This is a genomic window from Streptomyces tibetensis (assembly GCF_040647715.1).
Taxonomy (GTDB): Bacteria; Actinomycetota; Actinomycetes; order Streptomycetales; family Streptomycetaceae; genus Streptomyces; species Streptomyces tibetensis_A.
Genome location: NZ_JBEZCR010000003.1, coordinates 217,955 through 274,484 on the forward strand (window position 1 = coordinate 217,955; position 56,530 = coordinate 274,484).

General features: G+C 71.8%; 50 protein-coding genes and 1 pseudogene (2 of these 51 cut by a window edge). 35 read left to right on the top strand and 16 right to left on the bottom strand.

Going from position 1 to position 56,530, the window contains the following annotated elements; all coding sequences use genetic code 11:
* Window positions 1-363, top strand: partial view of a hypothetical protein gene (locus AB0B29_RS09680; protein WP_362236284.1) — the end only. It extends 492 nt beyond the left edge of the window; only the last 363 of its 855 coding nucleotides appear in the window; its start codon lies beyond the left edge, outside the window; it ends in the stop codon at window positions 361-363.
* Window positions 364-471: 108 nt separating this feature from the next.
* Here AB0B29_RS09680 and AB0B29_RS09685 read toward each other — a convergent pair whose 3' ends face one another.
* The 3 genes from AB0B29_RS09685 to AB0B29_RS09695 form a co-directional block, all read right to left on the bottom strand.
* Window positions 472-2,865, bottom strand: coding sequence for an HAD-IC family P-type ATPase (locus AB0B29_RS09685; protein WP_362236287.1), 2,394 nt, complete (start codon window positions 2,863-2,865; stop codon window positions 472-474).
* A 133-nt stretch (window positions 2,866-2,998) separates the two neighbouring features.
* On the bottom strand, window positions 2,999-3,850 hold the full coding sequence (locus tag AB0B29_RS09690; RefSeq protein ID WP_362236289.1) for a class I SAM-dependent methyltransferase: 852 nt from the start codon (window positions 3,848-3,850) through the stop codon (window positions 2,999-3,001).
* 148 nt (window positions 3,851-3,998) lie between these two features.
* The gene (locus tag AB0B29_RS09695) at window positions 3,999-4,256 is read right to left on the bottom strand and encodes a DUF2530 domain-containing protein (protein ID WP_362236292.1); all 258 of its coding nucleotides are present in this window, start codon (window positions 4,254-4,256) and stop codon (window positions 3,999-4,001) included.
* 117 nt (window positions 4,257-4,373) lie between these two features.
* Between AB0B29_RS09695 and AB0B29_RS09700 the strand changes: the two genes are divergently transcribed.
* Window positions 4,374-5,825 (top strand): NCS2 family permease, encoded by a 1,452-nt coding sequence (locus AB0B29_RS09700; RefSeq protein ID WP_362236294.1) that lies wholly within the window; start codon window positions 4,374-4,376, stop codon window positions 5,823-5,825.
* 32 nt (window positions 5,826-5,857) lie between these two features.
* Here the strand turns inward: AB0B29_RS09700 and AB0B29_RS09705 are convergent.
* Window positions 5,858-6,031: pseudogene (locus AB0B29_RS09705) on the bottom strand (ribbon-helix-helix protein, CopG family); the annotation flags it as partial.
* Between the two features lie 154 nt (window positions 6,032-6,185).
* On the opposite strand from AB0B29_RS09705, the gene AB0B29_RS09710 reads away from it, so the two are divergent.
* Entirely contained in the window at window positions 6,186-6,623 is a 438-nt protein-coding gene (locus AB0B29_RS09710) for a MarR family winged helix-turn-helix transcriptional regulator (protein ID WP_053672640.1), read from the top strand.
* Window positions 6,624-6,650: 27 nt separating this feature from the next.
* Entirely contained in the window at window positions 6,651-8,012 is a 1,362-nt protein-coding gene (locus AB0B29_RS09715; RefSeq protein WP_362236300.1) for an MFS transporter, read from the top strand.
* Between the two features lie 17 nt (window positions 8,013-8,029).
* Here the strand turns inward: AB0B29_RS09715 and AB0B29_RS09720 are convergent, their stop codons facing one another.
* Both AB0B29_RS09720 and AB0B29_RS09725 read right to left on the bottom strand, forming a co-directional pair.
* Complete coding sequence (locus tag AB0B29_RS09720) at window positions 8,030-8,617, bottom strand: Uma2 family endonuclease (protein ID WP_362236303.1); 588 nt, start codon at window positions 8,615-8,617, stop codon at window positions 8,030-8,032.
* A 96-nt stretch (window positions 8,618-8,713) separates the two neighbouring features.
* A complete protein-coding gene (locus AB0B29_RS09725) occupies window positions 8,714-9,235 on the bottom strand; it encodes a GNAT family N-acetyltransferase (RefSeq protein ID WP_362236306.1) in 522 nt (173 codons plus the stop codon).
* Between the two features lie 25 nt (window positions 9,236-9,260).
* On the opposite strand from AB0B29_RS09725, the gene thpR reads away from it, so the two are divergent.
* Window positions 9,261-9,833: an RNA 2',3'-cyclic phosphodiesterase gene (gene thpR, locus AB0B29_RS09730; RefSeq protein WP_362236309.1), complete on the top strand. Its 573-nt coding sequence runs from the start codon at window positions 9,261-9,263 to the stop codon at window positions 9,831-9,833.
* A gap of 214 nt (window positions 9,834-10,047) precedes the next feature.
* Here the strand turns inward: thpR and AB0B29_RS09735 are convergent, their stop codons facing one another.
* Window positions 10,048-11,040 (bottom strand): aldo/keto reductase, encoded by a 993-nt coding sequence (locus AB0B29_RS09735; protein ID WP_362236311.1) that lies wholly within the window; start codon window positions 11,038-11,040, stop codon window positions 10,048-10,050.
* Between the two features lie 108 nt (window positions 11,041-11,148).
* Between AB0B29_RS09735 and AB0B29_RS09740 the strand changes: the two genes are divergently transcribed.
* Window positions 11,149-12,090 carry an amidase family protein gene (locus AB0B29_RS09740; RefSeq protein WP_362236314.1) on the top strand — a complete coding sequence of 314 codons (942 nt, stop codon included), beginning with the start codon at window positions 11,149-11,151 and terminating at the stop codon, window positions 12,088-12,090.
* A gap of 62 nt (window positions 12,091-12,152) precedes the next feature.
* Here AB0B29_RS09740 and AB0B29_RS09745 read toward each other — a convergent pair whose 3' ends face one another.
* The gene (locus AB0B29_RS09745; protein ID WP_362236317.1) at window positions 12,153-12,827 is read right to left on the bottom strand and encodes an SGNH/GDSL hydrolase family protein; all 675 of its coding nucleotides are present in this window, start codon (window positions 12,825-12,827) and stop codon (window positions 12,153-12,155) included.
* Window positions 12,828-12,946: 119 nt separating this feature from the next.
* Here AB0B29_RS09745 and AB0B29_RS09750 point away from each other — a divergent pair, with 119 nt between their 5' ends.
* On the top strand, window positions 12,947-13,924 hold the full coding sequence (locus AB0B29_RS09750) for a WD40 repeat domain-containing protein (protein ID WP_362236319.1): 978 nt from the start codon (window positions 12,947-12,949) through the stop codon (window positions 13,922-13,924).
* A 93-nt stretch (window positions 13,925-14,017) separates the two neighbouring features.
* Here the strand turns inward: AB0B29_RS09750 and AB0B29_RS09755 are convergent, their stop codons facing one another.
* Window positions 14,018-14,797 carry a TetR/AcrR family transcriptional regulator gene (locus AB0B29_RS09755; RefSeq protein WP_362236322.1) on the bottom strand — a complete coding sequence of 260 codons (780 nt, stop codon included), beginning with the start codon at window positions 14,795-14,797 and terminating at the stop codon, window positions 14,018-14,020.
* 110 nt (window positions 14,798-14,907) lie between these two features.
* Here AB0B29_RS09755 and AB0B29_RS09760 point away from each other — a divergent pair, with 110 nt between their 5' ends.
* The 5 genes from AB0B29_RS09760 (at window position 14,908) to AB0B29_RS09780 (ending at window position 21,030) form a co-directional block, all read left to right on the top strand.
* Window positions 14,908-15,867 (top strand): ATP-binding cassette domain-containing protein, encoded by a 960-nt coding sequence (locus AB0B29_RS09760; RefSeq protein WP_362236324.1) that lies wholly within the window; start codon window positions 14,908-14,910, stop codon window positions 15,865-15,867.
* Window positions 15,864-16,685, top strand: a complete 822-nt coding sequence (locus AB0B29_RS09765) for an ABC transporter permease (protein ID WP_362236327.1) — start codon at window positions 15,864-15,866, stop codon at window positions 16,683-16,685. The genes AB0B29_RS09760 and AB0B29_RS09765 overlap by 4 nt, the downstream gene beginning before the upstream one ends.
* Before the next feature lie 149 nt (window positions 16,686-16,834).
* The gene (locus AB0B29_RS09770) at window positions 16,835-18,346 is read left to right on the top strand and encodes a cellulase family glycosylhydrolase (protein ID WP_362236330.1); all 1,512 of its coding nucleotides are present in this window, start codon (window positions 16,835-16,837) and stop codon (window positions 18,344-18,346) included.
* A 282-nt stretch (window positions 18,347-18,628) separates the two neighbouring features.
* A complete protein-coding gene (locus tag AB0B29_RS09775) occupies window positions 18,629-20,236 on the top strand; it encodes an alpha/beta hydrolase (protein ID WP_362236332.1) in 1,608 nt (535 codons plus the stop codon).
* A gap of 116 nt (window positions 20,237-20,352) precedes the next feature.
* Complete coding sequence (locus AB0B29_RS09780) at window positions 20,353-21,030, top strand: formylglycine-generating enzyme family protein (protein ID WP_362236335.1); 678 nt, start codon at window positions 20,353-20,355, stop codon at window positions 21,028-21,030.
* Between the two features lie 12 nt (window positions 21,031-21,042).
* On the opposite strand, the gene AB0B29_RS09785 is transcribed toward AB0B29_RS09780, so the two are convergent.
* On the bottom strand, window positions 21,043-21,639 hold the full coding sequence (locus AB0B29_RS09785) for a TetR/AcrR family transcriptional regulator (protein ID WP_362236337.1): 597 nt from the start codon (window positions 21,637-21,639) through the stop codon (window positions 21,043-21,045).
* A gap of 108 nt (window positions 21,640-21,747) precedes the next feature.
* Here AB0B29_RS09785 and AB0B29_RS09790 point away from each other — a divergent pair, with 108 nt between their 5' ends.
* Window positions 21,748-22,638, top strand: coding sequence for an NAD(P)-dependent oxidoreductase (locus AB0B29_RS09790; RefSeq protein WP_362236339.1), 891 nt, complete (start codon window positions 21,748-21,750; stop codon window positions 22,636-22,638).
* 59 nt (window positions 22,639-22,697) lie between these two features.
* Here the strand turns inward: AB0B29_RS09790 and serC are convergent, their stop codons facing one another.
* Window positions 22,698-23,816 carry a phosphoserine transaminase gene (gene serC / locus AB0B29_RS09795; RefSeq protein WP_362236341.1) on the bottom strand — a complete coding sequence of 373 codons (1,119 nt, stop codon included), beginning with the start codon at window positions 23,814-23,816 and terminating at the stop codon, window positions 22,698-22,700.
* 114 nt (window positions 23,817-23,930) lie between these two features.
* Window positions 23,931-25,280 (bottom strand): mucin-1, encoded by a 1,350-nt coding sequence (locus AB0B29_RS09800; RefSeq protein WP_362236344.1) that lies wholly within the window; start codon window positions 25,278-25,280, stop codon window positions 23,931-23,933.
* A 206-nt stretch (window positions 25,281-25,486) separates the two neighbouring features.
* Between AB0B29_RS09800 and AB0B29_RS09805 the strand changes: the two genes are divergently transcribed.
* The 8 genes from AB0B29_RS09805 (at window position 25,487) to AB0B29_RS09840 (ending at window position 36,259) form a co-directional block, all read left to right on the top strand.
* Complete coding sequence (locus AB0B29_RS09805) at window positions 25,487-26,503, top strand: LacI family DNA-binding transcriptional regulator (protein ID WP_362236347.1); 1,017 nt, start codon at window positions 25,487-25,489, stop codon at window positions 26,501-26,503.
* Between the two features lie 218 nt (window positions 26,504-26,721).
* Window positions 26,722-28,065, top strand: coding sequence for an ABC transporter substrate-binding protein (locus AB0B29_RS09810; RefSeq protein ID WP_362236349.1), 1,344 nt, complete (start codon window positions 26,722-26,724; stop codon window positions 28,063-28,065).
* Window positions 28,066-28,168: 103 nt separating this feature from the next.
* Window positions 28,169-29,161, top strand: a complete 993-nt coding sequence (locus AB0B29_RS09815) for a carbohydrate ABC transporter permease (RefSeq protein WP_362236352.1) — start codon at window positions 28,169-28,171, stop codon at window positions 29,159-29,161.
* A gap of 7 nt (window positions 29,162-29,168) precedes the next feature.
* Window positions 29,169-30,011: a carbohydrate ABC transporter permease gene (locus AB0B29_RS09820; RefSeq protein WP_362236354.1), complete on the top strand. Its 843-nt coding sequence runs from the start codon at window positions 29,169-29,171 to the stop codon at window positions 30,009-30,011.
* A 55-nt stretch (window positions 30,012-30,066) separates the two neighbouring features.
* Window positions 30,067-33,084, top strand: coding sequence for an FAD-binding and (Fe-S)-binding domain-containing protein (locus tag AB0B29_RS09825; RefSeq protein WP_362236356.1), 3,018 nt, complete (start codon window positions 30,067-30,069; stop codon window positions 33,082-33,084).
* 221 nt (window positions 33,085-33,305) lie between these two features.
* Window positions 33,306-34,442 (top strand): lipid II:glycine glycyltransferase FemX, encoded by a 1,137-nt coding sequence (locus AB0B29_RS09830; protein WP_362236358.1) that lies wholly within the window; start codon window positions 33,306-33,308, stop codon window positions 34,440-34,442.
* Between the two features lie 143 nt (window positions 34,443-34,585).
* Window positions 34,586-35,587 carry an EamA family transporter gene (locus AB0B29_RS09835; RefSeq protein WP_436845815.1) on the top strand — a complete coding sequence of 334 codons (1,002 nt, stop codon included), beginning with the start codon at window positions 34,586-34,588 and terminating at the stop codon, window positions 35,585-35,587.
* Window positions 35,588-35,644: 57 nt separating this feature from the next.
* Window positions 35,645-36,259: a DinB family protein gene (locus AB0B29_RS09840; RefSeq protein WP_362236361.1), complete on the top strand. Its 615-nt coding sequence runs from the start codon at window positions 35,645-35,647 to the stop codon at window positions 36,257-36,259.
* Here the strand turns inward: AB0B29_RS09840 and AB0B29_RS09845 are convergent.
* Complete coding sequence (locus AB0B29_RS09845; protein WP_362236363.1) at window positions 36,256-37,251, bottom strand: hypothetical protein; 996 nt, start codon at window positions 37,249-37,251, stop codon at window positions 36,256-36,258. The two genes, AB0B29_RS09840 and AB0B29_RS09845, sit on opposite strands and share 4 nt — an antisense overlap.
* Before the next feature lie 204 nt (window positions 37,252-37,455).
* On the opposite strand from AB0B29_RS09845, the gene AB0B29_RS09850 reads away from it, so the two are divergent.
* From AB0B29_RS09850 to AB0B29_RS09890, 9 genes are all read left to right on the top strand, one after another.
* Complete coding sequence (locus tag AB0B29_RS09850; protein WP_362236365.1) at window positions 37,456-38,250, top strand: TIGR03084 family metal-binding protein; 795 nt, start codon at window positions 37,456-37,458, stop codon at window positions 38,248-38,250.
* 96 nt (window positions 38,251-38,346) lie between these two features.
* A complete protein-coding gene (locus tag AB0B29_RS09855) occupies window positions 38,347-40,020 on the top strand; it encodes an acyclic terpene utilization AtuA family protein (RefSeq protein WP_362236367.1) in 1,674 nt (557 codons plus the stop codon).
* Entirely contained in the window at window positions 40,017-41,615 is a 1,599-nt protein-coding gene (locus tag AB0B29_RS09860) for an acyl-CoA carboxylase subunit beta (protein ID WP_362236368.1), read from the top strand. Before AB0B29_RS09855 ends, AB0B29_RS09860 begins: the two co-directional genes overlap by 4 nt.
* Window positions 41,616-41,625: 10 nt before the next feature.
* Window positions 41,626-43,467 (top strand): acetyl/propionyl/methylcrotonyl-CoA carboxylase subunit alpha, encoded by a 1,842-nt coding sequence (locus tag AB0B29_RS09865; RefSeq protein WP_362236370.1) that lies wholly within the window; start codon window positions 41,626-41,628, stop codon window positions 43,465-43,467.
* A 44-nt stretch (window positions 43,468-43,511) separates the two neighbouring features.
* Window positions 43,512-44,642 carry an acyl-CoA dehydrogenase family protein gene (locus AB0B29_RS09870; protein WP_362236373.1) on the top strand — a complete coding sequence of 377 codons (1,131 nt, stop codon included), beginning with the start codon at window positions 43,512-43,514 and terminating at the stop codon, window positions 44,640-44,642.
* Between the two features lie 38 nt (window positions 44,643-44,680).
* Window positions 44,681-46,249: a 4-coumarate--CoA ligase family protein gene (locus AB0B29_RS09875; RefSeq protein WP_362236376.1), complete on the top strand. Its 1,569-nt coding sequence runs from the start codon at window positions 44,681-44,683 to the stop codon at window positions 46,247-46,249.
* Window positions 46,246-46,980 carry an enoyl-CoA hydratase family protein gene (locus AB0B29_RS09880; RefSeq protein WP_362236379.1) on the top strand — a complete coding sequence of 245 codons (735 nt, stop codon included), beginning with the start codon at window positions 46,246-46,248 and terminating at the stop codon, window positions 46,978-46,980. Before AB0B29_RS09875 ends, AB0B29_RS09880 begins: the two co-directional genes overlap by 4 nt.
* Window positions 46,968-47,579 carry a TetR/AcrR family transcriptional regulator gene (locus tag AB0B29_RS09885; RefSeq protein WP_362236381.1) on the top strand — a complete coding sequence of 204 codons (612 nt, stop codon included), beginning with the start codon at window positions 46,968-46,970 and terminating at the stop codon, window positions 47,577-47,579. Before AB0B29_RS09880 ends, AB0B29_RS09885 begins: the two co-directional genes overlap by 13 nt.
* Window positions 47,580-47,796: 217 nt before the next feature.
* On the top strand, window positions 47,797-48,375 hold the full coding sequence (locus tag AB0B29_RS09890; protein WP_362236384.1) for a hypothetical protein: 579 nt from the start codon (window positions 47,797-47,799) through the stop codon (window positions 48,373-48,375).
* A 12-nt stretch (window positions 48,376-48,387) separates the two neighbouring features.
* On the opposite strand, the gene pdxH is transcribed toward AB0B29_RS09890, so the two are convergent.
* Window positions 48,388-49,056, bottom strand: coding sequence for a pyridoxamine 5'-phosphate oxidase (gene pdxH / locus AB0B29_RS09895; RefSeq protein ID WP_362236387.1), 669 nt, complete (start codon window positions 49,054-49,056; stop codon window positions 48,388-48,390).
* A gap of 285 nt (window positions 49,057-49,341) precedes the next feature.
* On the opposite strand from pdxH, the gene AB0B29_RS09900 reads away from it, so the two are divergent.
* The 3 genes from AB0B29_RS09900 to AB0B29_RS09910 all read left to right on the top strand — a co-directional run bounded on the left by AB0B29_RS09900 (window position 49,342) and on the right by AB0B29_RS09910 (window position 52,769).
* Window positions 49,342-50,442 carry a citrate synthase 2 gene (locus tag AB0B29_RS09900; protein ID WP_362236390.1) on the top strand — a complete coding sequence of 367 codons (1,101 nt, stop codon included), beginning with the start codon at window positions 49,342-49,344 and terminating at the stop codon, window positions 50,440-50,442.
* Window positions 50,443-50,800: 358 nt separating this feature from the next.
* A complete protein-coding gene (locus tag AB0B29_RS09905; protein ID WP_362236393.1) occupies window positions 50,801-51,217 on the top strand; it encodes a RidA family protein in 417 nt (138 codons plus the stop codon).
* A 154-nt stretch (window positions 51,218-51,371) separates the two neighbouring features.
* Complete coding sequence (locus AB0B29_RS09910; protein ID WP_362236396.1) at window positions 51,372-52,769, top strand: PAS domain-containing protein; 1,398 nt, start codon at window positions 51,372-51,374, stop codon at window positions 52,767-52,769.
* 269 nt (window positions 52,770-53,038) lie between these two features.
* Here AB0B29_RS09910 and AB0B29_RS09915 read toward each other — a convergent pair whose 3' ends face one another.
* The gene (locus AB0B29_RS09915) at window positions 53,039-53,794 is read right to left on the bottom strand and encodes an SIS domain-containing protein (RefSeq protein WP_362236399.1); all 756 of its coding nucleotides are present in this window, start codon (window positions 53,792-53,794) and stop codon (window positions 53,039-53,041) included.
* Between the two features lie 271 nt (window positions 53,795-54,065).
* Between AB0B29_RS09915 and AB0B29_RS09920 the strand changes: the two genes are divergently transcribed.
* Complete coding sequence (locus tag AB0B29_RS09920) at window positions 54,066-54,758, top strand: metal-dependent transcriptional regulator (protein ID WP_362236401.1); 693 nt, start codon at window positions 54,066-54,068, stop codon at window positions 54,756-54,758.
* A 646-nt stretch (window positions 54,759-55,404) separates the two neighbouring features.
* Window positions 55,405-56,328: an alpha/beta fold hydrolase gene (locus tag AB0B29_RS09925; RefSeq protein WP_362236404.1), complete on the top strand. Its 924-nt coding sequence runs from the start codon at window positions 55,405-55,407 to the stop codon at window positions 56,326-56,328.
* 22 nt (window positions 56,329-56,350) lie between these two features.
* On the opposite strand, the gene AB0B29_RS09930 is transcribed toward AB0B29_RS09925, so the two are convergent.
* Window positions 56,351-56,530: the end of a transporter gene (locus AB0B29_RS09930; protein WP_362236407.1), read on the bottom strand. The gene runs 1,413 nt beyond the window's last position; 180 of the gene's 1,593 nt are visible here — the last part of the coding sequence; its start codon lies off the right edge, out of view; it ends in the stop codon at window positions 56,351-56,353.

Sequence of the window (56,530 nt, forward strand, 5' to 3'; positions counted from 1 at the left end):
GACGAGGAGAAGATGCAGGGCGGCCTCGGCACCACCAAGGTGCAGCGCTACTCCAAGCTGACCGTCAACGCCGGCCCCGAGCCCGTCAGCAAGGGCAAGACCATCACGTCCACCGGCAAGCTGTCCCGCGCCAACTGGGAGGACAACGCCTACCACGGCTACACGGGCCAGCCGGTCAAGCTCCAGTTCCGCAAGGCGGGCACCAGCACGTACACCACGGTCAAGACGGTGACCTCCGACAAGTACGGCAACGTGAAGGCCACCGCCACCGCCCAGTACGACGGCTACTGGCGCTTCAGCTTCGCCGGCACGACGACCACCCCGTCCGTCAACGCCACGGGCGACTACGTCGACGTGAAGTAAGGGCGCCCCGCAGAAGGCGCCCTGGAAGGGGCGCGGGGAACTGCGCGAACGGCCACATACGGCTCGCGGACGGAACTCGTCGCAGGCCCTCACGGTCCGAGCCGAGCGCTAAGCGGGAAAGCGGCGGTCCACCCACCTCCACAGGAGTTCCAGGGCGGCCGCCGCCACCGCCGCGATGCCGACGGCAGTCCACGGCATCGTCACCCCCACCAGCTTCAGCGCGAAGAAGTGCTGCAGCCACGGCACGACCAGCACCACCAGGAACGCCCCGGCCATCGAGGCGACCAGCGCGACCCGCCACCAGGTGTAGGGCCGGGCGATGATCGCCAGCACCCACATCGAGATGAGGAACAGCGTCAGCGTCGCCGCGCTGGTCTCCGCGTCCAGCGCCCCCGCGCCCGTGTAGTGCTCCCGGGCGAGCAGATACGCCGCGAAGGTCGCCAGCGCCGCCACGACCCCGCCCGGGATCGCGTACCGCATCACGCGCCGCACGAAGTTCGGCCTCGCCCGCTCCTTGTTGGGCGCGAGCGCCAGGAAGAACGCCGGGATGCCGATGGTCAGCGTCGACAGCAGGGTCAGGTGGCGCGGCAGGAACGGGTACTCCACCTGGGAGCACACCACCAGCACGGCCAGCAGCACCGAGTACACCGTCTTGACGAGGAAGAGCGTCGCCACCCGCGTGATGTTGCCGATGACCCGGCGCCCCTCGGCGACCACCGACGGCAGCGTCGCGAAGCTGTTGTTCAGCAGCACGATCTGCGCGACCGCCCGGGTCGCCTCCGAGCCGGAGCCCATCGCCACGCCGATGTCCGCGTCCTTCAGGGCGAGGACGTCGTTCACCCCGTCGCCCGTCATCGCGACCGTGTGCCCGCGGGACTGCAACGCGCCCACCATGGTCCGCTTCTGCTGCGGCGTGACCCGCCCGAACACCGTCCCGCCGTCGAGGGCGTCGGCCATCCCCTCCTGCTCGGCGGGCAGCCGCCGCGCGTCCAGGGTGCTGCCCGACAACCCGAGCTTGGCGGCGACCGCGCCGACCGACACCGCGTTGTCGCCGGAGATGACCTTGGCCCGGACGTCCTGGTCGGCGAAGTAGCGCAGGGTGTCGGCGGCGTCCGGCCGCAGCCGCTGCTCCAGCACGACCAGGGCGACGGGCTTGGCGCCCTGCGCCACCTCGGGATCCTCCAGGTCGCGTGCGACCCGGGCGAGCAGCAGCACCCTGAGACCCTGCTCGTTCAGCCGTCCGGTCTCGGCCAGGGCCGGATCGTCCTCCGCCAGCAGCACGTCGGGCGCGCCCAGCAGCCACCGGCCGGACCGCCCGTCGCCCTCGTCGAACGCGGCGCCGCTGTACTTGCGGGCGGAGGAGAACGGCAGGGCCTCGGTGCAGCGCCAGCCCTCCACGGCCGGGTAGGCGTCGATGATCGCCTTCAGGGAGGCGTTCGGCCGCGGATCCGACGCGCCGAGCGCGCCGAGCACCTTCCGTACGTACGTCTCGTCGGCGCCCTGGAGCGGACGCAGCTCGGTGACGTCCATGCCGCCCTCGGTGAGGGTGCCGGTCTTGTCGAGGCAGACCGTGTCGACCCGGGCCAGCCCCTCGATGGCGGGCAGCTCCTGCACCAGGCACTGCTTGCGGCCGAGCCGGATCACGCCGATGGCGAAGGCGACGGAGGTGAGCAGGACGAGACCCTCGGGGACCATCGGGACGATGCCGCCCACCGTGCGGGCGACGGAGTCGTCGAAGCCGTTCTCCTTCACGAACAGCTGGCTGACGACCAGGCCGACGGCGGTCGGGACCATCATCCACGTGACGTACTTGAGGATCGTGGAGACGCCCGAGCGCAGCTCGGACTGGACGAGGGTGAAGCGGGAGGCCTCCTCGGCGAGCTGGGCGGCGTAGGCCTCACGGCCGACCTTCGTCGCCTGGAAGGCCCCGCCGCCCGCCACCACGAAGCTGCCCGACATGACCTGGTCGCCGGGCTGTTTCACGACCGGGTCGGCCTCGCCCGTGAGCAGCGACTCGTCGATCTCCAGACCGTCCGCCTCGACACAGACCCCGTCGACGACGACCTTGTCCCCGGGGCCGACCTCGATCAGGTCGTCCAGCACGATCTCCGACGTGCTGACCTGCCCGGCCGCCCCGTCGCGGCGCACGGTCGGCCTGACCTCGCCGATCAGCGCGAGCGAGTCCAGCGTCTTCTTCGCCCGCCACTCCTGGACGATGCCGATGCCGGTGTTCGCGAGGATCACGAACCCGAACAGGCTGTCCTGGATCGGCGCGACCACCAGCATGATCAGCCAGAGCACGCCGATGATCGCGTTGAAGCGGGTGAAGACGTTGGCCCGGACGATGTCGACGGTGGACCGGCTGCTGCGCGCCGGCACGTCGTTGACCTGTCCGCGCTCCACCCGCTCGGCGACCTGAGCGCCGGTCAGGCCGGTCTCGCGGGAGGTGACCGTCGCCGGCAGTGCGGAGTCGGGCGGGGCACCGGCGTCGAGATGCGTCATGCATTCGACGGTACGTGCGGTTTTGCCGCTTCACCCGCTGAATGTGGTGAAGATCCGACCTGGGAAGGACGGACTCCGTGCCGTGGTCGTACGGCAGTTGTATGCGGTGGGACCACGGTGCGACGCCCTGCCGTCAGCCCACCCGGCGGGCCGTGAGGAGCAGGTACTCCCACTCCAGGACGGTCCCGCCGGGGCCCGTTCCCAGGTCCCCGTCGCGGGCGAGGTCCACCAGTGCGCCGTCGAGGGCGGCGGCGCGTTCGGGTTCGCCGGTGAGGTTCTTGTAGACGCTGATGGTGGGGCCGTAGCGCTCCTTGAAGTAGTCGCGGAGCGCCTCGGGCGTCTCGAAGCGGTCGACGCGGACCGTGCGGCGCTCGGCACGGACGTCCGTGACGCGGTCGCCGAGGAGGGCGCGCACATGGTCCTCGTCCCCCCACAGCGGCGGCGGCTCGGCTCCTGGCGGGGGCGGCGGTGCGTACGGCTTCATCACGGCGAACATCCGGCCGATGAAGCCCTGCGGTGTCCAGCTCAGCAGCCCGATGGTGCCGCCCGGACGGCAGACCCGGACGAGTTCGCCGGCGGCCTGCCGGTGGTGCGGGGCGAACATGACGCCGACGCAGGACAGCACGGTGTCGAACTCCGCGTCGCCGAACGGCAGCGCCTCGGCGTCGGCCTCCTGCCAGGCGAGCCGCGCCCCGCGCTTCTCGGCTTCCCGCCGGCCGGCGTCGAACAGCTCCGGCGTCAGGTCGGAGGCCACCACGTCCGCACCGGCCAGGGCCGCCGGGATCGCGGCGTTGCCGGAGCCGGCGCCCACGTCCAGCACCCGCTGGCCGGGGCGTACTCCGCACGCCTCGACCAGGACCGCCCCGAGCTCGGGGATGACCTCGGCGGCGAGGGACGGGTAGTCGCCCTGGGCCCACATCGCCCGGTGCTTGGACTTCAGGGCACGGTCGGCCTCGGCCTCGGCCGCGCTGTTCTGCGTCGTCATCGCTGCGCTCCTCCCCGGTCGGGCGGCGGTTGCACGCCGACGGTTTCGAGCGTTCGCCGCCATCTCCTGAGCGTAGGGAGGGGGCGGCCGGGTGTCTCGTCGGAGAGTGCGGGCTTGTCGCCGTGCGCGGGTGCGGGCGCGTCTTGGCTCAGGTCGGGTTCTGTGCCGCCGCGCGCTTGATCGCTGCGTCGCGCTTGCGGACGTACCAGATGCCGATCAGGCCCAGCCCGCCGCCGGCCAGGCACGTCCACACCCACCATGTGTGGCCGTGGTCGTCGAACCAGCCGTAGAAGGGGAGCTGGACCAGGAAGAGGACGAACCACAGGATGGTGCCGCCGGTGATGGTGGCGACCACGGGGCCCTCCAGGGGCTCCGGCGCCTCGTGTCTGGGGGTCCACTTCGCCATGGGGACAGCTTACGAGGCGATCAGGTCTACGCGCGGAGATGGCCGATGAGGGCTTCATATGTTCATACTGAAACGGTTTGTGTCTGACCACTTCTCTTCGTAGGAAACACCAAACACATGTCCTCCTCGGCTCCCGCCAAGGTCCCCGCCCCTGATCAGCCGGGAGCCGGGCGCACGTACGGCGCACTCGACCGCTTCTTCCGGATCTCCGAGCGGGGCAGCACCGTGCCCCGCGAGATCCGGGGCGGTCTCGCCACCTTCTTCGCGATGGCCTACATCATCGTGCTGAACCCGATCATCCTCGGCAGCGCCAAGGACATGTACGGTCACCAGCTCGACAACGGGCAGCTGGTCACCGCGACGGCCCTCACCGCCGCGCTCACCACCCTCCTCATGGGCGTCATCGGCAACGTCCCGATCGCGCTGGCCGCCGGTCTCGGCGTGAACTCCGTCGTCGCCCTCCAGCTCGCCCCGCGCATGTCCTGGCCGGACGCGATGGGCATGGTGGTCCTCGCCGGGTTCGTGGTCATGCTGCTGGTGGCGACGGGGTTGCGCGAGCGCGTCATGAACGCCGTGCCGTACGGGCTGCGCAAGGCCATCTCGATCGGTATCGGCCTGTTCATCATGCTGATCGGGCTCGTGGACGCGGGCTTCGTCTCCCGGATCCCGGACGCCGCGCAGACCACCGTTCCGCTCCAGCTGGGCGGCGACGGTCATCTGAACGGCTGGCCGGTGCTCGTCTTCGTGCTGGGTGTGCTGCTCACCCTCGCGCTGATCGTGCGCAAGGTCTCCGGGGCGATCCTGATCTCCATCGTGGCGATGACGGTCCTCGCGGTGGTCATCAACGCGGTGGCCAAGGTGCCGAGCTGGGGCCTGACCACGCCCAAGTGGCCCGGCAACCCCGTGGCGAGCCCCGACTTCGGGCTGATCGGACAGGTCAGCCTGTTCGGCGGCTTCGGCAAGGTCGGCGCGCTGACCGGCGTGCTCTTCGTCTTCACCGTGCTGCTGTCGTGCTTCTTCGACGCGATGGGCACGATCATGGGCGTCTCCGACGAGGCGAAGCTGACCGACGGCGAGGGGCAGATGCCCGGCATCAACCGGGTGCTGTTCGTCGACGGCCTCGCGGTCGCCGCCGGCGGCGCCAGCTCCTCCTCCGCGACGACCGCGTTCGTCGAGTCCACGGCGGGTGTCGGCGAGGGGGCCCGGACCGGGCTCGCGAACGTCGTCACCGGCGGCCTCTTCGCCGTCGCCCTCTTCCTGACGCCGGTCGCCACCATGGTCCCGTCCCAGGCGGCCACGCCCGCCCTGGTCGCGGTCGGCTTCCTGATCCTGGCCGGATCGGTGAAGGAGATCGACTGGGCGGACTACACGATCGCCGTCCCGGCCTTCGTGACGATGCTGATGATGCCGTTCACCTACTCGATCACCAACGGCATCGGCATGGGCTTCATCACCTTCGCGGTGCTGCGGCCGGCCGCCGGGCGGGGGCGGGAGGTGCCGCCGGCGATGTACGCGGTGGCGGCGGTGTTCGCCTTCTACTACCTGATGCCGGCGCTGGGTCTGACCTGATCCTCGTCGCCCGAGTCGGGGGAGCTGGAGGGGCCGTAGAACCTCTCCGTCTCCTCTACGGCGGCCTGGAAGCGCTGGTCGAAGTCATCTCGAATGAGCGTCCGGACGACATAGTCCTGGACGCTCATTCCCCTTTTCGCGGCGTGGTGCCTGAGCCGTTCGAGCAGGTCGTGGTCTATTCGCAGGCTGAGCACACTGGTCCCCATGAGCACGAGGGTCGCGGCACCGTTCGGTTCGGCGGGGCACGTTCCGCCGCCTTGTCACCCATATGAGTGATGTCGCGCTTCAGTGGCGGGCGTCACGGACGACTGGCGCGTTCCGGCTGGTCTTTAGCGAGGGTAATGAGTTACGCTAAAGAACATGCCGGACCTCAACCATGGCGACGACGTAGCCGCCGTGAACTCCCTCCGATCCGCAGTGATGCGGCTGTCCCGTCGGCTCAAGCACCAGCGGGTCGACGAATCGCTCAGCCCCACCGAGATGTCGGTGCTCGGCACCCTCTCGCTGTGCGGCCGGGCCACACCGGGCGAGCTCGCCCGCAAGGAGCACGTCCAGCCGCCGTCGATGACCCGCATCGTGGCGCTGCTCGAGGCCAAGGGGCTGGTCCGGCTGGAGCCGCACCCCGAGGACCGGCGCCAGAAGGTCGTCACACGCACCGAGCAGGCCGAGGCCATGCTCGAGGAGAGCCGCGCCAAGCGGAACGCGTTCCTGGCCACGCTGGTGGAGAACCTCGACGAGGACGAGTGGGCGAAACTGCGCGCCGCCGCCCCCGTACTGGAGAAGCTCGCGCATCTGTAAGAAGGCCGTTGCAAGGAGGCGACACATTTGAGTTCGGGACCCGGAGCAGCTTCCGCCCCCGCACCTGACCCCCACGATTCCCCACCCGCCCCGGATCCGCTTCCGCGCAAGTCCTCGATGTTCTCCTCCCTGAAGGTCAGGAACTACCGCCTGTTCTTCATGGGCCAGGTCGTCTCCAACATCGGCACCTGGATGCAGCGCATCGCCCAGGACTGGCTGGTGCTCAGCCTCACCGGCTCCTCCGCCGCCGTCGGCATCACCACCGCCCTCCAGTTCCTGCCGATGCTGCTCTTCGGCCTCTACGGCGGTGTCCTCGTCGACCGGCTGCGCAAGCGGCCCACGCTGCTCGTGACGCAGTCCTCGATGGCGCTCACGGCGATCGCCCTGGCCGTCCTCACCCTCACCGGGCACGTCCAGGTGTGGCACGTGTACGTCGCCGCCTTCGCGGTCGGTCTGGCCACCGTGGTGGACAACCCGGCCCGGCAGTCCTTCGTCTCCGAGCTGGTGGGCCCGGGGCAGCTGCAGAACGCGGTCAGCCTGAACTCGGCGAACTTCCAGTCGGCCCGCCTGGTCGGCCCCGCCGTCGCGGGCCTCCTCATCACCGGCGTCGGCACCGGCTTCGCGTTCCTCTTCAACGGCCTGTCCTTCATCGCGCCGCTCACCGGCCTGCTGCTCATGCGCGCCCGCGAGCTGCACGTCGTGGAGCGCGCCCCGCGCGGCAAGGGGCAGCTGCGGGAGGGCGTGCGCTACGTCACCGGCCGCCCGGAGCTGATCTGGCCGATCGTCCTGGTCGGCTTCGTCGGGACGTTCGCCTTCAACTTCCCCGTCTACCTCTCGGCCTTCGCGGACGACGTGTTCCACGCGGGCGCGGGCGCCTACAGCCTGTTCAACACGCTGATGGCGGTCGGCTCGCTCGTGGGCGCGCTGCTCGCGGCGCGGCGGGGGACGGCCCGGCTGCGGCTGCTGATCGTCGCGGCCATGGCCTTCGGCGCGCTGGAGATCCTGGCCGCGACGACCCCCACGCTGTGGATGTTCGCCCTGTTCATGATCCCGCTGGGCCTGTTCGGCATGACGGTCAACGTCACGACGAACACCAGCATCCAGATGTCCACGGACCCGGCCATGCGCGGCCGTGTCATGGCCCTGTACATGATGATCTTCCTCGGCGGCTCGCCGGTCGGCGCCCCGATCGTCGGCTGGATCACCGACACGTACGGCGCCCGGGTCGGTCTCGCGGCCGGCGGCGCGGTGGCGGCACTCGCCGCGGCGGTGATCGGCCTGATCCTGGCCCGCGTCGGCAACCTGCGCCTGTCGGTGGGCTGGCACGGCGGCCACCCGCGGGTGCGTTTCGTCCCCCGGGAACAGGAAGCCCTGGCCCCGGCGGCGTAACGCGCAGTACCGCGGCGTCAGTCGCGGGGGAACTCGCCGGTTTCGAGGACGAGCCCGACCACGGTTCCGGTCAGGTCGATCTCGTCCCCGAAGTCCAGGCTCAGCTCGCCCCGGTACTCGCCGTCCTTGGGCTTGGTGTGCAGATGCCAGCGGCCGGTGTACGGATCGACGATCAGGTACACCGGCACGCCGGCGGCGGCGTAGGCGTCCTTCTTGGGGCCGTAGTCGTTGGCGCCGGTCTTCCTGGAGATCACCTCGGCGACGAACTCGACGTCCTGGTAGCGCCACAGGCCCTTGTCGTTCTTCGCCGCTCCCTCCGACATCACGGTGATGTCGGAGGCGAAGCCGTTGAGGTGGCCCGGGTAGTCGACACGGACGTCGGACTTCACGCGCTTGCGCGGATACTTGCTGCGCAGTTGTTCGACGATGTCCAGGATGATGTCCCAGTGGGTGTCCCGCTGAGGCGCCATGAAGATGTTCCCCCCGACGATCTCGACCTTGTAGCCCTCGGGGACCGGCATCGTCTCCACCCACTCGAACATCGTGTCGAGGGTGAGTTCACCGCTGCTGTCGGCCATCTCGATCCTGTCGTCAAGGACGGTCATCGTGGCGCTCCTCCCCGGCCGCACCCGCGGATGGAGCCGGCCGCGCGGTACAACGATACGCACGGTGACCGGGACACGCCCGCGTCCGGAGGGCGCCTAGACGCGCCGCGCCAGCAGCTGCCCCGGCCAGTCGTTCTCGCCGACCGTGAAGGCCTGCGTGCGGGTGAAGCCGTTGGACTCGTAGTAGCGGACGAGCTTGCCGTCGTCGCCGGCGTAGCAGTCGACGCGGAGGAGGGAGATGCCCGCGTCGCGGGTCTGCTCGGCGGCGTGGGTGAGCAGGGCGCTGCCCACGCCGTGGCCCTTGAAGCGGCGGTCGGAGGCCAGCCAGTGGATGTAGCGCTCGGGCTCGCCGGGCTGCGGGAGGTGGGCCAGGTAGGCGCCCGCCGAGTCGGTGAGAGTGAGGGTGCCGGCGGGGACGCCGTCGGCGTCGGCCATGAACACGCTGCCCTCCGCCATGTAGCGGCGGACCGACTCCACCGTCTTGGGGCTCTGCGACAGCGGCCGCGTCCCCCACTGCCCCGTGCGCCCCTGGGAGACCAGCCACTCCACACAGCTGTCGAGCATGCCGAGTATCGCGGGAATGTCGTCGGGCCCGCCGTCCCGGATGGTGATCCGCATGGGCTCATGGTGCCAGGCTGGACCCATGAGACTCTTCGCGGCCGTGCTGCCCCCGGACGAGGTGTGCCGTGAACTCGGCGCGGTCGTCGACCAGTTGCGCGGGCTGCCCGGCGCCGACGGCATGCGCTGGACCGGCCGTCCCGGCTGGCACTTCACCCTCGCCTTCTACGGAGAGGTCGACGACGGTCTCGTCCCCGCGCTGTCGGAGCGGCTGGAGCGGGCCGCGCGCCGTACCGAGCCGTTTTCGTTGGCCGTGCGGGGTGGGGGCCAGTTCGGGCACGGGAAGGCGTTGTGGGCCGGGGCCGAGGGTGACCTGGCGACCCTCCGGCTGCTGGCCGAGCGGGCCGAGGCGGCTGCGCGGAAAGCCGGGGTGCCGATGGGGGAGCACCGGCGGTACAAGGCCCACCTGACCGTGGCGCGGAGCCGGGCGGCGGGGGACGTGCGGCCCTTTGTGGACGTCCTCGCGGGATTCACCGGCGGGACCTGGACCGTGCGGGAGCTCTGCCTGGTGCGCAGCACTCTGCCGACCTCGGGCGTGCCGGGGGAGCAGCCCCGGTACGAGGCGGTCGGGCGCTGGGCACTCGGGGGCGCCGGTTAGGCTCGATGCCGTGGACCCGAAAACCCGCAACCGGATCATGGCCGGTGTGCTCGTGCTGATGTTCCTCGTCGTCGCCCTGGCTTCCGTGCTGGGGAGGTAGGGCGGCGGGGGACTGCGGACGGCCGTTTCTTCGGCTGCGGGCCGGTGGGGGCTGGTCGCGCCCACGCGGCGGAGCCGCATCTCGGTACCAGCCCCGCGCCCCTGCAGGGGCGACCTACCAGGCGAAGGCCTCCGGGCTCGGCCCCGGGCCCGGGAAGATCTCGTCCAGGCCGGTCAGGAGCTCCTCGGAGAGCTCCAGCTCCGAGGCGCGGACCGCGGAGGCGAGCTGCTCGGCCGTGCGCGGGCCGACGATCGGGCCCGTCACGCCGGGGCGGGTGAGCAGCCAGGCCAGGGCGGCCTCGCCGGGCTCGACGCCGTGCTTGTCGAGCAGGTCCTCGTAGGCCTGGACCTGAGCCCGGACGGCGGGGTCGTTGAGCGCGTCGGCCGCTCGGCCGGAGGCGCGGCGCTTGCCCTCGACCTCCTTCTTGAGCACGCCGCCCAGCAGACCGCCGTGCAGCGGCGACCACGGGATGACGCCGAGTCCGTACTCCTGGGCGGCCGGGACGACCTCCATCTCCGCGCGCCGCTCGGCGAGGTTGTACAGGCACTGCTCGCTGACCAGGCCGATGGTCCCGCCGCGCCGGGCGGCGATCTCGTTGGCCTGGGCGATCTTGTAGCCGGGGAAGTTGGACGACCCCGCGTAGAGGATCTTGCCCTGCTGGACCAGGACGTCGATCGCCTGCCAGATCTCCTCGAAGGGGGTGTCCCGGTCGACGTGGTGGAACTGGTAGACGTCGATGTGGTCGGTCTGGAGCCGCTTGAGGCTGGCGTCCACGGCCCGCCGGATGTTGAGCGCGGAGAGTTTGTCGTGGTTGGGCCAGGCCGGGCCGTCGGCGCCCATGTTGCCGTACACCTTCGTGGCGAGGACGACCTTGTCGCGCCGTCCCTCTCCCTTGGCGAACCAGTTTCCGATGATGGACTCGGTACGGCCCTTGTTCTCGCCCCAGCCGTACACATTGGCGGTGTCGACGACGTTGATGCCCGCGTCCAGCGCCGCGTCCATGATGGCGTGGCTGTCGGCCTCGTCGGTCTGCGGGCCGAAGTTCATGGTGCCGAGGACGAGCCGGCTGACCTTGAGTCCCGTGCGTCCGAGCTGCGTGTACTCCATGGGGTCCAAGCCAACGTCTTGGAGTGCGCTCCAAGCAAGCATGTACCCCGGCGAGCGCGATTTCTCCTTCCGCTTCACATCGTGCGTGCCTCAACTCGGGTTTTCCCCATGCCGCGTTGTGGGGTGTGCGCCCGGCCGGAACCGGGTGGCAGCCTCAGCGCGCCGCGGGGCCCACGCCCCTACCGTGCTCGCCATGAGGACTCCCCCGTCATCCACCACACGCCGCAGCGTGCTCGCGCCGACGGGCGGCTCGATGCCGAGCGGCTCACCCGCTCCTACCTCGACCGCATCGAGCGGGTCGACCCGCTCCTGCACGCGGTGATCGAGGTCAACCCCGACGCCCTGCGCGAGGCACGGCGCCTCGGCGCCCGGCGGGGGCCCCGCCGACCGCTGCACGGCATGCCCGTCCTGCTGAAGGACCTGGTGGAGACGGCGGACCGGATGCACACCACGGCCGGTTCGCTCGCCCTGGAGGGTCTGCGGCCCGCCGCCGACGCCACCGTCGCCGCCCGGCTGCGCGAGGCCGGTGCCGTCATCCTCGGCAAGACCAACCTCAGCGAATGGGCGGGCGGCATGTCCCTCACCCATCAAGCCGGGTGGAGTGCCCGCGGCGGCCAGACCAGGAACCCCTACAAACTCGACCGCTCCCCGAACGACGGCCTGGAGATCGTCGAGAAGCTGGACTTCGGTGAACGCGAGTACCGCGAGGCCCTGGCCACCAATCACCGGCTGTCCCGGGCCGAGGGCATCGACGCCGTGCTGCGCGAGCACCACCTGGACGCCCTGGTCATGCCGACCTCGGGCCCTCCGGCCAAGATCGACCTCATCCGCGGGGACGCCCACGGCGGCGGCTCCTCGACCCCCGCCGCCCTCGCCGGCTACCCGGCGGTCAGCGTCCCGGCCGGATTCGCCTTCGGCCTGCCGGTCGGCCTGACGTTCATGGGCACGGCCTGGAGCGAGCCGACCCTGCTGCGACTGGCGTACGCCTACGAACAGGCCACCCGGACCCGGCGGTCTCCTCCCTACCGGTGTCCTGACGTGGGGTTCTGACGTATGCCCTCGGAGATTGTCTCTCCGGCGTCTTCCCGCAGGCTCCGCCGCACCGAGGAGAGCTACGCCTCGTAGGGCCCCGCCAGGTCCCAGCCCTGGTGCATCGCCGCCGCGAAAGCCGCTGCGATCTTGTGTTCGCCGCTCGCGTTCGGGTGGGTGCCGTCGTAGGTGTCGGTGTCGACGTCGTACGCGGGCGGGGGTGAGGCCAGGAGGACGGGGGAGCCGGGCTCGTCGAGGTCGGCGGCCGTCTTGGCGAGGAGCTCGTTGAAGCGGGCGACCTCGTCGGCGAAGGCCGCGTCCGACCGGGCGCGCACGTTCGGGGTGACCGGCAGCCACACCATCCTCACCCGACGGTTCGCCGCCCGTGCCTCGGCCGTGAAGGCCCGGACGTTCTCGGCGGTCTGCTCGGCGTTCGTGTAGAAGCCCAGGTCGATCAGGCCCAGGGAGACCAGGAGCACATCGGCGCGGCACGACCGCACCGCGTCGCCGATCAGCGGCGCCATGTGCTGCCAGCCCTCGCCCCAGCCGGCCAGGTGGGCGCGCGGGAAGTCCGGTTCGGCGTACCCGTACGACACCGGGGCCTCGGCCTGCTTGTCGTAGAGCGTCTCGCGGGGGCCGACGAGGGTGAAGGGGCCGTCGCAGGAACGGCACAGGTGCTGCCACAGCCGGTAGCGCCATGTGTGTTCGCCCGTGCTTCCGATCGTCATGGAGTCACCGACGGGCATGAACCTGAGCATCCGCTCATGATGAACGATCTCGGTGGCCGACGGGGTGTGAGTCCGGACACCCCGGCCGCTGATGGGGCCTGTGATCCGTAACGCCGGTGAACCGCCGGGCCGGATGGCAGGCTTGGGGCATGCGCAGACCGTTCGCTCTTCTCGCCGCGGCCCTCCTCACGGGCGCCCTCGCCGTGCCCGCCTCCGCCGCCGACGGCGACGAGAAGTTCACGATCAAGGACCCGCGCATCACCGAGTCCAGCGGCCTGGCCGCCTCGCGGCAGCACCCCGGCATCTACTGGACGCACAACGACAGTGACGACGGGGCGTACCTGTACGCCGTGGACAGCGCGACGGGCGAGACGGTCGCCACGATCACCATGTCCGGCGTGGGCAGCCCGCGCGACGTCGAGGCCATCTCCATCGGGCCGGACGACCAGATCTACGTCGGCGACATCGGCGACAACCTCGGCGGCACCTGGCCGTACGTCTGGATCTACCGGCTGCCCGAGCCGAAGAACCTGCGCGACCAGACGATCAAGGCGACGCAGTACGTCGTGAAGTACTCCGACGGCGCGCGGAACGCCGAGTCGCTCGTGGTGCACCCGAAGACCGGCCGCGTCTACATCGTCGACAAGAACGAGAAGGGCGGGCACCTGTACGAGGGCCCGCCGCGGCTCTCCCCGTCCGGGACGAACGTCTTCCGCCCGGTCGCCGCGGTCCCCGACCTGGAGGCCACCGACGCCGCGCTCTCCCCGGACGGCGAACACCTCGTCGTGCGCAGCTACTTCGGCGCGATCGCCTACGACTGGAACGGCGGGAAGATCAAGAAGAAGGAGCGGCTCGGCGTGCCGTTCCTGGGGCAGGGGGAGTCCGTCACCTACACCGCCGACGGTAAGAAGCTGATGTACGGCGCCGAGGGCGCGGACAGCCCGGTGGAGCCGCAGGACGCCCCGGGGAGCGGCGGCTCCGACTCGTCGTCCGGGAGCGGGAGTTCGACGGCGTCCGACGGCGGGGGAGACGGGCTGGGCCGCAACCTGAAGACCGGGGCGATCGCCGCGGGTGCGGTTCTGGTGGCGGTGCTGGCGCTGCGGGGGCTGAGGAGGCGTCGGCGCTAGTCGAGTGACGGGTGGGGGACGGGGCGTCGCGGGCACGGACCCAGCGCTGCGAGGGGGAGCGGGGGTTCACCCGGTGCGTGCCCGGGCGCTCGGTCAGCGGGCCTTCCTGCGGCTCTGCACCAGCACCTCAAGCCCGTCCAGGATCCGCTGCAGCCCGAACTCGAAGTGGTCGAAGTCCGGCCCGAAGGCGTCCTCGGAGAGCGATGCCATCACCGGGTAGCGGCCGGAGGCCATGGCCTTCTCCAGGGTCGGCACCTGCGCCTGCCAGAACTCGGCGTCCGTCAGGCCCGTCCGGCGCTCCGCCTCCAGCTGATAGAGCTGCGTGCGCGCGGCCCCGACGACGTACCCGTCGATCATGATGATCGCGGAGACCAGCTCGGGGTCGCTCAGTCCCATCGGGCGGATCAGGGACATCACCTTCTCCATGCCGTCGAGGGCGCTCGGGCCGAGGATCGGGCGGGACTGGTTGACCTGGAGCAGCCAGGGGTGGCGGCGGTAGAGGGCCAGGGTGGTGCGGCCCAGTGCCTCCAGGGCCGCCCGCCAGCCACCGTCACCGAGGTCGGCCGGGTTCCCGGAGGGGCGCTGCACCCGGTCCAGCATCAGGTCGAGCAGCTCGCCCTTTCCGGGCACGTACCGGTAGAGCGACATGGTACCGGTGCCCAGTTCGGCGGCGACCCGGCGCATGGAGAGGCCCGCCAGCCCCTCGGTGTCCGCCACCTGGATCGCCGCTTCCACGATCCGGTCCAGCGTCAGGGTCGGTTTGGGGCCGCGGCTGGGGCGGCGGCCGGTGTCCCACAGCAGTTCGAGCGTGCGGGCGATGTCGCCGCTGCCGCTGGTCTCCGCACCGCCCGTGCCGTTCGAACCGCTCGTCATGGAGCCCAGCTTAGGTCCCCCGCGGAAAAACTGGGTACGGCGTACGCGTAACCGGGTACGGTGTACTCAGTTCGGTGCCGACGGGGCCCGGGCGTGTGGGAGGGGGCGGCATGGACGGATACGCGGTGCGGGCCGAGGCGCTGGAGAAGCGGTACGGCGAGAAGCGCGCCCTCGACGGCTTCGACCTGGAGGTGCGCGAGGGCACGGTGCACGGACTGCTCGGGCCGAACGGGGCGGGCAAGACCACCGCCGTCCGCATCCTGTCCACACTGATCCGCCTGGACGGGGGCAGGGCGACGGTCGCGGGCCTGGACGTCGTCCGGCAGGCGCGCGAGGTCCGGGCCCGGATCGGTCTCACCGGCCAGTACGCGGCGGTGGACGAGGTGCTCACCGGCCGGCAGAACCTGGAGATGTTCGGCCGCCTGTTCCACCTGGGCGGCAGGCGGGCCCGGCTCCGGGCGACCGAGCTGCTGGAGCAGTTCGACCTGGCCGACGCCGCCGACAAGGGTGTGGGCAAGTACAGCGGCGGCATGCGGCGCCGCCTCGACCTCGCCGCGTCGATGATCCTCGCCCCGGCCGTCCTCTTCCTCGACGAGCCGACGACCGGGCTCGACCCCCGCAGCCGGGGTGAGGTCTGGGAGTCCGTGCGGGCGCTGGTGGCGGGCGGCACGACCGTGCTGCTCACCACGCAGTATCTGGAGGAGGCGGACAAGCTCGCCTCCCGCATCACCGTCATCGACCAGGGGCGGGCCATCGCCGACGACACCCCGGACGGGCTGAAGAACCGGATCGGCGGCGACCGCATCGAGGTCGTGGTCGCCGAACGGTCCGAGATCCCGCGGGTGGTGAAGGTCGTCGCCCGGGTCGCGGACGGCGAACCCGAGGCGGACGAGAGGGAGTTGCGGGTGCACGCCCCGGTCACCGACCGGGTCGCCGCACTCACCGAGGTCGCACGGACCCTCCAGGACGAGGGCGTCCGCGTCGAGGACATCGGGCTGCGCAGGCCGAGCCTCGACGACGTGTTCCTGCGCCTGACCGGACACCGCACCGAGAAGGAGACCGCGGCGTGAGTGCCACCGACCTGAACACGCCGAGCGCGCGGGGCGGCGCGTACTGGATGCTCGCCGACTGCTGGAACATCGTCCGCCGCGGCCTGACCCACTACCGGCGCCAGCCGGTCAACATCGCCTGGCAGTTGGGCTTCCCGATCCTGTCCGTGCTGCTCTACGGCTATGTCTTCGGCAGCGCCATGACGGTGCCGGGCGGCGGGGACTACAAGGACTTCCTGATGCCGGGCATGTTCGCGATGACCATGGCCTTCGGCTTCATCAACACCGCGACCGTGGTGGTCTACGACTCCACCAAGGGCGTCATCGACCGCTTCCGCTCCATGCCGATGGCGTCCTCGGCCGTGGTGGCCGGCCGCGGGGTCACCGATCTCATCGTGGCCTGCGCCGAGTTGGCGATCATGATGCTGACGGCCTTCGCCATGGGCTGGCGCCCGGACGGCGGCTTCGGCTTCCTCGCCGCCTTCGGCCTGCTGCTCTGGCTGCGGTTCGCACTGATCTGGATCGGCGTGTGGCTCGGCCTGCTGGTGCCCAACCCGGAGGCCGCGGGCGGCCTGTTCGCGGTCGCCTTCCCGCTGACGATGATCTCCAGCATCTTCGTCGCGCCGCAGCTGATGCCCGACTGGCTGGGCTGGGTAGCGGCCTGGAACCCGATCTCCTCCACGGCGGCGGCGACCCGCGAGCTGTTCGGGACGCCGGTCGGGGCCGGTGACTCCTGGGTCGAGCAGCACGCGCTGCTGATGGCCGGGGTGTGGCCGGTGATCCTGACGGCGATCTTCCTGCCGTTGGCCGTACGGCGGTTCCGGAAGCTGAGCCGATAGCGGTCGAAGCGGTCGCGCACCTCCCCGAGTCTTGACGTGCTCATGTTCTATCAGTTCTCTGGGAGGTGCGCGGCGCATGGGAGCGCTCCCAAACAGTTCCGGGTGCCGTGCCTCCCGCTCCCCCGAGGAACCCGAGAGGAAGCAGCCACATGTTCCGCAGTCTGCGCAGAGCGCTGTGTGTTGCGGCGGCGCTCCTGTTACCGCTGGCCGGCGTGCAGTCCGCACGGGCCGATGCCGCCGCCGAGGCCGCGGGTGCCGGTTACTGGCACACCGGCGGCCGGCAGATCCTGGACGCGGCCGGGCAGCCGGTCCGTATCGCCGGCATCAACTGGTTCGGCTTCGAGACCTCCAACCGCGTCGTCCACGGCCTGTGGACGCGCGACTACAAGAGCATGATCGACCAGATCGGATCGCTGGGCTACAACACCCTCCGCATGCCCTACAGCGACGACATCCTCAAACCCGGCGCCATGCCGGAGGGCATCAACTTCGACGGCAAGAACACCGACCTGCGCGGGCTGACCTCGCTCCAGGTCCTGGACAGGATCGTGGCCTACGCGGGCCAGTCCGGCCTCAAGGTCGTCCTGGACCGGCACCGCCCGGACGCGGCGGGCCAGTCGGCGCTCTGGTACACCGCGTCGGTCCCCGAGTCGACGTGGATCACCAACCTCAAGGCGCTGGCCGCGCGCTACAAGGGCAACTCCGCGGTCATCGGCATCGACCTGCACAACGAGCCCCACGACCCCGCCTGCTGGGGCTGTGGTGACACCTCCCGGGACTGGCGCCTGGCCGCCGAGCGTGCGGGCAACGCGGTGCTGTCGGTCAACCCCGAGCTGCTGATCATGGTCGAGGGCGTGCAGACGTTCAACGGCAACAGCATCTGGTGGGGCGGCAACCTCATGGGCGCGGCCCAGTACCCGGTCCGGCTGGACGTCCCGAACCGGCTGGTGTACTCGGCGCACGACTACGCGACCTCGGTAGCGCAGCAGTCCTGGTTCTCGGACCCGTCCTTCCCCGCCAACATGCCGGGGATCTGGGACAAGTACTGGGGCTACATCTTCAAGCAGAACATCGCCCCGGTGTGGCTCGGCGAGTTCGGTACGACTCTGCAGTCCTCGGTGGACCAGAAGTGGCTGGCCGAGCTGGTGAAGTACCTGCGCTCCACGTCGAGCTACGGCACCGACAGCTTCCACTGGACCTTCTGGTCCTGGAACCCCAACTCCGGTGACACCGGCGGCATCCTGAAGGACGACTGGCAGACGGTCGACACGGCGAAGGACGCCTACCTGGCGCCCGTCAAGGCCCCGGGCTTCGGGGGCGGCGGCACGGGGCCGGGCCCGGGCGGGCCGGGTGACCCCACGCCCACCTGCACCGCCGCCTACACCGTCAGCAGCGACTGGGGCGGCGGCTTCAACGCCGAGGTGAAGGTGACCAACACGGGCACGATTCCGCTGAAGTCGTGGAAGGTGACGTGGACGTGGAGCGGGGCGCAGAAGGTCACCAACATGTGGAACGCGACCCACACCCAGACCGGCGCGACCGTCACAGCGGTGAACGCCGCACACAACGGCACTGTGGCGCCGGGTGGTTCGGCGAGCTTCGGGTTCGGCGGGGCGCCCGCAGGCGGGGGTGTGCCGAGCGTGACCTGCACGGCGACGTGAGCACGGGCTGAGCCGGGGGCGCCCGGTGCCTCTCGGGCGCCCCCAGACCTGCCTGACCGGTCTGTCCCTCGGCCTGCTCGCCCTGGTCTGCCCTCCGGCCTGTCGGCCGGTCCGGAAATGTCCGAACACCCCCTTTGTGAGGGGTTTCTGAGAGCGGACTGTGACTCGATTTGGTCAAGTCTCGGTCGAACCCGTACATGTGCGGTGTGCTCTTCCGAAACGATGCGGCACGGCCCGTGTCACTCACGGGCCCGAACCCCCCTCACCGTTGCGAGAGACTCCATGAGAAGAAGCGCAGCCCTCCTGTGTGGCGCCACGGTCGTCCTGACCGGGACACTCACCGCCGCCCCCGCCAACGCCGGCCCGTCGCACTCCGCGAACACCGCCGTGACGAGCGCCGCGGCGAAGGTCACGTGGAAGAAGTGCGGGACCGACGACTCCCCGACCCTCCAGTGCGGGTCGGTCAAGGTGCCGCTCGACTACGCGAAGCCGCGGGGGAAGCAGATCACGCTGGCGCTGTCCCGCGTGCCGCACACCGCGTCGAAGTCCCAGGGCCCGCTGCTGGTCAACCCCGGCGGCCCCGGTGGCAGCGGTCTGTCGCTGGCCTCGTTCGTCGCGTCCTCCCTGCCCAAGGCGGTCGCCGCCCAGTACGACGTGATCGGCTTCGACCCGCGCGGAGTGGGCGAGAGCGAGCCCGCCCTGGACTGCAAGCCGGGCCACTTCGACCCGGTCCGCCCCGACTCCGTGCCCAGCACGCCGGCGCTCGAGAAGGCCAACGTCGCCCGCGCCAAGGCCTTCGCCAAGGCCTGCGGCACGAAGTACAAGGACGTCCTGCCCTACATCGACACGGTCAGCGCCGTGAAGGACATGGACTCCATCCGCAAGGCCCTCGGCGCGTCGAAGATCAACTACTTCGGCTACTCGTACGGCACCTACCTGGGCGCGGTCTACGCCAAGCTGTTCCCCGAGCGGGTGCGGCGCCTGGTGCTGGACTCGATCGTCGACCCGACCGGCGTCTGGTACGACGACAACATCCAGCAGGACTACGCCTTCGACAAGCGCCACAAGGCGCTCATGGCGTGGATAGCCAAGTACGACTCCACGTACAAGCTCGGCACCGACCCGAAGAAGATCGAGGCCAAGTGGTACGCCATGCGGGCGGCCCTGGCCAAGAAGCCCGCGGGCGGCAAGGTGGGTGCCTCCGAGCTGGAGGACATCTTCATACCCGGCGGCTACAACAACGCCTACTGGCCCACGCTCGCCCAGACCTTCGCGGCCTACGTCAACAAGCACGACACCGAGGCCCTGGTCAAGGCGTACGACGCCATCGCGGCGATCGACGCCTCCGGCGACAACGGCTACAGCGTCTACACCGCGGTGCAGTGCCGTGACGCGTCCTGGCCGCGCGACTGGAAGCAGTGGCGCAAGGACAACTGGGCGGTGTACGAGAAGGCCCCGTTCATGGCCTGGAACAACGCCTGGTACAACGCGCCGTGCGCGTTCTGGCCGACGAAGACGCTGAAGCCGGTGAACGTCTCCAACAGCAAGCTCCCGCCGGTGCTGCTGTTCCAGGCGACGGACGACGCGGCCACGCCCTACCAGGGCGGTGTCACCATGCACCGGCTGCTGAAGAAGTCCAGCCTGGTGGTGGAGCAGGGCGGCGGCAACCACGGCATCACGCTCAGCGGCAACGCCTGCCTCGACAAGTACCTCGCCACGTACCTGACCAACGGCAAGGTCCCGCACGGCAACGGTGTGGCGGACGCGGTGTGCAAGAAGACCGCCGACCCGAAGCCGCAGCCGGCGGCGCAGAAGTCGCCGAGCACGTCGCAGCCGGCCGTCGCGGCGATCGGTGACAGCCTGCGGGGGATCATGGGGCTCGGACGCTGAGCGTCTCGGTGACCCACACCTGACAGGACGACACGGGGGCGCCCGGCGGTACTCGCCGGGCGCCCCTCGCCGTTCACCGAGCCCCCGGCCGACGGCAGGCCCTAGGGTGTCCGGTCATGGGGGAACGCATGAACAACGACCTGGTGGCCGTCCCGGCGGGGTCCGTCACGCTGTCCGACCGGCGGACCGAGCGCAGTTGGGCGGTCGAGGTCGCGTCGTTCCGGATGGCGGCGGTGCCGGTCACCCAGGCCTGGTACGCCGAGGTCACCGGCGAGCGTCCGAGCGCGGCCCGGGGGGACCGGTTGCCCGTCGAGGGCGTGTCCTGGTGGGACGCGATCCGGTTCTGCAACGCCCTGTCCGTACGCGAAGGACTGACCCCCGCCTACGAGGTGCGGCCCGGGGCCGGGGAGGCCGGCTGGGACACCTCCGCCGACGGCTACCGGCTGCCGACCGAGGCCGAGTGGGAACACGCCTGCCGCGTCGGCGGCACCGGCCCCCGCTACGGCCCGCTCGACGAGATCGCCTGGTACCGCGGCAACGCGGACGACCGCATCCACCCCGTGGGCGGCAAGCGGCCCAACGCCTGGGGCCTGCACGACATGCTGGGCAACGCCTGGGACTGGTGCTGGGACCTCTACGACCCCGAGGTCTACGGCACCTACCGGGTGCTGCGCGGCGGCGGCTGGTCCGACGAGCACTGGAGCTGCCGCGCCTCGGTACGCCGCCGGAGCCATCCGACGTTCCGGATCGACGACGTGGGGTTCCGGGTGGCGCGCTCGATGCCGGGGGCGTAGCGCAAGCGCAGGCTAGCGGTACGAGGCCACCAACCGCGCCAGATGGCGCCCCGCCGCCTCCAGCGGAGTCTCGCTGCGGGCCACTTGAGAGGCCAGTTCGGCGCCTTCCAGGGTGGCGATCACCGTGTGGGACAGGTCGGCGGCGTCCGAAGCGGCGAAGCCTGCGGCGACCAGACTGTCGGCGACGACCGATCGCCAGCGGGCGAACGCCTCGGCGGCGGCCCGCTGGATGCCGGGGGCGCCGGACGCCGTGCCCACGGCGGTGGAGGTGACCGGACAGCCGTCGAGCCAGTCGGAGTCGCGCAGCCCTTGGGCGAGGGAGGCGGCGAGGGCGGGCAGCGCCTTCTCCGGCTCCGGCTCCGCGTCGAGCGTCTCGCGCAGCAACTCGGTGAACTCCTCGTCGCCGAGGCGTACGGCGGCCGCTCCCAGTTCCTGCTTCCCGCCCGGGAAGAAGTGGTAGACCGAGCCGAGCGTCACCCCGGCCTCGCGGGAGATCTGCTTGATGCCCGTGCCCTCGTAGCCCTGGCGCTGCATCAGGCGGGAGGCCGTCCGGACGATCCGTTCACGGGTGCCGGCGGTCGCGAGGTCCTGCGGGGCCTTGGTCTTCACGCCACCACTCTACCGATCTAGAGCGATCGCTCTAGTCGCTGTGCTAGGTTCGTCTCTGGATAGAGCGTTCGTTCTAGTCATCGTTCCGTCGTCCTCGGGGAGATCTCTGTGAGTCCGTCCGCTGTGAGCACGCCGCCCGTGACCGTCCTCGGCCTCGGCCCCATGGGCCGGGCGATGGCCGGCGCCTACCTGGACGCCGGCTACCGGGTCACCGTCTGGAACCGCACCGCGAGCCGCGCCGACGACCTCGTGGCCAGGGGCGCGGTACGCGCCGCGACAGTCGAGGAGGCGCTGGCGGCGAGCGAGGTGGTCGTGCTGAGCCTCACCGACTACGCCGCGATGTACACCGTCCTGGAGCCCGCCGCCCAGGCGCTCGCAGGCCGGGTCCTGGTCAACCTCAGTTCGGACACCCCCGAACGGGTCCGCCAGGGTGCCGCCTGGGCGGCCCGGCACGGCGCGCGCCACCTCACCGGCGGAGTCCAGACGCCGCCGTCCGGCATCGGCTCGGCGGAGTTCGACACCTTCTACAGCGGCCCCCGGGACCTCTTCGAGCAGTACGAGCACGTCCTGAAGGTCCTCACGGGCACCGACTACCGGGGTGAGGACCCGGGCCTGGCCGCGCTCTACTACCAGCTCCAGATGGACCTGTTCTGGACCACGCTGACCGCCTGGCTGCACATGCTGGCGCTGGCGGACGCCAACGGCATCAAGCCCTCCGAGATCACGCCGTACGCGGCCGGGACGCTGGGCGGGATGGAACAGTTCCTCGACTTCTACACGCCGCGCATCGAGGCGGGGCAGCACTCCGGTGACGTCGAACGGATCTCGATGGCCGTGGCCAGCCTGGACCACGTCGTGCACACCGCGCGGGACTCGGGCGTGGATCCGGACCTGCCCGCCGCGGTGCTCCGGACGTTCCGGCGCGCCGCGGCCGAGAACGGTGAAGAGGACAGCCTCACCCGGCTGTTCGAGGTGTTCGGCGGGGGCGCGGCCGCCTGAGCGCGAGCGAGGGGCGCCCCGCACGAGCGGGGCGCCCCTCGGTCACGTACGGGAGAAGGTCAGAGCTTCTCGATCACGTAGTCGACGCACTTCGTGAGCGCCTCGATGTCCGCCGGGTCGATCGCCGGGAACATCGCGACGCGCAGCTGGTTGCGGCCGAGCTTGCGGTAGGGCTCGGTGTCGACGATGCCGTTGGCGCGCAGCACCTTGGCGACGGCGGCCGCGTCGACCTCGTCCGTGAAGTCGATCGTGCCGATGACCTGCGAGCGCTTGGCCGGGTCGGTGACGAACGGGTTGGCGTACTTGATGTCCTCGGCCCAGCCGTAGAGCGTGCGGGCGGAGGTGGCGGTGCGCCGGACCGACCAGTCCAGGCCGCCCTGGCCGTTGATCCACTCCAGCTGCTGGTTCAGCAGGAAGAGGGTGGCCAGCGCCGGGGTGTTGTACGTCTGGTTCTTGCGGGAGTTGTCGATCGCCGTCGGCAGGGAGAAGAACTCCGGGACGTGGCGGCCGGAGGCGTGGATGCGCTCGGCGCGCTCGATCGCCGCCGGGGAGAAGACACCGATCCACAGGCCACCGTCGGAGGCGAAGGACTTCTGCGGGGCGAAGTAGTAGACGTCCGTCTCGGAGACGTCGACCGGCAGGCCGCCCGCGCCGGAGGTGGCGTCCACCACCACCAGCGCGCCCTCGTCGGCACCGGCCACGCGCTTGATCGGCATGGCGACACCGGTCGAGGTCTCGTTGTGGGTGAACGCGTAGACGTCCACGCCCGCCTCGGCGACCGCCTCGGGGTGCGTGCCCGGGTCGGCGGAGATGACGTCCGGCTCGGCCAGCCAGGGCGCGAGCTTCGCGGCCTTGGCGAACTTGGAGGAGAACTCGCCGAAGGTGAGGTGCTGCGACCTGTTCTCGATCAGGCCGTGCGTCGCGATGTCCCAGAACGCGGTCGAGCCGCCGTTGCCGAGGACCACCTCGTAGCCGTCGGGGAGCTGGAACAGCTCGCTGATGCCCTCGCGTACCTGGCCGACCAGGTTCTTGACGGGGGCCTGACGGTGGGAGGTGCCGAGCAGGGACGTGCCGGTGGCGGCCAGGGCGTCCAGCGCCTCCACCCGCACCTTGGAGGGGCCAGCGCCGAATCGACCGTCGGCGGGCTTGATGTCAGCAGGAATCTGGATCTCAGCCACGAAGGGGAGCGTAGCCGTTTCCAGAAACCTGGGCGAAACCTCGTCCGTCGGGTGAGACGGGGTGTGGACAGGTCAGTGCGTTGGCGGGCCGGGCCGGACGGGTGTGTGGACCGGTCAGTGCGGCGGCGGGCCGGGCCAGACGGCCGAGGCGTCGTCGCGGTGCGGGTCCGGCAGCCGCAGGGGGCGGACGGCGACGGGGCGGGTCCCGCCCTCGGCCGTGGCCGTCCAGGGGGCCGGGCGGCCGGAGTAGCACAGGGTGGTGAGGACGAAGACACCGTCGGCGTAGACCTCGACGTACTCGCCGACGGTGAGGACGCGCAGTGAGGCGGCGGGCTCCGGGAGGCGGGTCTCACCGAGCAGGTCGCCGTCCGGGCCGGTGACCTGGACGTGCTTGCCGTCACAGCCGACCGTGAGCGCGGGCCGGGCCCCGTCGGAGACCTGCGTGCGCAGGGTGATCTCGGTGCGGCCGGACAGGGCGATGTCACCGACCGCGTGCAGCGGGGCGTCGTACGTCTCCTCGCCGAGCCAGGGGTCCAGGCCCGGCCACCACTCCAGGCGGGGCGCCGAATCCGCGGGCAGAGCGAGGGACTTGGGCTGGGCCAGCATGCCGCGGCAGCGCTCGCCGCTGTCGCTGAGGCCGACGCGGCGCGGGGTGGTGTGCAGCACGACGCGTGAGCCGTCGGGGGCGGCGACCACGCGCGGGGCGTACGCGCCCGTCGGGCCGAGCGGACCGCGGCGGGTCCACGGGCCGCGCAGGCGCGGAGCGGTCCACGCCTCGAAGCCCCGGGTGGCGCCGATGGAGCCGAGCAGCAGCCAGCTGCCGTCGTCGAGGCGTTCGAGGACCGGGCACTCGAACTCGTCGACGTCGCCGGGGGAGACCAGCGGCGGCTGGACGGTCCAGTGCTCCAGGTCGTCGGAGGTCGCCCAGGCGACACACCCGCCGACCTCGACGGGCAGGGAGGCGTCGGCGGCGCAGACCACCATCACCCAGCCGTCGGACTCGTCGTCGCGTACGACGAAGGGGTCGCGCCAGCCCATGTGTTCGCCCGTGCGGTACCAGCGCCCGTCCGCCTCGACGACGGGCCCCGTGCCGTGGCGGCGCCAGCCGGTGCCGTCGGTGCGCTCGGAGCGGGCCAGGCCGACCGACTGCAGGGGCCAGCCGCCCGGGGTGAGCCCGGAGACGGCGGTGTAGAGCATCGCCATGCCGGGGCCGTGCGGGAAGGCGTGCATGGTCCACACCGCCTGCTGGTCGAAGCGGCCCGGCAGGCCGTTGCCGAAGGCCGTGCCCTGCGGCTCCCAGCCGACCAGGTCGGCGGAGGTGGCCCGGCCGTAGGAGGTCTCCATGCGCAGGTGGTCGAACTCGGCCGTCCACGGGCCCTGCAGGTGCAGCACGGTGTAGGTGCCGTCCGCGTGGCGCAGGAGGTCGAAGTCGTTCACGCAGAGGCCGGGCGGCGCGTATCGCATGGACAGGTCCTGTCTGCCGGCAGCGGCACTCAAACGTGTGCGCTGTGAACTTGCTGGGCGGAGTCCCTCTGAGAGTCAGCCGAAGTAAATATGAACGCAAACGCTTGCGCAACCAGGTGAGCGGGTTTACGGTCTCGTCACTCCCACTCCCGCCGACGTGCTCCGGACCCCCGCCACGCGGCGTGCCCCCGATCAAGGAGCGTCCCGTGACGGTCAGCATCACCGATGTCGCCGAGGCCACCGGCGTCTCGGCGTCCACCGTGTCCCGCGCCCTGCGCGGCCGTTCGGGAGTGTCGGAGGAGATGCGGGCCCGGATCGTCGCGGCCGCCGCCGAGCTGGGCTACACCGCCTCGCGCTCGGCCTCCAGCCTGGCCAGCGGACGCACCTACACCATCGGCGTCGTCGTCCCCTACGTCGGCCGCTGGTTCTTCGGCACGGTGCTGGACGCGGCGGAAAAGGTCTTCAGCGCCGCCGGGTACGACGTCCTGCTGTACAACCTCGGCTCACCGGAGGCGCGCAAGCGCTTCTTCACCAAGCTGCCGATCCGCAAGCGGGTCGACGCCGTGCTGTCCCTGCTGATCCCGGACCCGGAGGAAGCCGCCGCCCTGTGCTCCCTCGGCGTGCCGCTGGCGACCACGGTCGGCGGCGCCCGGCCCGGTTTCACGGTGGTCGGCATCGACGACCGGGGCGGGGCGGAGAGCGCCGTACGGCACCTGGTGAACCTCGGCCACCGGCGGATCGGCATGATCTCCGGCGCCAGCGAGCCGCTGCACTGGACCACGCCCCTCGACCGCCGGCAGGGCTACCTCGACGTGCTGGCCGACGCCGGGATCGAGCCCGACCCCGTCCTGGAGGCGGACGGCGGTTACACGGTCGAGGGCGGCGAGCGGGCCATGACCGAGCTGCTCGCGCTGCGCCATCCGCCGACCGCCGTGTTCGCCCAGTCCGACGAGATGGCGATGGGCGCGCTGCGCGCCCTGCGCCGGCACCGGCTGAGGGTTCCCGAGGACGTGTCCGTGGTCGGCTTCGACGATCACGAGCTGTCCGAGGTGGTCGGGCTGACCACCGTGGCCCAGCCGGTCGCGGCCCAGGGCCGGGAGGCGGCCCGGTTGCTGCTGGTGCGTCTGGACGGACGGGACGCCGTGTCGCCGCGCCCCGTCGAGATGCCCATCCGCTTCATCCTCCGCGAGACCACCGCCCCACCGCACGGCAACCGGCGGTAGCCCCCGCCCGCCCCGTCGAACGTCCACCCCCCTCGTACGTCCGCCCCCCTCGTACGTCCGACCCCCTGGTACGTCCGCCCCCGGAGGGCCATTGCCGCCCCCGGCCCACCGTCCGCGCACCGGCCCCACTGTCCGCGCGCGGCCCCGGTCCGCGCACCGGCCCGCCGGTCACGCACCCATCGCGCACCCACCGCACACCCGCCCTCGGAGGCACCACCATGATCAACAACCTTGGAAAACACCGCCGTACGGGCTTGACGGCCCTCGCCCTGCTGCCGCTGGCCGCGCTGGCCGCCTGTGGCGGCGGGGGCGGCGGCAGCGACACCTCCGCCGAGGAGGGCAGCGGCAAGGGCACCATCAGCGTCTGGGCCCACCAGGGCCAGGCGAGCGAGGCGACCGCGCTGCAGAACGCGGTGAAGTCCTTCAACTCCTCGCAGAGCGACGTCAAGGCCGAGCTGAAGCTCATACCGGAGAAGGACTACACGAAGACCATCACCGCCACCGACGCCTCCGAACTGCCGGACGTGCTGGAGTTCGACGGCCCGACGATGGCGAACTTCGTCTACAACAGCAAGCTCGCCCCGGTCGACGGCCACGTCTCCGCCAAGACCCTCGCCAACGCCACCGACGCGATCAAGGCGCAGGGCGAGATCGACGGCAAGCACTACGGCCTCGGCATGTTCGACGCCGGGCTCGGCATGTACGCCAACAAGAAGCTGCTGGACGCGGCCGGCGTGACGTACCCGAAGGGCCTGGACGACGCCTGGACGGCCGAGGAGTTCGGCAAGGCCCTCAAGGCCCTGAAGGGCAAGGACGCCGACGGCAAGGTCCTCGACATATCGGAGCAGTACGGCCTGGCCTCCGAGTGGGGCACCTTCGGCTTCTCCCCGATCGTCTGGTCGGCCGGCGGCGGCCTGCTGAAGGACGGCAAGGCCGAGGGCGCCCTGGACAGCCCGAAGACCGTCTCCGCGATGAAGACCTTCCAGTCGTGGAAGCCCTACGTCGACCCCAACACCGACGGCAACGCCTTCGCCAAGGGCAAGGTGGCGCTGAGCTGGGTCGGTCACTGGAACTACCCCGCCTACAGCGAGGCCCTCGGGGACGACCTCGCCGTGCTGCCGCTGCCGGACTTCGGCAACGGCCCCAAGACCGGCCAGGGTTCGTGGGCGTGGGGCATCGGCGCCGACAGCAAGAACGGCAAGGCCGCGGGCACCTTCCTGGACTACCTGCTGAACGACACCAACGTCGGCGCCATGACGAAGGCCAACGGCGCCGTGCCCGCCACCAGGTCGGCCCTCGCCAAGAGCGAGCTGTACAGGAAGGGCGGCCCGCTCCAGCTCTTCGCCGACCAGCTGGCCAAGCCGTGCGGCGACAGCGACATCACCTCCTCCTGCGTCGCCGTCACCCGCCCGGTGACCGCCGGATACCCCACCGTCACCGCCAAGTTCAACACGGCCCTCAACTCGATCTACGGCGGCGCCGACCCCGGGGAAGCCCTGCGGAAGGCCGCCCGCGCCATCGACCGCGACTTCACCGACAATGCCGGCTACGAGATCCCGTAACCCGCAGGACGCATCGGCCCGGGCGGGCCGTCGGTGACCTGGCTGCCGCGAGGACGCGGCCACGCACCGACCGCGCCGCCCCGCCGGGAAGAGGACCCCTGTCGTGAAAACCGTGGAACCCGCGCACGCCGCGGCCCGAGGCCCGGCGCAGGCCGTCTCGTCCGCACCTCCCGCCAAGCCCCCGCGTCACGCGCGCGGCAACCGTGACCGGCTGCACGGGCTGCTGATGTCCGCCCCGGCCGTAGTCGGGCTGATCGCCTTCGTCGGCATCCCGTTCGGCTACGCCGTGGTGCTCTCCTTCTACAACGTCCGCCTCGGCTCGCCGCTGGAGCCCACCTTCTTCGGCGTGGAGCACTACCGGCGGCTGTTCACCGACCCCGACCTGTCCGGCCCGTTCCTGCGGGCGCTGCTGAACAACCTGACCTTCGCCGTCGTCGTCGTACCGCTCCAGACCGGTCTTGCGCTGGCGCTGGCGATCCTGCTCAACCGCAAGCTGAAGGCCATCGGCCTGTTCCGGTCGTTCTTCTTCATGCCGGTGGTCTTCCCGATGGCGCTGGTCGCGGTGATCTGGCGGCTGATCCTCGCCCGCAGCGAGCAGGGCATGCTCAACTCCCTGCTGGACACGGTGAGTTTCGGCAACTGGGGTGCCTTCGACTGGCTCGGTGACGGCCTCACCGCGATGGGCTCGGTCATCGTGCTGTCGGTGTGGCAGGGCGTCGGCTTCCAGATGGTCATCCTGCTGGCCGGCCTCCAGCAGATCCCGGGCGAGCTCTACGAGGCCTCCCAGCTGGACCGCGCCTCGCGCTGGCAGCAGTTCCGGCACGTCACCCTGCCCGGCATCCGCGGCACCCTCGTGTTCGTCGCGATGCTGACCTCGGTGCTGTCCTTCCGGGTCTTCGACCAGGTGTACATCCTCATCCGTGGCGGCGGCCTGGACGAGGACGCCACCCGCACGGTGATGTACCAGGCCGTCACCACCGCCTTCGACCAGAACGACATCGGCCAGGCCTCGGCCGTCACGGTGGTGTTCTTCCTGATCGTCGTCGCCCTGACCATCGTCCAGCGCCGCGTCGTCCGGCCCGACAACGAGGACTGACCTACCCATGGCCATGACCCGTACGCCCGTGCGCCGCGTCCTGGACTACACCGTCCTGAGCGTCCTGGCGTTCGTCTTCGCCCTCCCCGCGCTCTACCTCTTCCTCGGCAGCCTCAAGCCGTCGGACGAGGTGCTGAACGGCCTGTCCGGCTTCCTGCCCACCCACCTCTCCTTCGACAACTACACCGCCGTCCTCGACAGCCTCAACTCCGAGAGCACCGGCTACTTCTGGCAGTTCATGGGCGTGTCGGTGCTGCTGTCGTTCGTGGTGGTGGCGGGCGGGCTGATCGTCAACTCGATGGCGGCCTACGGGCTGACCCGGCTGAAGTGGCGTGGGCAGAACGCCGTGTTCACCCTGGTCCTGCTGCTGATGCTGATCCCGTTCGAGTCGGTGGCGGTACCGCTGTTCTACCTGTTCAACGGACAGCGCAACACCCTCTTCATCCAGGCGCTGCCGTTCGTCGCCAACGCCTTCGCGATCTACCAGTTCCACACGTTCTTCAAGAAGATCCCGCCGAGCATCGAGGAGGCGGCGCGGCTGGACGGGGCGGGTCCCTGGCGCACCTTCTTCGCGATCATCGTGCCGATGTCCAGGCCGGTGTTCGCCTCGGTCGCGATCCTCACCTTCCTCATCCAGTGGGGCTCCTTCCTGTGGCCGGTGCTGATGGTGTCCGACCCGTCCGTGCGCCCCCTGCCGCTGGAGATGAGCGTCTTCCAGGGCCAGCAGCCGCCGGACTGGGGCCAGATCCTCGCCTTCGGTGTGCTGCTGGTGCTGCCCGTGCTGATCGTCTTCGCGTTCTTCCAGCGCTGGTTCGTCGCGGGCGTGGCGAGCTCCGCAGTGAAGGGCTGAGCCGCCGGGGGCGCCCCGGGCCGTCACTGTCAGTGGCCGGGTGCATGCTGGACGCATGACGGATGTCGGGGATCTGGCCGCCCTCGAGGCGGAGCTGCGCCGGGCCGTCCGGGGTGACGTGGGGTTCGACGTCACGTCCCGGGCGCTGGTCACCATGGACGCCTCCAACTACCGGCGGGTGCCCCTGGGGGTGGTCGCTCCCCGTGACGCCGACGACGTGGCGGCTGTCCTGGGAGTGTGCCGGGAGCGGGGGGTTCCGGTCGTCGCGAGGGGCGGTGGCACGTCGATCGCCGGGCAGGCGACGGGCACGGGCGTGGTGCTGGACTTCACCCGGCACATGAACCGCCTCGTGTCGCTGGACGCCGAGGGGCGCACGGCCGTCGTGCAGCCGGGGCTGGTGCTCGACCGGCTCCAGGAGGCCGCCGCCCCGCACGGCCTGCGGTTCGGGCCCGACCCGTCCACCCACAGCCGCTGCACCCTCGGCGGCATGATCGGCAACAACTCGTGCGGCTCGCACTCCGTGGCGTGGGGGACGACCGCGGACAGCGTGCGGGAACTGGACGTCGTCACCGCGCGCGGCGGGCGGCTGCGGCTCGGGCAGGACTGGGCCGGGGCGCCGGACGGCCTGCGCGCCCTGGCCGAGGGAGAACTGCGGCGCCTGCGCACCGGCTTCCCGGAGCTGCCCCGCCGCATCTCCGGGTACGCGCTGGACGCCCTGCTGCCCGAGCGCGGCGCCGACGTGGCCCGCTCCTTCTGCGGCTCCGAGGGCACCCTCGGCGTCCTGACGGAGGCGGTCGTACGCCTGGTCGAGGCGCCACGCGCGCGTGCGCTGGCCGTGCTGGGCTACGCCGACGAGAGCGCGGCGGCGGAGGCGGCGGCCGGACTGCTGCCGCTCGGGCCGCTGACGGTGGAGGGCATGGCGGCGGACCTGGTGCCGTCCCCGCAGGCGCTGCCGCGGGGCGGGGCCTGGCTGTTCGTGGAGACCGGCGGGGAGTCGGCGGGCGAGGCACGCGCGCGGGCGGAGGCGATCGTGCGGGCCGCCGACGTCCTGGACGCGCTCGTGGTCACCGACCCGGCGGGGCAGCGCGCACTGTGGCGGATCCGGGAGGACGCGAGCGGTACGGCGACGCGCATGCCGGACGGCACCGAGGCGTGGCCGGGCTGGGAGGACTGCGCGGTACCGCCCGCCCGGCTCGGCGCGTACCTGCGGGACTTCCGGTCACTGATGGCGGCGCACGGACTGCGCGGCACGCCCTACGGGCACTTCGGGGACGGCTGCATCCACGTCCGGATCGACTTCGACCTCCTCACCGAGGCCGGTGTCGCCCGCTTCCGCCGCTTCTCGGAGGAGCTCGCGGAGCTGGTGGTGGCGCACGGCGGGTCGCTGTCCGGGGAGCACGGCGACGGGCAGGCGCGGGCGGAGCTGCTGCCGAAGATGTACGGGGCCGAGATGGTGGGGCTGTTCGAGCGGGCCAAGGGCGTGTGGGACCCGGACGACCTGCTCAACCCCGGGATGCTCGTGCGCCCCGCGCCCCTCGACGCGGACCTGCGCTTCTCGGTGCTGCCGCGCGAACCGGTCGACGTCGCCTTCGGTTACCCCGCCGACGGCGGTGACTTCCCGGCGGCGGTGCGGCGCTGCGTGGGCGTCGCCAAGTGCCGTACGACGTCGGTGTCCGGCTCGGGCGTCATGTGCCCGTCCTTCCGGGCGACGGGCGCGGAGGAGCACTCCACACGCGGGCGGGCCCGGCTGCTGCACGAGATGCTCGCCGGTGAGGTGGTGAGGGACGGCTGGCGCTCGACCGAGGTCCGGGACGCGCTGGACCTGTGCCTGTCCTGCAAGGGCTGCCGGTCGGACTGCCCGGTCGGGGTCGACATGGCCACCTACAAGGCGGAGTTCCTGCACCAGCACTACGCCGGGCGGCGCCGGCCCGCCGCGCACCACTCGATGGGCCGGCTGCCGGTGTGGCTCCGGGCGGTGTCCCGCACCCGCACGGCCCGGCTGGTCAACGCGCTGTCCGCGGTACGGCCGTTCGCCCGGGCGGCGAAGCGGCTGGGCGGGATCGCGCCCGAGCGGGAGATCCCACGGCTGGCGACGCGGACGTTCAGCGGGTGGTGGGAGCGGCGCAGGGCAGGGGGCGGCGGTGCCGGTGCAGGGGGCGCGGCCGGTGGCGGCGCACCCGCTCACGGCGGTCCCGGAGGCACAGGGCAGGGGCCGCTCGTCGTTCTGTGGCCCGACACCTTCACCGAGCACCTCTCGCCGGGCGTGGGGCAGGCCGCCGTGCGGGTGCTGGAGGCGGCCGGGCTGCGGGTGGCGTTGCCGCCGACGCTGCGGCTGGAGAAGCCACCGGTGGGCGACGGCAGGACGGTCGCCCTCGACCCGCTGTCCCTGCTGCGCGGCCGGGGCCGGGTCTGCTGCGGACTGACGTACGTGTCGACGGGCCAGCTGGACCGGGCCCGGGCCGTCATGCGCCGCACGCTCGACCTGATGGAACCGGTGCTGGAGACCGACGCGCCGGTCGTGGTCCTGGAACCGAGCTGCGCGGCGGCCCTGCGCACCGACGTCCCCGAGCTGCTGCACGACGACCCGCGTGCCGCCCGCCTCGCCGCCAAGGTCCTCACCTTCGCCGAGACGCTGGAGCGCCACGCCCCCGGCTGGAGGCCGCCGCGCGTGGACCGTCCGGTGGCCGGGCAGACCCACTGCCACCAGCACGCGGTGCTCGGCGACGCCGCCGACCGCCGGCTGCGGGAGGCGGCCCTGCTCACCGGCGAACTGAGCGGCGGCTGCTGCGGCCTCGCGGGAAACTTCGGCTTCGAGAAGGGCCACTGGGAGGTGTCCACCGCCTGCGCGGAGGAACAGCTGCTGCCCTCGGTGCGGGACGCCCCGGACGGCACGGTGGTCCTGGCGGACGGCTTCTCCTGCCGCACCCAGCTGGAGCAGCTGGCGGGTGTACGGGGCAGGCACCTGGCGGAGGTACTGGCCGAGGCGCTGGACGGAAACGCCGGGCACGACGGGGCGGACGGGAACGCCGCGCGAGACGGGGCGGACGGAAACCCCGCGCGAGACGGGGCGTGAGGCTTTTTCGGGCCACGGGGAGGCTCGCTGGGGGCGGGCCTGGGGTCGGTGTTTCGGGCCATGGGGCCGGCGGTCTTGCAGGTGAGGCTTCCAGGCTGTGAGGCGTTCGGGCCACGGGGTCGGTGGAGCGAGTGTCTGAGCCGGGGGAGGGCCGACGCCGCTCCTAGGCTCGCGGGACCAGTCACTGCCCGTCGAGGGCCGCTGCTAGAAGGAGCCCGCGCATGAGCGTCCGCGTCCAGCCGATCACCCGTGACGAGCACCTCGCGTTCGTCACGGCCCGCCCCTCCGCCAGCCACACCCAGCTCCCGTCCTGGGGCGAGGTGAAGCCCGACTGGAAGGCGGAGAGCCTCGGCTGGTTCGACGACGGCGGACAGCTCGTCGGCGCGGGACTGGTGCTGCTGCGTCCGCTGCCCGGGCCACGACTGCCGGGGCTGCCGCCCTACCTCGCGTATCTGCCCGAGGGCCCGCTCCTCGACTGGCACGGGCCCGACCTCGACCGTCTGCTGGAGCCGATGCTCGCGCACCTGAGACGACGGGGCGCCTTCGCGGTGCGCATGGGCCCGCCGGTCGTGGTGCGCCGCTGGAGCGCCGAGGCGGTCAAGGCGGCGATCGCGGACCCGGCCGCCCGGCGGCTGCGCGACGTGCGGGCGACGTCGTACGAACCGCGGGCCGGCCAGGTCGCGGACGGTCTGCGCCGCATGGGCTGGCGGCAGTCCGAGGCCTCCGGTGACGACGGCTTCGCCGCGGGACAGCCCCGCTACGTCTTCCAGGTGCCGTTCACCGGCCGGTCGCTGGAGGACATCCACAACGGCCTGAACCAGCAGTGGCGCCGCAACATCAAGAAGGCGGAGAAGGCCGGCGTGAAGGTCGTGCGCGGCGACGTGGCGGACCTGCCGGCCTTCCACGAGCTGTACTGCGAGACCGCCGAGCGGGACCGCTTCATCCCGCGGCCCCTGCCGTACTTCCAGCGCATGTGGAGCGCGCTCACCGCGGAACACCCGGACCGGATGCGGCTCTACCTCGCCCACCACGACGGCGAGGTGCTCGCCGCGGCCACGATGCTGACCGTCGGCGACCACGTCTGGTACTCCTACGGCGCCTCCACGAGCCGCCGCCGCGAGGTCCAGCCGAGCAGTGCCGTGCAGTGGCGCATGATGACCGACGCGCACGCACTGGGCGCCGCCGTCTACGACCTGCGCGGCATCACCGACACCCTGGAGGAGTCCAGCCACCTGCTGGGCCTGCTCCGCTTCAAGGTGGGCACCGGCGGCGAGGCCGTGGAGTACCTCGGCGAATGGGACTACCCGCTCAACCGGCTGCTCTACAAGGCGTTCGACCTCTACCTCTCCCGGCGGTGAGGCCTCAGGACCCCTCCCCGCGGTGACGTCTCACGCCGCGAGACAGAGGCAAAAGGGGTTCACGCACCTGACGGAGTCCATTACCCTGGACCGTGCAGTGCACCGGGATGTACGGTGTGTGTGTCCGGGTGTACGCACCGCACATGCCGCCCGACCCGGACACCGACCCCCGAGCCCAGGACCCGCCCGTGACCACGCCGGAGACCGCCGCCACACCCCAGTCCACGACCGGCGCCGCCGCACCCGCGGCCGGCCCGGGCCGGCTCGGCTCGCTCGGGCCCGTGGGCCTGGTGCTCGCCGGCGGCGTCTCCGTGCAGTTCGGCGGCGCGCTGGCCGTGACGCTGATGCCCAGGGCGGGTGCGCTCGGCGTCGTGGCGCTGCGCCTGCTGGTCGCGGCCGTCGTCCTGCTCCTGGTCTGCCGCCCGCGGTTGCGCGGCCACTCGCGCACCGACTGGGGCACAGTGGTCGTCTTCGGCGTCACCATGGCCGCGATGAACGGCCTCTTCTACCAGGCCGTCGCACGCATTCCGCTCGGCCCGGCGGTCACCCTGGAGGTCCTCGGGCCGCTCGCCCTGTCGGTCCTCGCCTCCCGCCGCGCGATCAACGTCGTCTGGGCGGCCCTCGCCCTCGCCGGTGTCTTCCTCCTCGGCGGCGGAGGCTTCAGCGATCTCGACCCCACGGGTGCGGCCTTCGCCCTGGGGGCCGGCGCCATGTGGGCGGCGTACATCGTCTTCAGCGCCCGCACGGGCCGCCGCTTCCCGCAAGCGGACGGGCTGGCCCTGGCGATGGCGGTCGGGGCGGTGCTGTTCCTGCCCCTGGGCATCGCCGAGTCGGGGACGAAGCTGCTCGACCCGGTGACGCTGGGCCTGGGTGCGGCGGTCGCCCTGCTCTCCTCGGTCCTGCCCTACACCCTCGAACTCCTCGCCCTGCGCCGCCTGCCCGCCTCCACCTTCGCGATCCTGATGAGCCTCGAACCGGCCATCGCCGCGACGGCCGGCTTCCTCATCCTCGACCAGGCCCTCAGCGCCGCCGAGGCCGCCGCGATCGCCCTCGTCGTCGCGGCGAGCATGGGCGCGGTGCGCACCCAGGTGGGGCCGGGGCGGAGGAAGAAGGCGGCGCTGGAGAGCACGGGGCTGGAGGGCTAGGAGCGGGTCTCGGTGACCGGCAACCCGGTTGTCAGTGGCCGGTGCAAGACTGCCCGCATGACCGCACCCGACCCCAAGGCCGACCTCCTCCGCTACCTCCAGGACGCTCGTGACGCCCTGCTCTGGAAGCTCGACGGGCTCTCGGAGTACGACGTCCGCCGCCCCCTGACACCGACCGGCACCAATCTGCTGGGCCTGGTCAAGCACGCCGCGGGGGTGGAGCTGGGGTACTTCGGCGACACCTTCGGCCGGCCGTTCTTCGCCGAGGACCCACCGTCCTGGTGGTACACGCAGGACGCCGAACCCAACGCCGACATGTGGGCCACCCCGGACGAGTCCCGCGAGGACATCGCCGGGCTGTACCGGCGGGCGTGGGAGCACGCGGACGGCACGATCGGGGAGTTGCCGCTGGACGCCACCGGGCACGTCCCGTGGTGGCCCGAGGAGCGGCGGGAGACCACACTGCACCACATCCTGGTGCGCGTGATCGCCGACACCAGCCGTCACGCCGGCCACGCCGACATCGTGCGCGAACTCATCGACGGGGCGGTCGGCCTGACCCAGGCGAAGGACAGCATGCCCCCGGGCGACCGGGCCATGTGGGAGGCCCATCGGCACCGGCTGGAGGCGGCGGCGAGGGAGGCGGACAAGGCCGCCCCAACACAGGCCTAGCGCACCAGCATCCCCCGCACGTCGATGCCGTACCGTGCCCGCAGCCGCCGCAGCTCCCACAGCCCCACCGCCGTCACCGACAGCGGCGCCCCGAGCAGGAACACCACCCGCACCGGCCCCGGCACACCCGCGTACGCCCCGGTGAACAGGTCGATCAGCGTCATCTCCCAGACCAGTGTCATGGCGAGCAGCGGCGGCATCGTCTGGTGGATGTCGGCCGTGCGGAACACGTGCAGCAGGCCCAGGCCGACACCCCACGCGATGAACGGCAGCACCCACACCAGGATGAGCACGATGACCACCCAGGTGACCGCGGTCATCGCCGGGTTGGTGGCGAACCGCCCGTCGACGAAGCCGGTCAGCACCGTCAGCGGGAACACGAACACCGCGGCGATCAGGGCCAGCATCGCGCCGACCGGCTTGGCGGCCCGGCGCAGCAGGTCCCGGCGGGCGGACGGCGCGGTCAGGGCCAGCAGCACGCCCACGACCACCGGGAACGTCACGGACAGCACCAGCACGTTGGACCACGACTGGTCGAGACGGTCCTCGGCGACATCTCCCAGAGAGCTGCTGACCTTGTAGCTCACCGACACCCACACCACCGCGGCCAGACCCACCACCGTCCGGATCTTCTGCATGCGCGCGATGAAGGCGTCCTCGACGAGATCCGGCCGGGACGGCCTGAACACCCGGCGCGCGGTGTGAATGGGTCCGATCCGCCGCCGCAGCCGGGCGACGGGGCCGGGCGGCGGCGGGGGAGCCGGGTGCGGCATGTAGGGGTGCGGCACCTGGGGCGGGTATCCGCCCCCGGGCGGCGGCACCTGGGGCGGATAACCACCCCCGGGCGGCGGCACCTGAGGCGGATACCCACCACCCTGCGGCGCGTACGGCCCTGGTGACGGCGGCGGTGGACAGGGCCCGGGCCGGGGCGGATACGGCTGCTGACCGTTCGGGTCGTACGGCGGCTGCCCGCCCGGATTCCAGGTGCTCATTCTTGTGTCTCCCCCGACGCGTGACCGATGGAACGAGCGCGACCCAGAGTGTATTGATCGCGCCGCCGAAGAGCACGCTTCCGGCCACCGCCACAATTTCATGCAAGCACGCTTGATTGTTTCTGACCCCGCTGCCATGCTCCTCAGCACGCCGCACCACCCCGCACCACCCCCGCACACCACCGTGCCCCGAGGGGAGCGCCCGTGTCCGATCCAACGCCCGTGATCGACGATCTGCGCGAGGAAAGCGAGGAACTCGACCGCCTCGTCGCCGGGTTGCCTCCGCAGCGCTGGTCGCTCGCGACCCCCGCGCCCGGCTGGACCGTGGCCCACCAGATCGCCCATCTCGCCTGGACGGACCGCTCGGCCCTGCTCGCCGTCACGGACGCCGACGGCTTCCACACCCTGGTCGAGAAGGCCCTCGCCGCGCCGGACTCGTTCGTCGACGAGGGCGCCGAGGAGGGCGCCGGACTCCCGCCCGGCGAGTTGCTCGCCCGGTGGCGTGAGGGCCGTACGGCACTGGAGGAGGCACTGCGGGCCGCCCCGCCGAAGGCGCGCTTCCCCTGGTACGGCCCGCCCATGTCGGCCGCCTCCATGGCGACGGCCCGCCTGATGGAGACCTGGGCCCACGGACAGGACGTGGCTGACGCCCTTGGTGTGGTGCGCCCACCCACCGACCGGCTGCGGCATGTGGCCCGGCTCGGGGTGCGGACCCGGGACTTCGCCTACGGCGTGCACGGCCTGACCCCGCCCGCCGACCCGTTCCGCGTCGAACTGCGCGCCCCCTCCGGCGACCTGTGGGCCTACGGCCCCGAGGACGCCGCGCAGCGCGTCACCGGCCCCGCCCTGGACTTCTGCCTCCTGGTCACCCAGCGTGCCGATCGCGCCGACCTGGCCCTGCGCGCCCACGGCCCCGACGCCGACCGCTGGCTGGACCTCGCGCAGGCCTTCGCGGGCCCGCCGGGCAGCGGACGCCCACCTAAGGAGCCGGGCTCGTGACACCCGAGCGCGGCGGGGCAGTCGGGCTCGTGACGCCCGACACAGCGGCGAGGCCCGGCTCATGACGTCCCGGTGCGGCCACAGGGAGGTGGCCTCGTGACGGCGGCCCTCCGCATAGGCAACGCCTCCGGCTTCTACGGCGACCGCTTCGACGCGATGCGCGAGATGCTCGCCGGCGGCGAACTCGACGTCCTCACCGGCGACTACCTCGCCGAGCTGACCATGCTCATCCTCGGCCGGGACCGCCTGAAGGACCCCGAAGCCGGATACGCCCGCACGTTCCTGCGGCAGCTGGAGGACTGCCTGGGGCTCGCGCACGAGCGGGGCGTCAGGATCGTCACCAACGCGGGCGGGCTCAACCCGGCCGGACTGGCCGACGCCGTAGGGCACTTGGCCGACCGGCTGGGCCTACCCGTACGCGTCGCCCATGTGGCGGGAGACGACCTCACCGCCGCCCACCCGGGCTCCCTCGCCGCCCACGCCTACCTCGGCGGCTTCGGCATCGCCCGGTGCCTGCGGGCGGGCGCCGACGTCGTCGTCACCGGCCGGGTGACGGACGCGGCCCTGGTCACCGGACCGGCCGCCGCCCACTTCGGCTGGACCCCGCAGGACCACGACCGGCTCGCGGGCGCGGTGGCCGCCGGGCATGTCCTGGAGTGCGGGGCGCAGGCCACCGGCGGCAACTACGCCTTCTTCCGGGACGGCGACGTCCGCCGCCCCGGCTTCCCGCTCGCCGAACTGCACGAGGACGGCAGCTGCGTCATGACCAAGCACCCCGGCACCGGCGGTTTCGTCGACGTCGGCACGGTCACCGCGCAGTTGCTGTACGAGACGACCGGTGCCCGGTACGCGGGGCCGGACGTCACCGCGCGGCTGGACACCGTACGGCTGAGCCAGGACGGGCCCGACCGGGTGCGCATCGAGGGCGTGCGCGGGGAGGCACCGCCGCCCACCCTCAAGGTCGGCCTCAACCGGCTCGGCGGCTTCCGCAACGAGGTCGTCTTCGTGCTCACCGGCCTCGACGTCGAGGCCAAGGCCGCCTTGGTGCGGGAGCAGCTGGAACCGGCCCTCGCCGAAGTGGCCGACGTGCGCTGGGAGCTGGTCCGCACCGACCGCCCCGACGCCCCCAGCGAGGAGACGGCGAGTGCGTTGCTGCGGCTCGTCGTGCGGGACCCCGACCAGCAGGTCGTCGGACGGGCGCTGAGCGGCGCGGCCGTGGAGCTCGCACTCGCCAGCTACCCCGGCTTCCATGTGCTCGCCCCACCCGGAAAAGGCTCGCCCTATGGGGTCTTCGAGGACGTGTACGTCCCCCATGGTGAGGTCGACCATGTGGCCGTCCTCCATGACGGGCGCCGGATCCCTGTGCCACCGGCCCACGACACGGCCGTACTCGAGGCGGTGCCGCAGCCGCCCCTGCCGGAGCCTCCGGAGCCCGGGCCCACCCGGCGCGCCCCCCTCGGCCTCGTCGCGGGCGCCCGCAGCGGCGACAAGGGCGGCAACGCAAACGTCGGGGTGTGGGCCCGCACGGACGACGCCTGGCGATGGCTCGCCCACGAGCTGACCGCCGACCGGTTCCGGGAGCTGATCCCCGAGAGCCGCGAGCTGACCGTCGTACGGCACATGCTGCCGAACCTGCGTGCCCTCAACTTCGTCGTCGAGGGGATCCTCGGCGCCGGCGTCGCCGCGCAGCACCGCTTCGACCCGCAGGCCAAGGCCCTCGGCGAGTGGCTGCGCTCCCGCCACCTGGAGATACCGGAGGCCCTCCTGTGACCGTCCTGACCTCCGCGCTCGACACCAACGGCCCGGACTACGCCGCCAACCGCGAGACGATGCTCGCCAAGCTCGCCGCACTCGACGTCGAGCACGCCAAGGCCCTCGCGGGCGGCGGCGAGAAGTACGTCGCCCGGCACCGGAAGCGCGGCAAGCTCCTCGCCCGCGAGCGCATCGAACTGCTCCTCGACCCCGACACGCCGTTCCTGGAACTGTCCCCGCTGGCCGCCTGGGGCAGCGACCACACCGTCGGGGCGTCCCTCGTCACCGGCATCGGGGTCGTCGAGGGCGTGGAGTGCCTGATCACCGCCAACGACCCGACGGTGCGCGGCGGCGCGAGCAACCCCTGGTCGCTGAAGAAGGCCCTGCGCGCCAACGACATCGCGCTCGTCAACCGGCTGCCCTGCATCAGCCTGGTGGAGTCCGGCGGCGCGGACCTGCCGTCGCAGAAGGAGATCTTCATCCCCGGCGGCGCGATCTTCCGTGACCTCACCCGGCTGTCCGCCGCCGGAATCCCCACCCTCGCGGTCGTCTTCGGCAACTCCACCGCCGGCGGTGCCTACATCCCCGGCATGTCCGACCACGTGATCATGGTCAAGGAGCGGGCGAAGGTGTTCCTCGGCGGACCGCCGCTGGTGAAGATGGCGACCGGGGAGGAGAGCGACGACGAGTCCCTGGGCGGCGCCGGGATGCACGCGCGCACCTCGGGCCTCGCCGACTACGTCGCCGTCGACGAGCCGGACGCCCTCCGGCAGGCCCGCCGCGTGGTCGCCCGCCTCAACCACCGCAAGGCGTACGGAGATCCGGGCCCGGCCGAGCCGCCCACGTACGACGCGGAGGAGTTGCTGGGCATCGTCCCCGGCGACCTCAAGAGCCCCTTCGACCCGCGCGAGGTCATCGCCCGGATCGTCGACGCCTCCGACTTCGACGAGTTCAAGCCGCTGTACGGGACGAGCCTGACCACCGGCTGGGCCACCCTCCACGGTTATCCCGTAGGAGTGCTGGCGAACGCCCGAGGGGTCCTCTTCAGCGAGGAGTCGCAGAAGGCCGCCCAGTTCATCCAGCTCGCCAACCAGCGCGACATCCCCCTGCTCTTCCTGCACAACACCACCGGTTACATGGTCGGCAAGGAGTACGAGCAGGGCGGCATCATCAAACACGGCGCGATGATGATCAACGCGGTCAGCAACAGCCGCGTGCCCCACCTCTCCGTCCTCATGGGCGCCTCCTACGGCGCCGGCCACTACGGCATGTGCGGCCGCGCCTACGACCCGCGCTTCCTGTTCGCCTGGCCCAGCGCCAAGTCGGCCGTCATGGGCCCGCAGCAGCTCGCGGGCGTGCTGTCGATCGTCGCCCGCCAGTCGGCCGCCGCCAAGGGACAGCCCTACGACGAGGAGGCGGACGCGGCACTGCGCGCCATGGTGGAACAGCAGATCGAGTCCGAGTCGCTGCCGATGTTCCTGTCCGGGCGGCTGTACGACGACGGCGTCATCGACCCGCGCGACACCCGAACCGTCCTCGGCCTGTGCCTCTCCGCGATCCACACCGCCCCCTACGAGGGCGCGCGCGGCGGCTTCGGCGTCTTCCGGATGTGAGGAACCTTCAGTGATCACTTCTGTGCTGGTCGCCAACCGGGGCGAGATCGCCTGCCGCATCGTCCGCACCTGCCACGACCTGGGCATCCGCACGGTCGCCGTGCACTCGGACGCCGACGCGACCGCCCTGCACGCGCGCGTGGCGGACACGAGCGTACGACTTCCGGGGGATGCGCCCGCCGACACCTATCTGCGCGGCGACCTGATCGTGAAGGCCGCCCTCGCCGCCGGGGCGGACGCCGTGCACCCCGGCTACGGCTTCCTCTCCGAGAACGCCGGCTTCGCCCGGGCCGTCGTGGACGCGGGCCTGCGCTGGATCGGCCCGCCCCCGCAGGCCATCGAGGCCATGGCGTCCAAGACCCGCGCCAAACAGCTCATGGGTATCCGGACCCTCGGTGACGTCACCGAGTCCGACCTGCCCGTGCTGGTGAAGGCGGCGGCCGGGGGCGGCGGCCGCGGCATGCGCGTCGTACGCCGACTCGCGGATCTGCACGCCGCGTTGGTCACCGCACGGGCCGAGGCCGCGAGCGCCTTCGGCGACGGCGAGGTGTTCGTCGAGCCGTACGTGGAGAACGGCCGCCACGTCGAGGTGCAGATCCTCGCCGACACCCACGGCACGGTCTGGCCCCTCGGCACCCGCGACTGCTCCCTGCAGCGCCGCCACCAGAAGGTGATCGAGGAGGCCCCGGCCCCCGGCCTGTCCCCGGAACTCGACGAGGAGGTCCGCGCCCTCGCCGTACGGGCCGCCCGGGCCGTGGACTACGTGGGCGCCGGCACGGTCGAGTTCCTCGTCGCCGACGGCCGGGCGCACTTCCTGGAGATGAACACCCGCCTCCAGGTCGAACACCCCGTCACCGAGGCCGTGTTCGGCATCGACCTGGTCGCGGAGCAGATCCGGATCGCCGAGGGCCACCGCCTGGCGGCCGAACCGCCACGCGCGCGTGGTCACGCCGTCGAGGCCCGCCTGTACGCCGAGGATCCGGCCCGCGACTGGTCCCCGCAGACCGGCACCCTGCACCGCCTGAGCGTCCCGGCGCCCGTCCGCCTGGACACCGGCTACACGGACGGCGACGAGATCGGCGTCCACTACGACCCCATGCTCGCCAAGGTCGTGGCTCACGCCCCCACCCGTCCGGAAGCCCTGCGCACCCTGGCGTCCGCCCTGGAACGGGCCGCGGTCCACGGCCCCGTCACCAACCGCGACCTCCTGGTCCGCTCCCTGCGCCACCCCGAGTTCACCGCGGCCCGCATGGACACCGGCTTCTACGACCGCCACCTGCCGGACCTGACGGAGCCGTCCCCCGATCCGCACGCCCCGCTGGCCGCGGCCCTCGCCGACGCCCAGGGCCGCTCCCGCTTCGGCGGCTGGCGCAACGTCCCCTCCCAGCCGCAGACCAAGCGGTACCTGATGGCGGGCGAGGAGTACGAGGCCCGCTACCGGCACACCCGGCAGGGCCTGGAGGCGGACGGGGTACGGGTGGTGCACGCCGACGCGCACCTGGTGATCCTCGAGGTGGACGGGGTGGAGCGGAAGTACGAGGTCACCCGCTACGGCACGCAGGTCTACGTCAACACCACCGCCCTGACCGCCCTGCCCCGCTTCCCCGACCCCACCACCCAGCACGCCCCGGGCTCCCTCCTGGCCCCCATGCCGGGCACGGTCGTCCGAGTCGCCGACGGTCTGAGGGCCGGCGTGCCCGTGACGGTCGGCGAGCCCCTCCTCTGGCTGGAGGCGATGAAGATGCAGCACCAGATCACGGCCCCCATGACGGGAACGCTGACCGACTTGTGCGCGGTACCGGGCCAACAGGTGGAGCCGGGCATGTTGCTGGCGGTTGTGCAGCAGACCTGAAGGGGCGCGGGGAACTGCGCGCTCAGCCACGACGAAGGAGTCACATGACCGCGATCGAGACCCAAGGCCACAAGGCCCTACGAGAAGCCGTCTCCGCACTCGGCAAACGCCACGGCCGGGAAACGGACCCCACCCAACTCTGGTCCGAGGCAGGCAAACTCGGCTACCTCGGAGTCAACCTCCCCGAGGAGTACGGGGGCGGCGGCGGAGGAATCTCCGAACTCTCCCTCGTCCTAGAAGAACTCGGCGCCGCGGGCTGCCCCCTGCTGATGATGATCGTCTCCCCGGCCATCTGCGGCACGGTGATAGCCCGCTTCGGCACCGACGCCCAAAAGCAACAGTGGCTCCCCGGCCTCGCCGACGGCACCCGCCTCATGGCCTTCGGCATCACCGAACCCGACGCCGGCTCCAACTCCCACCGCATCACCACCACGGCACGAAGAGACGGCACCGACTGGTTCCTCACCGGCCGCAAAGTCTTCATCTCCGGCGTGGACATCGCCGACGCGACCCTCATCGTCGGCCGCACCGAAGACGCCCGCACCGGCCGCCTCAAGCCCTGCCTGTTCATCGTCCCGCGCGACACCCCCGGCTTCACCCGCCGCCCCATCGACATGGAACTGAACGCCGCGGAGAAGCAGTTCGAACTGGTCCTGGACGACGTACGGCTGCCCGCCGAAGCCCTGGTCGGCGACGAGGACGCCGGCCTCCTCCAGCTCTTCGTCGGCCTCAACCCCGAACGCATCATGACCGCCGCCTTCGCGATCGGCATGGGCCGCCACGCCCTCGCCAAGGCCGTCGAGTACGCCCGCGACCGCACCGTCTGGAACACCCCCATCGGCGCCCACCAGGCCATCGCCCACCCTCTGGCCCAGGCGCACATCGACCTCGAACTCGCCCGCCTGATGATGCAGAAGGCCGCCGCCCTCTACGACGCGGGCGACGACACGGGCGCCGGAGAGGCCGCCAACATGGCCAAGTACGCGGCAGGGGAGGCCTGTGTGAAGGCGGTCGACCAGGCCGTGCACACCCTCGGCGGCAACGGCCTCACCCGCGAGTACGGCCTGGCCCGGCTGATAACGGCCGCGCGCGTGGCTCGTATCGCCCCGGTGAGCCGGGAGATGATTCTCAACTACGTCTCCCACCAGACCCTGGGCCTGCCCAAGTCGTACTGAGGACCCTGAGACGGCCCGCGCGCGAGGAGGAACCAGCCATGTTCCGCAGCGAGTACGCAGACGTCCCACCCGTCGACCTGCCCATCCACGACGCCGTCCTGGCCCGGGCCGCAGAGTTCGGTGACATCCCGGCTCTGATCGACGGCACCGACGGCACCACCCTCACCTACGAGCAGATCGACCGCTTCCACCGGCGCGTCGCCGCCGCCCTCGCCGAGGCCGGGGTCCGCAAGGGCGACGTCCTCGCCCTGCACAGCCCCAACACCGTCGCCTTCCCGACCGCCTTCTACGCGGCCACGCGCGCGGGTGCCACCGTCACCACCGTGCACCCGCTCGCCACCGCCGACGAGTTCGCCAAACAGCTGCGGGACTCCGCGGCCCGCTGGATCGTCACCGTGTCACCCCTGCTGAACACCGCCCGGCGCGCCGCCGAACTCGCGGGCGGCGTACGGGAGATCTTCGTGTGCGACAGCGCGAGCGGCCACCGCTCCCTGATCGACATGCTCGCCTCGGCAGCCCCCGAGCCACGGATCGACATCGACCCCGCCGAGGACGTCGCCGCCCTGCCGTACTCCTCCGGGACCACCGGCATCCCCAAGGGCGTGATGCTCACGCACCGGCAGATCGCCACCAACCTCGCACAGCTCCACCCGGCGATACCCGCGGGCCCGGGAGACCGCATCCTGGCGGTTCTTCCCTTTTTCCACATATACGGCCTCACGGCTCTGATGAACGCCCCGCTGCGGCAGGGCGCCACCGTCGTCGTCCTGCCCCGCTTCGACCTGGAGCAGTTCCTCGCGGCCATCCAGAACCACCGCATCTCGGCCCTCTACGTGGCCCCGCCGATCGTCCTGGCCCTCGCCAAGCACCCGGCCGTCGCCCAGTACGACCTGTCGTCCCTGCGGTACATCATCAGCGCCGCCGCACCCCTGGACGCCCGCCTCGCGGCCGCCTGCTCCCAGCGCCTCGGCCTGCCGCCCGTCGGCCAGGCCTACGGCATGACCGAACTCTCGCCCGGCACGCACGTCGTCCCCCTGGACGCCGTGGAAGACGCCCCGCCCGGCACCGTCGGCAAGCTCATCGCCGGCACGGAGATGCGCATCGTCTCCCTCGACGACCCCGGCAAGGACCTCCCCGCCGGCGCGTCCGGCGAGATCCTCATCCGCGGCCCCCAGATCATGAAGGGCTACCTCGGCCGCCCCGACGCCACCGCCGCGATGATCGACCCCGACGGCTGGCTGCACACCGGGGACGTGGGCCATGTCGACGAGGACGGCTGGCTGTTCGTCGTCGACCGCGTCAAGGAACTCATCAAGTACAAGGGCTTCCAGGTGGCGCCCGCCGAGCTGGAGGCCCTCCTCCTCACCCACCCGGGCATCGCCGACGCCGCCGTCATCGGCCGGTACGACGCCGACGGCAACGAGATCCCGCACGCCTACGTCGTCCGCCAGCCGTCCGCCGCCGATCTCACCGAGGCGGAGATCATGATGTACGTCGCCGAGCGCGTGGCCCCCTACAAGCGGATCCGCCACGTCACCTTCATCGTCGGCGTCCCCCGCGCGGCCTCCGGCAAGATCCTCCGCCGACAGCTCAGGGAGAGCACATGACGCTGATCGCCCGTACCCGTGCCCGTGCCGTGGAGACCCTGTCCCTCGACGCGCCGCACCACCGCAACGCCCTGTCGGCGGCCCTCGTCGGCGAACTGGCCGACGCGCTCACCGACGCCGGCAAGGACCCCGGCGTCCGCGCGATCGTCCTCACCCACACCGGCAACACCTTCAGCGCCGGCGCCGACCTCAAGGACCCCCCACCGCCCGAGTCCCTGGTCGCCCTGCTGCGGCAGATCGTCGAACTGCCCAAGCCGGTCGTCGCCCGCGTCACCGGCCACGTCCGCGCGGGCGGCCTCGGCCTCCTGGCCGCCTGCGACATCGCCGCCGCCTCCACGCAGGCCACCTTCGCCTTCACCGAGGTCCGCATCGGCGTCGCCCCCGCCGTCATCTCCCTGCCGATCCTGCCCCGCGCCGATCCCCGTGCCCTGGCCCGCCACTACCTCACCGGCGAACGCTTCGACGCGGCGGAAGCGCAGGCGACAGGCCTGCTCACCGCCTGTGGGGACGACGTCGACACGGTCCTCGACCCCATCCTCGACGGTCTGCGCCGCTCCGCCCCCGACGCCCTGGCCGAGACGAAACGGCTGCTCACGGCTAGGGTGCTGGAAGCCTTCGACCGGGACGCCGCGGACCTGACCGCGCTCTCGGCCCGGCTGTTCTCCTCCCCGCAGGCCCGCGAGGGGATGACGGCCTTCCTCGAACGACGGGATCCGGCATGGGTGGTGTGAGCACGGCCGACCGTGCGGAGAGAGTCCCCAAGCAGGACCGCAGCCGGGCCACCCGGCAGCGGCTCCTGGAAGCCGCCGTGTCCTGCCTCGCCGAACACGGCTGGGCGGGATCCACCGTCTCCGTGGTCGCCGAACGCGCCGGCGTCTCCCGCGGCGCCGCCCAGCACCACTTCCCCACCCGCGAGGACCTCTTCACGGCGGCCGTCGAATACGTCGCGGAGGAACGCTCCACCGCCCTGCGCGCACTCTTCCCCGACGGCGCGGCCGGCGACCGCCACGCCGTCGTCGCCGCCCTGGTCGACCTCTACACCGGCCCCCTCTTCCGCGCCGCCCTCCACCTGTGGGTCGCCGCCTCCAACGAGGAGCAGCTGCGGCCCCGCGTCACCGAACTCGAATCCCGCGTCGGCCGCGAGACCCACCGCATAGCCGTCGACCTCCTCGCCGCCGACGAGTCCGCCCCCGGCGTCCGCGAAACCGTCCAGGGCCTCCTCGACATGGCCCGCGGCCTGGGCCTGGCCAACCTCCTCACGGACGACGCGGCCCGCCGGGAACGGGTGGTCGCGCAGTGGGCGGGGCTGCTGGAGGAGACGCTGGGCTGAGGGCGGTGATGCTCCTATTGCTGTCAAGTGGCTCGGAGCCAGTCGCGATAGACGTGAGCGAGGTCGTCGTCCCTGCTGAGTCCCATGAGAACAGGTCCCGGCGGCCGGACAGAACAACGCGAAGACAGCCCAGCAGGGCGTCAGTCAGTGCCCGGGTCACGACCACCGGAACCCGAGTATCAGCATCAATGTCAGTGCCGGGGCCTACGGTTCCGGCATGGGTGATCACTTCCAGACGATCGTCGACCTCGACGCGAACGGGGCGGACGCCGACCGTCTGGCCCGACGGGTTCTCGCAGCGCTCGTCGAAGAGGGCATCGTCCTCGCCGACCTGACCGACTGCGTCCTGGGACGGCCCCTGGGGCACCCGCCCGGCCCGAACTGGTCACGGGCGGTGGCGGGAAAGGCCGCCCAGAGCCCCTGCGACGGTCTCGCCGTGCACCTCGGCCGCAAGGTCTTCCACGGCTGCCCGGGGGGTCTGGAGGCAGCCGTCTGCCCGCGCTGCTCGACCACGACCCGCCTGGTCGACGACGCGTGGGCGATGATCGACGAGGCTTGGACACCCTTCGCCGACGCCATCGGCACCTGGTCCGCCACCGGTGCGGCCCAGGTCCGCTGCCCGGCCTGCGCCCGTCAGGTCCCGCTGCGCGACTGGGCCTGGACCGACGACTACTTCGCCTTCGCCCACCTCGGCTTCGAGTTCTGGAACTGGCCCGAGCTCACACCGGAATTCCGCAACCGCGTGGCCGCGCTGCTCGACGGACACCGCACCCGGTACGTCCGGGGAAAGATATGAGGCCCGGCTCCCTCAGGGACTGAGCCGCTCCACCCGCCAGCTGCCGTCCGGCTGCTCCACGTACCGCAACCGGTCGTGCAGCCGGTTCTCCCGGCCCTGCCAGAACTCCACCGTCTGCGGGGCCACCCGGAAACCGCCCCAGTGCGGGGGCACCGGCACCTGCTCGCCCTCCGGGTAGCGGGCGGCCAGCTCGGCGTACGCGGTGTCGATGTCGGCCCGGGTGGAGATCACCGAGGACTGGGCGCTGGCCCACGCGCCCAGCTGCGAGCCGTGCGGGCGGGTGCGGAAGTACGCCGCCGTCTCGTCCCGGCCGGTGCGCCGCGCGACCCCGGTCACGATGACCTGCCGTGCCATCGGGTGCCAGGGGAACAGCAACGAGACGTACGGGTTCTCCGCCAGGTCACGCGCCTTGCGGGAGTCGTAGTTCGTGTAGAAGACGAAGCCCTGCTCGTCGAAGTGCTTCAACAGCACCGTACGGGCGCTCGTCCGCCCCTCGGCGTCGGCCGTCGACACGATCATGGCGTTCGGCTCGAACAGCCCGCCGTCCGTCGCGGCCTGCTTGAACCAGCGCGCGAACTGCTCGACGGGCGTCGCGGCCAGGTCGGTCTCGGAGAGCCCGTCGGCCCGGTACTGCTTGCGCATCGAGGCCAGATCGAAGGGGACGTCGTCGCGGTCGGTCACCCGGTCATCTTGCCGTACGGACGGTGTCCTTCGTCACTGCATGGCACTGAGTGCCGTGACCCCTCCCCAAGCGTGGCACTCGGGGATATCGTTTCCGTGCCGTTCCGATTGGATGACCGCCTGCCGTACGGGGCATCACAGGGGCAACCGGCCAGGACCGCGAGTCGCCGTACACGACCGTGGATCCCGTGGACGGCGCACGCTTCGCCAGCTGACTGACACATGGTTCGTTCGCCCCACCCCACATCGACACCATCTGTCACTTACATCACGAGGAGCCGCCTGATGTCCGACTTCGTACCCGGGCTCGAGGGAATCGTCGCGTTCGAGACGGAGATCGCCGAACCCGACAAGGAGGGCGGCGCGCTCCGGTACCGCGGCGTCGACATCGAGGACCTCGTCGGCCACGTCTCGTTCGGCAACGTCTGGGGCCTCCTCGTCGACGGCGCCTTCAACCCCGGCCTGCCACCCGCCGAGCCGTTCCCCATCCCCGTGCACTCCGGCGACATCCGCGTGGACGTCCAGTCCGCCCTGGCCATGCTGGCGCCGGTCTGGGGCCTCAAACCCCTCCTCGACATCGACGCCGAGCAGGCCCGGGCCGACCTGGCCCGAGCGGCCGTCATGGCGCTCTCCTACGTCGCCCAGTCCGCCCGTGGCCAGGGCCTGCCGATGGTCCCGCAGCGGGAGATCGACAAGGCGCAGTCCGTCGTCGAGCGCTTCATGATCCGCTGGCGCGGCGAGCCGGACCCCAAGCACGTGGCGGCGGTGGACGCGTACTGGACGAGTGCCGCGGAGCACGGCATGAACGCCTCCACCTTCACGGCCCGCGTGATCGCCTCGACCGGCGCGGACGTGGCGGCGGCGCTTTCCGGCGCGGTGGGCGCGATGTCCGGCCCGCTGCACGGCGGCGCCCCCTCCCGCGTCCTCGGCATGATCGAGGAGATCGAGCGCACGGGCGACGCGGAGGCCTACGTGAAGAACGCGCTCGACAAGGGCGAACGCCTGATGGGCTTCGGCCACCGCGTCTACCGCGCCGAGGACCCCCGCGCCCGGGTCCTGCGCCGTACCGCCCGCGAGCTGGGAGCCCCCCGCTTCGAGGTCGCCGAGGCCCTGGAGAAGGCGGCCCTGGCGGAACTCCACGCCCGCCGCCCCGACCGCGTCCTCGCCACGAACGTCGAGTTCTGGGCGGCCATCGTCCTGGACTTCGCCGAGGTCCCGGCGCACATGTTCACGTCCATGTTCACCTGCGCCCGCACCGCCGGCTGGTCCGCCCACATCCTGGAGCAGAAGCGCACGGGCCGCCTGGTCCGCCCCTCGGCCCGCTACGTCGGCCCGGGCACCCGCGACCCCCGCGAGATCGAGGGCTACGAGGACATCGCCCACTGACCCACCCCCACACGGCCTCACCCACCCCCGGGTGAGGCCGTCCCCACGCCCCCCCGGGCACCTCAGAAACGCAGGCGACCCGCGAGTCTGGTTCCTCCGGGGAGGAGCCGGCCGGACGTACCGGCGACTCGCGGGTCGGGTGACTGCTTGAGATTGGGCCGGCTGCGCGCTTCGATCACGCGCTGGCTCGGCACCGCACTGAATGTGGTGACGGGCCGCTAGCCCGCAGCCACCTCTTCCGTCCGGTATCCATACATCTGCCGAACCACCTCCCTTCTGAAGTGCTTGCAACCCTAGAAACCGTTCGGCCTCGGATCAACCTGTTTTTTTGCGACCTTGACTTTGAGACCTTGATTCCATGACGCAGCGGCGGGCGATTCTCAGTGGTTCGGTGTTCGAGGAGCGGATCGGGTACGCCCGGGCCGTCGTGGACGGGGACCAGGTGCATGTGTCGGGGACGACCGGGTTCGACTACGCGCAGATGACGATCTCCGAGGACGTGGTGGAGCAGGCCGAACAGTGTCTGCGCAACATCGGGGCCGCGCTGCAGGAGGCCGGGTGTTCGTTCGCGGACGTCGTGCGGGTGCGGTACCTGCTGCCCGAGCGGGAGGACTTCGAGCCGTGCTGGCCGGTGCTGCGCAAGTGCTTCGGAGAGGTGCGGCCGGCCGCGACGATGTTGGTGTGCGGGCTGGCGGACCCCCGTATGAAGATCGAGATCGAGGTGTACGCGCGGCGGGGGAGCGGCGCCGACCGGGCTGCCGATGGCCCCGGATGAACGTTTCTGTTGCGTTGACGTGGGCATTGCCGCAGTACAACGATTCCTTCAATGTTGTGGGAACTCGGTGTGCGCTGGGTCACGTTCGAGTTGAATGATTGCAAGGAGCGAACCGACGTGCCGTACGTGCGGACGCAGCCTGCAGGGGGTCCAGGTGAGTGCTTCCCGGCGTAGTGGGACCACCGACGAGCTGGGGCCGGACGAGCCCGAGCGGGACAGTTCGGATGGTTCGGATCTGCTTGCCGCTTTGCTGGACGGCATGGACGCGGCCTTGTGCGCGTTCGACGCCGACGGTGTCGTGACGCACTGGAACCGCGAGGCCGAGCGGATCCTCGGGTGGAGTGCGGACGAGGCCGTGGGGCGGCGCGGGCTGGCCGGATGGGCCGTGCGCAGTGCGGACGCCGAGGAGGTCGAGAGCCGGCTGCTGTCGTCGATGCACGCGCCCGGCAGGCAGGTGCACGAGTTCGCTCTGCTGACCAAGGACGGCGGGCGGGTCCTCGTGCGGACCCAGTCGGCGGCGGTGCGCGGGCCGGACGGAAAGCCGGCGGGTGTGTACTGCGCGTTCAGCGAGGTGCACACGCAGATCGATCTGGAGCGGTCGATCGCGCTGAGCGAGGCGCTGTTCGAGGACGCCGGCTGGGGTGTCGTGCTGGTGGACGTGGACCTGCGGCCGGCGGTGGTGAACGCGCACGCGGCCCGGGCGCTCGGCACGGGGCGTACGACGGTGCTGGGCCGGCCGCTCGGGGAGCTGCTGTCGCAGGGCGTGGAGGAGCTGGAGAGCGCGCTGCAGCACGTGCTGGCGGAGGGTGCGCCACCGGCTCCCGCCGAGGTGTGGGTGAGTGTGCGGACGCCGGAGGGGGAGCGGCGGCGGTGCTGGCGCAGCGGGTTCCTGCGGCTGGCCTCACCGCTCGCGGAGGAGCCGGTTCCGCTGGGTGTGGGCTGGCTGTTCCAGGACGTGACGGAGGCCAAGCAGGCCGAGCAGGAGGCGTCCCTGCTGCGGTTCCGTACGCAGCAGCTGCACCGGGCGTCGCGGGCGGCGGCCGAGTGCGAGGACCCGGCCGAGGCGGCGACGGTCCACCTGGACTTCGCCCTGGCCGGTTTCGCCGACCACGGGCTGATCGACCAGGTTGCCGGCGGTGCGCTGACCGACGCGGAGGCCGAGGGCCCCGTCCGGCTGGTCCGGGTCGCCGCCACACCCTCCGGCGCGCCGGGGCCGAGCCGGCTGTCGGGACACGCGAGCCTGCCCGTCCGCTACGCCGAGGGGCACCCGGCCCTGCAGTGCGTGGAGCGGGTGGGTGCCCTGCGCGCGAGTGCGGGTGCGGCCCGGCCGGAGGCGGCCCGGGAGTGGGCCCTGGCCCGCCAGTGGCCCGCGGACGCGGTGCACGCCCTGTGCGCGGTGCTGCGCAGCCGGGGCCGGACCCTGGGCGTCGTCACGTTCCTGCGCGGCGCGGGCCGCAACGCCTTCGAGCGCTCCGACGCGCTGTACGCGGAGGACGTGGCGGTCCGGATCGCGGCGGCGCTGGATCTGGCGGGGATGTCGGGCGGGGAGTGAACGGATGGTCGGGCGGGGAGTGAACGGGTGGTCGGGCGGGGAGTGAACGGGTGGTCGGGCGGGGAGTGAACGGGTCGTCGGCGGGGAGTGAGAGCGCCCGCCGCAAGCCCGGTTACTGCCGGTGCCGGACGGACCCGTTCTGCGGGCTCCGACGCCGGTGACGACGCCGTCCCGGTCCGCCGGCCTTGCGGTGCCGGTGGCCGGCGCGGGGCCGGGCCGCTCGGTCCCTGCCGTGTCGGTGGAGACGCCGGCCCGCGCCCTGTCTGACTTCAGTACCGGTAGAAGATCCGGTCGCGGTACTGCTCCATCACCCGGGTGTTCCAGTCGTGGCCGCCGTCGACGTTGCCGGAGCGCAGCAGGGGCGGTTCGATGCCGCGGTCGGCGAGGGTGGTGGCGGTCGTCGCCATGACGGCCTGGAGGAGGGCCGAGGTGACGACCGTCGAGGCCGGGGCGAAGGGGGACGGGATGTCGTCGTGGGTGAGTTCCGCGTCGCCGACCGCGATCTTCGAGTCGAGGACGAGGTCGCAGTGGTCCTTCAGATACGTCCCGGAGGCGTGCCGGGACTTCGTCTGCGAGGCGTAGGCCACCGAGGTCACGCCGATGACCTTCACGCCCAGGGCGCGGGCGTTCATGGCCATCTCCACGGGCAGCGCGTTGCGCCCGGACAGGGAGATGATCAGCAGGGCGTCGCCCTCGCGGAGCGGGGAGGTGTCGAGGACGGCGCTCGCGAGGCCGTCGACGCGTTCCAGGGCGGAACCGAGCGGTGCGGGCATGACGTCGACGCCGACGACACCGGGCACGGCGAGCAGGTTCATCAGCGCGAGGCCGCCGGCGCGGTAGACGAGGTCCTGCGCGGCGAGGGAGGAGTGCCCGGCGCCGAAGGCGAAGAGCCGGCCGCCGGCCGCGACGGTGTCGGCGAGGAGCGTCCCGGCCGCCGTGATGCTGTCGGTCTCCTCGTCGCGGAGCCGCCCCAGCAGGCCGATCGCGGCGTCGAGGAACTGGCCGGCCGGCGCGCGGTCGCTCATACGGGGTCCCTTCAGGCTGGCCTCGGCGGCTTGTGCCGCGCATCACGGTGCGGTCTGGACCAGTGCGGTGTCAATACGGCCGTGCGTGCCTCGCGCCGAGCGCCGGGGCGGCCCCGGGGCAGAAGTCCGTACCCTTGCGCGCGGCCGGGTAATCCCCCGCTTCGCCTCCGGCGGCACGGTTGTCGGTGGTATCCGGCAGAATTGGTTGCAGGGCCAGCGCACACGCCGGTGAGCCGTCCAGCCTCCGGCAGATCTCATTCGAGGGGCACGTATGTCCGGACTGATCGACACCACGGAGATGTATCTCCGCACCATCCTCGAGCTGGAGGAAGAGGGTGTGGTCCCCATGCGCGCCCGTATCGCCGAGCGGCTGGACCAGAGCGGGCCGACCGTCAGCCAGACCGTGGCGCGGATGGAGCGCGACGGCCTGGTGTCCGTCGCCACCGACCGGCATCTGGAGCTGACCGACGAGGGCCGCCGGCTGGCCACGCGCGTGATGCGCAAGCACCGCCTCGCCGAGTGTCTGCTCGTCGACGTGATCGGTCTGGAGTGGGAGCAGGTCCACGCGGAGGCGTGCCGCTGGGAGCACGTGATGAGCGAGGCCGTGGAGCGCCGCGTCCTGGAGCTGCTGCGGCACCCGACGGAGTCGCCGTACGGCAACCCGATCCCGGGTCTGGAGGAGCTGGGCGAGAAGGACGGTGCCGACCCGTTCCTGGACGAGGGCATGGTGTCGTTGGCCAGCCTCGACCCGGGCGCCGAGGGCAAGACGGTCGTGGTGCGCCGGATCGGCGAGCCGATCCAGACGGACGCGCAGCTGATGTACACGCTGCGGCGGGCGGGCGTGCAGCCCGGCTCGGTGGTGAGTGTGACCGAGTCGGCGGGCGGGGTGCTGGTGGGCAGCGGCGGCGAGGCGGCCGAGCTGGAGTCGGACATCGCCTCCCACGTGTTCGTCGCCAAGCCCTGAGCGGCCCGTTTCCCTCATCCATCACCCGGCGCATGCCGGCCACCATCCGCTGCCGGTCAACTCCCGCTCCGCACGCGGCCCTTGGCCGTTGGCGTGATCCGGACCGAATCCGGCGTTCAGTCCGCGGAATCGCAGCGCTCGCCCGATTCCCGTGCGACGCTGTCGCGTGAGGCATATGACCTGAGGGGCTCTTGGCCGCGGCTCGACAGTGATGCCGCCCGGCCGGGGAGGGGGCAGGAGGATGTGCCGTGAGGACGCGGAGGGCCCCGGCGCCGTGTGGCGCCGGGGCCTGTCCTCCCCTGTGCTGACCCGGAGCCCCGAGCTCTCAGGGTCATTCCCCTCGGACCGGTTTCCCCGAGCGGTCCGCCTCCCGCTGAAGATCTCCCCTCGACAGCGGCGATCAATCCCCGAGGATGGTCACTCGAACGAGGGGTGTTGCCCGCGAGAACCTCATCCTCGAATGCGCATTCGATAGTCTGCGGGCGGCGCACGGCACACTTGCACCGACGGGTACGGCAACCAGCACGCAACCAGCACGGCCGAAGGCACAGCGGAAACCACAGCAGAAGGCACAGCAGGCAGAACACGGTTCACAGGACCGGACGGCGGGAGCCGCGGTCCGCGCGAAGCTTGGGGGGTGCCAGACATGGCGCGACGCATCGACGTGACCGGGACGGGCGGCGTACGCCTGGCGGCCTGGGAGTTCGGCGACCCGCCCAAGACCGACCCGGCGCAGGACGTGCGGGGCGGACAGGGGGCGCACGACGGGCACAGCACGCCGGGTGGCTCCCCCGGCGTGCTCTTACTGCACGGCCTCATGGGCCGCGCCTCGCACTGGGCGTCCACCGCCCGCTGGCTGTCCGCGCGCTACCGGGCGGTCGCCCTCGACCAGCGCGGCCACGGCCGCAGCGACAAGCCCCCGCAGGGCGCCTTCACCCGTGACGCCTACGTCGACGACGCCGAGGCGGCCCTGGAGCAGCTCGGCCTCGCCCGGGTCGTCCTCATCGGCCACGCCATGGGCGCGCTGACCGCCTGGCAGCTGGCCGCCAAGCGTCCCGACCTGGTCCGTGGGCTGATCATCTGTGACATGCGGGCCTCCGCGCTCGGGGCCGCCTCGCAGCGCGAGTGGGGCCAGTGGTTCAAGTCCTGGCCGCTGCCCTTCGCCACGCTCGCCGACGTCCGCAAGTGGTTCGGCGAGGACGACCCCTGGGTGGAGCGACCCAATCCGGCCCGTGGCGAGTTCTACGCCGAGGTGATGGCCGAGTCCCCGGACGGCTGGCGCCCGGTCTTCGAACCGGAGCAGATGCTCCGCTCCCGCGAGACGTGGGTGTACGACGCGCACTGGGAGGAGCTGGCCCAGGTGCGCTGCCCCGCCCTGGTCGTGCGCGGTCTGGACGGCGAGCTGGGCCGCGCCGAGGCCCAGGAGATGGTCCGGGTCCTGCCCCGCGGCCAGTACGCGGAGGTGGCCGACGCCGGCCACCTGGTGCACTACGACCAGCCGGAGGCCTGGCGCGCCGCGATCGAGCCGTTCCTGGACTCGCTGGGCGACGACAGTGACCCCGACAGCTGACGGTGGGCCACCGGCGGGCACCTCACCCCTTGCTGACCGCCGCCAGGATCTCCGGCAGTCGCCGGGCCGTCCGCGGGGCGGCCAGTTTCAGCCCCGCCGCCGTCAGCGCCGCCCCGTACACCGTGCCCACCGGCAACAGCAGCCACGTCCAGGCGTCGCCGTCGGCGCTCACGTTCAGCCAGATCGTGAGTGCGATGACGGG

What these genes read in the sequence shown, in the direction of transcription:
- AB0B29_RS09685 (WP_362236287.1), bottom strand. Translation starts at nt 2,865, where the DNA reads ATGACGCATCTCGACGCCGGTGCCCCGCCCGACTCCGCACTGCCGGCG.
- AB0B29_RS09690 (WP_362236289.1), bottom strand. Translation starts at nt 3,850, where the DNA reads ATGACGACGCAGAACAGCGCGGCCGAGGCCGAGGCCGACCGTGCCCTG.
- AB0B29_RS09695 (WP_362236292.1), bottom strand. Translation starts at nt 4,256, where the DNA reads ATGGCGAAGTGGACCCCCAGACACGAGGCGCCGGAGCCCCTGGAGGGC.
- AB0B29_RS09700 (WP_362236294.1), top strand. Translation starts at nt 4,374, where the DNA reads ATGTCCTCCTCGGCTCCCGCCAAGGTCCCCGCCCCTGATCAGCCGGGA.
- AB0B29_RS09710 (WP_053672640.1), top strand. Translation starts at nt 6,186, where the DNA reads ATGCCGGACCTCAACCATGGCGACGACGTAGCCGCCGTGAACTCCCTC.
- AB0B29_RS09720 (WP_362236303.1), bottom strand. Translation starts at nt 8,617, where the DNA reads ATGACCGTCCTTGACGACAGGATCGAGATGGCCGACAGCAGCGGTGAA.
- AB0B29_RS09725 (WP_362236306.1), bottom strand. Translation starts at nt 9,235, where the DNA reads ATGCGGATCACCATCCGGGACGGCGGGCCCGACGACATTCCCGCGATA.
- thpR (WP_362236309.1), top strand. Translation starts at nt 9,261, where the DNA reads ATGAGACTCTTCGCGGCCGTGCTGCCCCCGGACGAGGTGTGCCGTGAA.
- AB0B29_RS09735 (WP_362236311.1), bottom strand. Translation starts at nt 11,040, where the DNA reads ATGGAGTACACGCAGCTCGGACGCACGGGACTCAAGGTCAGCCGGCTC.
- AB0B29_RS09740 (WP_362236314.1), top strand. Translation starts at nt 11,149, where the DNA reads ATGCCGCGTTGTGGGGTGTGCGCCCGGCCGGAACCGGGTGGCAGCCTC.
- AB0B29_RS09745 (WP_362236317.1), bottom strand. Translation starts at nt 12,827, where the DNA reads ATGCTCAGGTTCATGCCCGTCGGTGACTCCATGACGATCGGAAGCACG.
- AB0B29_RS09750 (WP_362236319.1), top strand. Translation starts at nt 12,947, where the DNA reads ATGCGCAGACCGTTCGCTCTTCTCGCCGCGGCCCTCCTCACGGGCGCC.
- AB0B29_RS09755 (WP_362236322.1), bottom strand. Translation starts at nt 14,797, where the DNA reads ATGACGAGCGGTTCGAACGGCACGGGCGGTGCGGAGACCAGCGGCAGC.
- AB0B29_RS09760 (WP_362236324.1), top strand. Translation starts at nt 14,908, where the DNA reads ATGGACGGATACGCGGTGCGGGCCGAGGCGCTGGAGAAGCGGTACGGC.
- AB0B29_RS09770 (WP_362236330.1), top strand. Translation starts at nt 16,835, where the DNA reads ATGTTCCGCAGTCTGCGCAGAGCGCTGTGTGTTGCGGCGGCGCTCCTG.
- AB0B29_RS09775 (WP_362236332.1), top strand. Translation starts at nt 18,629, where the DNA reads ATGAGAAGAAGCGCAGCCCTCCTGTGTGGCGCCACGGTCGTCCTGACC.
- AB0B29_RS09780 (WP_362236335.1), top strand. Translation starts at nt 20,353, where the DNA reads ATGGGGGAACGCATGAACAACGACCTGGTGGCCGTCCCGGCGGGGTCC.
- AB0B29_RS09800 (WP_362236344.1), bottom strand. Translation starts at nt 25,280, where the DNA reads ATGCGATACGCGCCGCCCGGCCTCTGCGTGAACGACTTCGACCTCCTG.
- AB0B29_RS09810 (WP_362236349.1), top strand. Translation starts at nt 26,722, where the DNA reads ATGATCAACAACCTTGGAAAACACCGCCGTACGGGCTTGACGGCCCTC.
- AB0B29_RS09820 (WP_362236354.1), top strand. Translation starts at nt 29,169, where the DNA reads ATGGCCATGACCCGTACGCCCGTGCGCCGCGTCCTGGACTACACCGTC.
- AB0B29_RS09825 (WP_362236356.1), top strand. Translation starts at nt 30,067, where the DNA reads ATGACGGATGTCGGGGATCTGGCCGCCCTCGAGGCGGAGCTGCGCCGG.
- AB0B29_RS09830 (WP_362236358.1), top strand. Translation starts at nt 33,306, where the DNA reads ATGAGCGTCCGCGTCCAGCCGATCACCCGTGACGAGCACCTCGCGTTC.
- AB0B29_RS09835 (WP_436845815.1), top strand. Translation starts at nt 34,586, where the DNA reads ATGCCGCCCGACCCGGACACCGACCCCCGAGCCCAGGACCCGCCCGTG.
- AB0B29_RS09840 (WP_362236361.1), top strand. Translation starts at nt 35,645, where the DNA reads ATGACCGCACCCGACCCCAAGGCCGACCTCCTCCGCTACCTCCAGGAC.
- AB0B29_RS09845 (WP_362236363.1), bottom strand. Translation starts at nt 37,251, where the DNA reads ATGAGCACCTGGAATCCGGGCGGGCAGCCGCCGTACGACCCGAACGGT.
- AB0B29_RS09870 (WP_362236373.1), top strand. Translation starts at nt 43,512, where the DNA reads ATGACCGCGATCGAGACCCAAGGCCACAAGGCCCTACGAGAAGCCGTC.
- AB0B29_RS09875 (WP_362236376.1), top strand. Translation starts at nt 44,681, where the DNA reads ATGTTCCGCAGCGAGTACGCAGACGTCCCACCCGTCGACCTGCCCATC.
- AB0B29_RS09880 (WP_362236379.1), top strand. Translation starts at nt 46,246, where the DNA reads ATGACGCTGATCGCCCGTACCCGTGCCCGTGCCGTGGAGACCCTGTCC.
- AB0B29_RS09885 (WP_362236381.1), top strand. Translation starts at nt 46,968, where the DNA reads ATGGGTGGTGTGAGCACGGCCGACCGTGCGGAGAGAGTCCCCAAGCAG.
- AB0B29_RS09890 (WP_362236384.1), top strand. Translation starts at nt 47,797, where the DNA reads ATGGGTGATCACTTCCAGACGATCGTCGACCTCGACGCGAACGGGGCG.
- AB0B29_RS09900 (WP_362236390.1), top strand. Translation starts at nt 49,342, where the DNA reads ATGTCCGACTTCGTACCCGGGCTCGAGGGAATCGTCGCGTTCGAGACG.
- AB0B29_RS09905 (WP_362236393.1), top strand. Translation starts at nt 50,801, where the DNA reads ATGACGCAGCGGCGGGCGATTCTCAGTGGTTCGGTGTTCGAGGAGCGG.
- AB0B29_RS09915 (WP_362236399.1), bottom strand. Translation starts at nt 53,794, where the DNA reads ATGAGCGACCGCGCGCCGGCCGGCCAGTTCCTCGACGCCGCGATCGGC.
- AB0B29_RS09920 (WP_362236401.1), top strand. Translation starts at nt 54,066, where the DNA reads ATGTCCGGACTGATCGACACCACGGAGATGTATCTCCGCACCATCCTC.
- AB0B29_RS09925 (WP_362236404.1), top strand. Translation starts at nt 55,405, where the DNA reads ATGGCGCGACGCATCGACGTGACCGGGACGGGCGGCGTACGCCTGGCG.